This is a genomic window from Streptomyces sp. R818, from assembly GCF_056172735.1.
Map to the genome: position 1 here is coordinate 112,811 of NZ_JAOCNE010000014.1, position 56,220 is coordinate 169,030.

General features: G+C 71.0%; 52 protein-coding genes and 2 pseudogenes (2 of these 54 only partly in view). 28 read left to right on the forward strand and 26 right to left on the reverse strand.

From position 1 onward, the window contains the following. Together N5I75_RS32025 and N5I75_RS32030 are read right to left on the reverse strand one after the other, a co-directional pair. On the reverse strand, positions 1–111 hold the start of the coding sequence (locus tag N5I75_RS32025; RefSeq protein WP_476683356.1) for a hypothetical protein. 438 nt of this gene lie to the left of the window's left edge; 111 of the gene's 549 nt are visible here — the first part of the coding sequence; it begins with the start codon at positions 109–111; its stop codon lies beyond the left edge, outside the window. Between the two features lie 193 nt (positions 112–304). Then, positions 305–556, reverse strand: a complete 252-nt coding sequence (locus N5I75_RS32030) for a hypothetical protein (protein ID WP_476683358.1) — start codon at positions 554–556, stop codon at positions 305–307. 428 nt (positions 557–984) lie between these two features. Between N5I75_RS32030 and N5I75_RS32035 the strand changes: the two genes are divergently transcribed. Then, complete coding sequence (locus tag N5I75_RS32035) at positions 985–1,839, forward strand: sigma-70 family RNA polymerase sigma factor family protein (protein WP_476683360.1); 855 nt, start codon at positions 985–987, stop codon at positions 1,837–1,839. A 42-nt stretch (positions 1,840–1,881) separates the two neighbouring features. Here the strand turns inward: N5I75_RS32035 and N5I75_RS32040 are convergent, their stop codons facing one another. Further along, positions 1,882–2,787 carry an RNA polymerase sigma-70 factor gene (locus tag N5I75_RS32040; RefSeq protein ID WP_476683362.1) on the reverse strand — a complete coding sequence of 302 codons (906 nt, stop codon included), beginning with the start codon at positions 2,785–2,787 and terminating at the stop codon, positions 1,882–1,884. A 399-nt stretch (positions 2,788–3,186) separates the two neighbouring features. On the opposite strand from N5I75_RS32040, the gene N5I75_RS32045 reads away from it, so the two are divergent. Next, a complete protein-coding gene (locus tag N5I75_RS32045; RefSeq protein ID WP_476683364.1) occupies positions 3,187–3,453 on the forward strand; it encodes a WhiB family transcriptional regulator in 267 nt (88 codons plus the stop codon). Positions 3,454–3,575: 122 nt separating this feature from the next. On the opposite strand, the gene N5I75_RS32050 is transcribed toward N5I75_RS32045, so the two are convergent. The 3 genes from N5I75_RS32050 to N5I75_RS32060 form a co-directional block, all read right to left on the reverse strand. Next, a complete protein-coding gene (locus N5I75_RS32050) occupies positions 3,576–4,172 on the reverse strand; it encodes a YceI family protein (protein WP_476683366.1) in 597 nt (198 codons plus the stop codon). Between the two features lie 112 nt (positions 4,173–4,284). After that, positions 4,285–5,031, reverse strand: a complete 747-nt coding sequence (locus N5I75_RS32055; protein WP_476683368.1) for an SDR family oxidoreductase — start codon at positions 5,029–5,031, stop codon at positions 4,285–4,287. 153 nt (positions 5,032–5,184) lie between these two features. Next, positions 5,185–6,915, reverse strand: a complete 1,731-nt coding sequence (locus tag N5I75_RS32060) for an L-aspartate oxidase (RefSeq protein ID WP_476683370.1) — start codon at positions 6,913–6,915, stop codon at positions 5,185–5,187. 174 nt (positions 6,916–7,089) lie between these two features. On the opposite strand from N5I75_RS32060, the pseudogene fdxA reads away from it, so the two are divergent. Continuing rightward, positions 7,090–7,401 (forward strand): annotated as a pseudogene (fdxA, locus tag N5I75_RS32065) (ferredoxin); the annotation flags it as partial. Between the two features lie 105 nt (positions 7,402–7,506). Here the strand turns inward: fdxA and N5I75_RS32070 are convergent. Both N5I75_RS32070 and N5I75_RS32075 read right to left on the reverse strand, forming a co-directional pair. After that, positions 7,507–8,004, reverse strand: coding sequence for an Ohr family peroxiredoxin (locus N5I75_RS32070; protein ID WP_476683372.1), 498 nt, complete (start codon positions 8,002–8,004; stop codon positions 7,507–7,509). Positions 8,005–8,126: 122 nt separating this feature from the next. Beyond that, entirely contained in the window at positions 8,127–9,023 is an 897-nt protein-coding gene (locus N5I75_RS32075; RefSeq protein WP_476683374.1) for an RNA polymerase sigma-70 factor, read from the reverse strand. Between the two features lie 353 nt (positions 9,024–9,376). Between N5I75_RS32075 and N5I75_RS32080 the strand changes: the two genes are divergently transcribed. Further along, positions 9,377–9,889 carry a DUF5134 domain-containing protein gene (locus N5I75_RS32080; RefSeq protein WP_476683376.1) on the forward strand — a complete coding sequence of 171 codons (513 nt, stop codon included), beginning with the start codon at positions 9,377–9,379 and terminating at the stop codon, positions 9,887–9,889. Between the two features lie 6 nt (positions 9,890–9,895). Here N5I75_RS32080 and N5I75_RS32085 read toward each other — a convergent pair whose 3' ends face one another. The 5 genes and pseudogenes from N5I75_RS32085 to N5I75_RS32105 form a co-directional block, all read right to left on the reverse strand. After that, complete coding sequence (locus tag N5I75_RS32085; protein ID WP_476683378.1) at positions 9,896–11,287, reverse strand: aldehyde dehydrogenase family protein; 1,392 nt, start codon at positions 11,285–11,287, stop codon at positions 9,896–9,898. Beyond that, on the reverse strand, positions 11,287–12,387 hold the full coding sequence (locus N5I75_RS32090) for a phenazine antibiotic biosynthesis protein (protein ID WP_476683380.1): 1,101 nt from the start codon (positions 12,385–12,387) through the stop codon (positions 11,287–11,289). Before N5I75_RS32090 ends, N5I75_RS32085 begins: the two co-directional genes overlap by 1 nt. A 79-nt stretch (positions 12,388–12,466) precedes the next feature. Next, positions 12,467–13,211: pseudogene (locus tag N5I75_RS32095) on the reverse strand (PIG-L deacetylase family protein). Further along, a complete protein-coding gene (locus N5I75_RS32100; RefSeq protein ID WP_476683382.1) occupies positions 13,208–14,470 on the reverse strand; it encodes an NAD(P)/FAD-dependent oxidoreductase in 1,263 nt (420 codons plus the stop codon). Before N5I75_RS32100 ends, N5I75_RS32095 begins: the two are co-directional and overlap by 4 nt. Before the next feature lie 55 nt (positions 14,471–14,525). Next, entirely contained in the window at positions 14,526–15,383 is an 858-nt protein-coding gene (locus tag N5I75_RS32105) for a methyltransferase (protein WP_476683384.1), read from the reverse strand. 179 nt (positions 15,384–15,562) lie between these two features. Here N5I75_RS32105 and N5I75_RS32110 point away from each other — a divergent pair, with 179 nt between their 5' ends. The 4 genes from N5I75_RS32110 to N5I75_RS32125 all read left to right on the forward strand — a co-directional run bounded on the left by N5I75_RS32110 (position 15,563) and on the right by N5I75_RS32125 (position 20,037). After that, positions 15,563–16,501 carry a 2-hydroxyacid dehydrogenase gene (locus tag N5I75_RS32110; protein ID WP_476683386.1) on the forward strand — a complete coding sequence of 313 codons (939 nt, stop codon included), beginning with the start codon at positions 15,563–15,565 and terminating at the stop codon, positions 16,499–16,501. Between the two features lie 336 nt (positions 16,502–16,837). Further along, positions 16,838–18,457 carry a cytochrome bc1 complex cytochrome b subunit gene (gene qcrB, locus N5I75_RS32115; RefSeq protein WP_476683387.1) on the forward strand — a complete coding sequence of 540 codons (1,620 nt, stop codon included), beginning with the start codon at positions 16,838–16,840 and terminating at the stop codon, positions 18,455–18,457. Positions 18,458–18,594: 137 nt separating this feature from the next. Then, positions 18,595–19,440, forward strand: coding sequence for an alpha/beta fold hydrolase (locus N5I75_RS32120; RefSeq protein WP_476683389.1), 846 nt, complete (start codon positions 18,595–18,597; stop codon positions 19,438–19,440). 105 nt (positions 19,441–19,545) lie between these two features. Next, entirely contained in the window at positions 19,546–20,037 is a 492-nt protein-coding gene (locus N5I75_RS32125) for an N-acetyltransferase family protein (RefSeq protein WP_476683391.1), read from the forward strand. Positions 20,038–20,127: 90 nt separating this feature from the next. Here N5I75_RS32125 and N5I75_RS32130 read toward each other — a convergent pair whose 3' ends face one another. From N5I75_RS32130 to N5I75_RS32140, 3 genes are all read right to left on the reverse strand, one after another. Beyond that, complete coding sequence (locus N5I75_RS32130) at positions 20,128–21,315, reverse strand: 2-oxo acid dehydrogenase subunit E2 (protein WP_476683393.1); 1,188 nt, start codon at positions 21,313–21,315, stop codon at positions 20,128–20,130. 109 nt (positions 21,316–21,424) lie between these two features. After that, positions 21,425–24,112, reverse strand: a complete 2,688-nt coding sequence (gene aceE, locus N5I75_RS32135; protein ID WP_476683395.1) for a pyruvate dehydrogenase (acetyl-transferring), homodimeric type — start codon at positions 24,110–24,112, stop codon at positions 21,425–21,427. A gap of 116 nt (positions 24,113–24,228) precedes the next feature. After that, positions 24,229–24,969, reverse strand: a complete 741-nt coding sequence (locus tag N5I75_RS32140; protein ID WP_476683396.1) for an SDR family oxidoreductase — start codon at positions 24,967–24,969, stop codon at positions 24,229–24,231. Positions 24,970–25,272: 303 nt separating this feature from the next. Between N5I75_RS32140 and N5I75_RS32145 the strand changes: the two genes are divergently transcribed. Continuing rightward, positions 25,273–25,725, forward strand: a complete 453-nt coding sequence (locus N5I75_RS32145; RefSeq protein WP_003972017.1) for a cupin domain-containing protein — start codon at positions 25,273–25,275, stop codon at positions 25,723–25,725. 119 nt (positions 25,726–25,844) lie between these two features. On the opposite strand, the gene N5I75_RS32150 is transcribed toward N5I75_RS32145, so the two are convergent. The 3 genes from N5I75_RS32150 to N5I75_RS32160 all read right to left on the reverse strand — a co-directional run bounded on the left by N5I75_RS32150 (position 25,845) and on the right by N5I75_RS32160 (position 28,506). Next, complete coding sequence (locus N5I75_RS32150) at positions 25,845–26,339, reverse strand: cupin domain-containing protein (RefSeq protein WP_476683400.1); 495 nt, start codon at positions 26,337–26,339, stop codon at positions 25,845–25,847. Between the two features lie 45 nt (positions 26,340–26,384). Continuing rightward, positions 26,385–27,920 (reverse strand): MFS transporter, encoded by a 1,536-nt coding sequence (locus N5I75_RS32155; RefSeq protein ID WP_476683402.1) that lies wholly within the window; start codon positions 27,918–27,920, stop codon positions 26,385–26,387. A gap of 115 nt (positions 27,921–28,035) precedes the next feature. Next, positions 28,036–28,506: a carboxymuconolactone decarboxylase family protein gene (locus N5I75_RS32160; protein ID WP_003972014.1), complete on the reverse strand. Its 471-nt coding sequence runs from the start codon at positions 28,504–28,506 to the stop codon at positions 28,036–28,038. Between the two features lie 301 nt (positions 28,507–28,807). Between N5I75_RS32160 and N5I75_RS32165 the strand changes: the two genes are divergently transcribed. From N5I75_RS32165 to N5I75_RS32185, 5 genes are all read left to right on the forward strand, one after another. Then, positions 28,808–29,596 carry a DUF427 domain-containing protein gene (locus tag N5I75_RS32165; protein ID WP_476683406.1) on the forward strand — a complete coding sequence of 263 codons (789 nt, stop codon included), beginning with the start codon at positions 28,808–28,810 and terminating at the stop codon, positions 29,594–29,596. Positions 29,597–29,695: 99 nt separating this feature from the next. Then, on the forward strand, positions 29,696–30,646 hold the full coding sequence (locus N5I75_RS32170) for an alpha/beta hydrolase (protein WP_476683408.1): 951 nt from the start codon (positions 29,696–29,698) through the stop codon (positions 30,644–30,646). 18 nt (positions 30,647–30,664) lie between these two features. Next, on the forward strand, positions 30,665–31,384 hold the full coding sequence (locus N5I75_RS32175) for an alpha/beta fold hydrolase (protein WP_476683410.1): 720 nt from the start codon (positions 30,665–30,667) through the stop codon (positions 31,382–31,384). A gap of 89 nt (positions 31,385–31,473) precedes the next feature. Further along, complete coding sequence (locus N5I75_RS32180; protein WP_476683412.1) at positions 31,474–31,815, forward strand: hypothetical protein; 342 nt, start codon at positions 31,474–31,476, stop codon at positions 31,813–31,815. 233 nt (positions 31,816–32,048) lie between these two features. After that, positions 32,049–34,820, forward strand: a complete 2,772-nt coding sequence (locus N5I75_RS32185) for a helix-turn-helix transcriptional regulator (RefSeq protein WP_476683414.1) — start codon at positions 32,049–32,051, stop codon at positions 34,818–34,820. Positions 34,821–34,839: 19 nt separating this feature from the next. Here the strand turns inward: N5I75_RS32185 and N5I75_RS32190 are convergent, their stop codons facing one another. Together N5I75_RS32190 and N5I75_RS32195 are read right to left on the reverse strand one after the other, a co-directional pair. Then, entirely contained in the window at positions 34,840–35,247 is a 408-nt protein-coding gene (locus N5I75_RS32190; protein WP_476683416.1) for an OsmC family protein, read from the reverse strand. A 481-nt stretch (positions 35,248–35,728) separates the two neighbouring features. After that, positions 35,729–38,470, reverse strand: coding sequence for a helix-turn-helix transcriptional regulator (locus N5I75_RS32195; RefSeq protein WP_476684848.1), 2,742 nt, complete (start codon positions 38,468–38,470; stop codon positions 35,729–35,731). Between the two features lie 388 nt (positions 38,471–38,858). On the opposite strand from N5I75_RS32195, the gene N5I75_RS32200 reads away from it, so the two are divergent. After that, entirely contained in the window at positions 38,859–40,325 is a 1,467-nt protein-coding gene (locus N5I75_RS32200) for an aldehyde dehydrogenase family protein (RefSeq protein WP_476683418.1), read from the forward strand. A 98-nt stretch (positions 40,326–40,423) separates the two neighbouring features. After that, the gene (locus N5I75_RS32205; protein WP_476683420.1) at positions 40,424–41,254 is read left to right on the forward strand and encodes a helix-turn-helix transcriptional regulator; all 831 of its coding nucleotides are present in this window, start codon (positions 40,424–40,426) and stop codon (positions 41,252–41,254) included. Between the two features lie 27 nt (positions 41,255–41,281). On the opposite strand, the gene N5I75_RS32210 is transcribed toward N5I75_RS32205, so the two are convergent. After that, positions 41,282–41,893 (reverse strand): malonic semialdehyde reductase, encoded by a 612-nt coding sequence (locus tag N5I75_RS32210; RefSeq protein ID WP_476683422.1) that lies wholly within the window; start codon positions 41,891–41,893, stop codon positions 41,282–41,284. 21 nt (positions 41,894–41,914) lie between these two features. On the opposite strand from N5I75_RS32210, the gene N5I75_RS32215 reads away from it, so the two are divergent. From N5I75_RS32215 to N5I75_RS32245, 7 genes are all read left to right on the forward strand, one after another. After that, positions 41,915–42,268 (forward strand): winged helix-turn-helix transcriptional regulator, encoded by a 354-nt coding sequence (locus N5I75_RS32215; protein WP_476683424.1) that lies wholly within the window; start codon positions 41,915–41,917, stop codon positions 42,266–42,268. Between the two features lie 201 nt (positions 42,269–42,469). Further along, entirely contained in the window at positions 42,470–45,283 is a 2,814-nt protein-coding gene (locus N5I75_RS32220) for a helix-turn-helix transcriptional regulator (protein WP_476683426.1), read from the forward strand. Positions 45,284–45,414: 131 nt separating this feature from the next. Further along, positions 45,415–46,152, forward strand: coding sequence for a sigma factor (locus N5I75_RS32225; RefSeq protein WP_476683428.1), 738 nt, complete (start codon positions 45,415–45,417; stop codon positions 46,150–46,152). Between the two features lie 209 nt (positions 46,153–46,361). After that, positions 46,362–46,844, forward strand: a complete 483-nt coding sequence (locus tag N5I75_RS32230; protein ID WP_476683430.1) for a MarR family winged helix-turn-helix transcriptional regulator — start codon at positions 46,362–46,364, stop codon at positions 46,842–46,844. 9 nt (positions 46,845–46,853) lie between these two features. Next, positions 46,854–47,198: an ArsR/SmtB family transcription factor gene (locus tag N5I75_RS32235; protein ID WP_476683432.1), complete on the forward strand. Its 345-nt coding sequence runs from the start codon at positions 46,854–46,856 to the stop codon at positions 47,196–47,198. 233 nt (positions 47,199–47,431) lie between these two features. After that, positions 47,432–48,199, forward strand: a complete 768-nt coding sequence (locus N5I75_RS32240; RefSeq protein WP_476683434.1) for an SDR family NAD(P)-dependent oxidoreductase — start codon at positions 47,432–47,434, stop codon at positions 48,197–48,199. Between the two features lie 321 nt (positions 48,200–48,520). Next, positions 48,521–48,976 carry a VOC family protein gene (locus N5I75_RS32245; RefSeq protein WP_476683436.1) on the forward strand — a complete coding sequence of 152 codons (456 nt, stop codon included), beginning with the start codon at positions 48,521–48,523 and terminating at the stop codon, positions 48,974–48,976. 178 nt (positions 48,977–49,154) lie between these two features. Here N5I75_RS32245 and N5I75_RS32250 read toward each other — a convergent pair whose 3' ends face one another. Continuing rightward, positions 49,155–49,616, reverse strand: coding sequence for an Rrf2 family transcriptional regulator (locus N5I75_RS32250; protein ID WP_476683438.1), 462 nt, complete (start codon positions 49,614–49,616; stop codon positions 49,155–49,157). A 146-nt stretch (positions 49,617–49,762) separates the two neighbouring features. On the opposite strand from N5I75_RS32250, the gene N5I75_RS32255 reads away from it, so the two are divergent. Together N5I75_RS32255 and N5I75_RS32260 are read left to right on the forward strand one after the other, a co-directional pair. After that, on the forward strand, positions 49,763–50,995 hold the full coding sequence (locus tag N5I75_RS32255; protein WP_476683441.1) for an NAD(P)/FAD-dependent oxidoreductase: 1,233 nt from the start codon (positions 49,763–49,765) through the stop codon (positions 50,993–50,995). 123 nt (positions 50,996–51,118) lie between these two features. Beyond that, entirely contained in the window at positions 51,119–51,352 is a 234-nt protein-coding gene (locus tag N5I75_RS32260; protein WP_476683442.1) for a siderophore-interacting protein, read from the forward strand. On the opposite strand, the gene N5I75_RS32265 is transcribed toward N5I75_RS32260, so the two are convergent. The 3 genes from N5I75_RS32265 to N5I75_RS32275 form a co-directional block, all read right to left on the reverse strand. Beyond that, the gene (locus N5I75_RS32265) at positions 51,300–51,593 is read right to left on the reverse strand and encodes a transposase (RefSeq protein WP_476684850.1); all 294 of its coding nucleotides are present in this window, start codon (positions 51,591–51,593) and stop codon (positions 51,300–51,302) included. The two genes, N5I75_RS32260 and N5I75_RS32265, sit on opposite strands and share 53 nt — an antisense overlap. 489 nt (positions 51,594–52,082) lie before the next feature. Further along, positions 52,083–52,352: a transposase gene (locus tag N5I75_RS32270; RefSeq protein ID WP_476683444.1), complete on the reverse strand. Its 270-nt coding sequence runs from the start codon at positions 52,350–52,352 to the stop codon at positions 52,083–52,085. A gap of 314 nt (positions 52,353–52,666) precedes the next feature. After that, positions 52,667–53,512 (reverse strand): GNAT family N-acetyltransferase, encoded by an 846-nt coding sequence (locus N5I75_RS32275; RefSeq protein WP_476683446.1) that lies wholly within the window; start codon positions 53,510–53,512, stop codon positions 52,667–52,669. A 229-nt stretch (positions 53,513–53,741) separates the two neighbouring features. On the opposite strand from N5I75_RS32275, the gene N5I75_RS32280 reads away from it, so the two are divergent. From N5I75_RS32280 to N5I75_RS32290, 3 genes are all read left to right on the forward strand, one after another. Then, on the forward strand, positions 53,742–54,512 hold the full coding sequence (locus N5I75_RS32280) for an SDR family oxidoreductase (RefSeq protein ID WP_476683448.1): 771 nt from the start codon (positions 53,742–53,744) through the stop codon (positions 54,510–54,512). A gap of 36 nt (positions 54,513–54,548) precedes the next feature. Continuing rightward, positions 54,549–55,373 carry a hypothetical protein gene (locus tag N5I75_RS32285; protein ID WP_476683450.1) on the forward strand — a complete coding sequence of 275 codons (825 nt, stop codon included), beginning with the start codon at positions 54,549–54,551 and terminating at the stop codon, positions 55,371–55,373. A 142-nt stretch (positions 55,374–55,515) separates the two neighbouring features. Beyond that, positions 55,516–56,220: the 5' end (the start) of a sugar porter family MFS transporter gene (locus tag N5I75_RS32290; RefSeq protein ID WP_476683452.1), read on the forward strand. Its footprint extends 714 nt past the window's final position; only the first 705 of its 1,419 coding nucleotides appear in the window; its start codon is at positions 55,516–55,518; the stop codon falls past the right edge of the window.

A 56,220-nucleotide genomic window follows, 5' to 3' on the forward strand; every position in this document is an offset into this window, starting at 1 on the left:
GGCCAGTTCCCGCTCCAGTGCCTGCTTCTGGATCTCCAGCCGCGCCAGGTCCTCCTGGAGGCCCTCGGCGGTGATCTCGATGTTGCGAGCCTTGGGGGTCACGGAGACCATGCGTTCCTCTCGTTCTCACCCCTCGTTCCGGCGGGGCCGCCCGATGCGGGCTCCGTCACTCGGCCCGGCACCGGGGGCAGGATACCCGTACTGCCGGGAAACGGCCCACGTCGGGCGGCGAGCGCGGCGGACCGGAGGCGCGACGACCACGGTGTCCGTCGCGACACGCCACCGGGCCCGCTCGTCCGCTGTGTCAGGCACGGCCACGCTTCGAACGGTCGGGCCCGGTGTCGCTCACCCGGTCCGCGGCTGTCTCGCCGTCGGTGGGCCCGGTCGCCGGTCGCTGCAGCCGCCGCAGGGTCTTGGATACCGCGTCGATGCGTGCGTCGACCGAGTCGATCGCCTCTCGGAGCAGGCTCAACCGCCCTTCGAGCAGGGCGGCCTCCGCCGCCAGCGACGCGGTGGCGGCGGCCGGATCGGTCTGCCGGTCAGTGCTTCGGGACATCCCTCGTCCTTCCTCAGCTAGTGCCGTCGGCTCGTGAACCGTCGACATCGCATTGACCGGACAGTGACGAGCGCTGTGACAGCCCGGTGCGAGGCCGCGCGTCACCGCGGTGCGCGGCCGGACCCGGGGCGGACGACGGGGCCGACGCTTCCCGGAAGCGGGTGTGCGAGAGGCCGCCACGGGTAGGAGGACCGCAGGGCCCGCCCGTGCGACACGACACGCCGTACTGCCTCGAACGCAACGTCGGACAGAGTGTGACCGTGTGAAGGCGTGCGGTGTTGTGTGGGTCCGGAGATTTCCGCGCGGGCCCGAGGACATGGATGCGGCCGTTGCGGTGCCCCGGGTAACGTGGCGATGCGCGCGATGCGGGAACCGCATGCGGGAGGCGAGTCGTCACGAGGACGGGTCGTTCAGGAGGAGGAGACGGTATGGAGCCAGTGGTTGACACCATGCCGATCGGGGAGCTGCTCGACGAGCGGCGGCACCTGCTGGACGTCGCACACTGGATGCTGGGCAGTGACAGCGTCGCCGAGCACGTCATCGACGAGGCCTACCGGGAGTGGTACGCGCTCTCCGAGCACCAACGGGACCGCATAGGCGCCCCGCGGGCCTGGCTGACCCGTGTCGTGGGCAGCATCTCCCTGACATGGTTGGCCCCGCCCGCTCGGGACCGGGACCCCCAGGGTCCCGAGGGAAACCGCGGAGCGTCCGGTCCGGCTCTGGAGGGCGATCTCGACACGCTGTGGGCCGAGGCGTTGGACGCGCTCACACCCGCGGAGCGAGCGGCCCTAGTACTCAACGAGGCCCTCAGCGGCGCGGCCGGAGAACCCGTGGGCACCGCGGGACCGGTGGACACCGAACCGTTGGACAGAGCCCGGCACAGCCTCCGGGCCAGGGCCGCACGCCCCACGCCACCGTGCGTCGAGGACACACTGGTCGACGCCGTACGCCAGGCGTGCGCCGACGAGGACGCGCACCGTCTGGCCACGCTCCTGGACCCCGACGCCGTCGCGTTCTACGACGGCGGAGGCAAGGTCCGTACATTGACACGGCCCGTCGTCGGCGGCCCACGGGTCGCCCGGAGTCTCCTGACCCTGCTGGCCCGGCACCCGCGCACCACTGTGCACACCCGTCCCGTCAACGGGCGCACGGGTCTCGTCGCATGCTACGACGGCCAGGTCGCCGCGGTGATCTGCCTCGACCTGGCCGGCTCGCGCGTCATGCAGGTGTGGGCCGTCCTCAATCCCGACAAGTTGCGCTCCTGGAACCGCCCTCGCGCCTGACCTGTGCCGTCCCGCGCCCGACACGACGCGTCAGCGGCCCGCTCAGACGCAGAGGGCCGACACGGACCGGTGACGGGTGCGGGACTGCAGGAAAGCGGCGATCTTGGCCGGGTTGAAGACCCACATCACCTGGTGAATGCCGCGGGACGTGGCCGCGACCGTCATGAAGGTGGCGGGCCGGCCGTCCCGGTGGATCAGGATGCCGCCTCGTCCGTTGGCCTCGACCGGTTCCGTCTCGACCGTGGGCCAGAACCGCGGGTGCGCGGTGGACAGGTTCGCGACGCGGGCACGGCCCAGGACGGGCACCCGAGCCGCTCCCCTGATGCCGTTGCCGTCGGAGAGACTGACCGCGTCCGGGGTGAGCAGCGCCTCCAGTCCGGCGACGTCGCCCTGCCGGGCGGCGGCGACGAACGTCTGGAGCAGCGTCCGGTGCTCGGCCGCGTCGACGCTGTCCCGCTGGTCCTCGGTGAGGTGTTTGCGGGCCCGGCTCACGATCTTGCGGACGTTGACGGGGCTGAGGCCCAGAATGCGCGCGATGTCGGGGTAGGCGTAGTCGAAGGCTTCCCTCAGGACGTAGGCGGCGCGCTCTGTCGGGGGGAGCCTCTGCAGCACCAGGAGCAGGGCGAGTTCCAGTGCCTCAGCCCGCTCGGCACCGACCTCCGGGTCGTTGCTGGTGTCGACGGGCTCCGGCAGCCACGGACCGATGTAGGTCTCGCGGCGGACGCGGGCGGACTGGGCCACGTTGATGGCCAGCCGGGTGGTGGTGCTCGACAGGAACGCCACGGGGCTGATCACGACGGTGCGGTCGGTGCGCTGCCAGCGCAGCCACACTTCCTGGACGACGTCCTCGGCCTCCACCGCACTGCCCAGCACGCGGTAGGCGATGCCGAAGAGGCGGGGCCGGAGTTCGACGAAGACGGAAATGGCCTCGCTCAGGTCGCCTGCCACGGGGGTCGCCTCTGGATGCATGTCCCGGGTCTCCGTTTCTCTGTTGCCGGTGTGTGCGGAGACGGTCGGACGACTCTTCGTCGTGACCGCCGGAGCGCTGGCCCGGCGTACTGAGGAATCGGCAGGGCGCGGTGCTCTCCTTCGCTCCGGACGACCGGCGGCACCGACGTTTCGTTACACCTTCGCGCGGACTTCTTTTACGGATCTTGCAACCGGCGCACGGCCCTGCCCGGAGGCGGTCTCACCGCGTCGGCACACGGCAAGCGGGATGTCACATTCGCACCGACCGTCCGGTCTTCCAGTGAAAGCGACGCTGCGCAGCCCGAATTATTCCCGCATTACCTTGTTCGACGAGCCACCCCCCGAGCCGGTATTCCTTTCATATACAGGAGACAATTCATGGACTGGCGTGTAAGGGGCCTCTGCCTGACCGAGGACCCGGATCTCTTCTTCCCGGTCGGCGGTCTCAACAGTGGGCCGGCGGCGATACAGACGGACGAGGCGAAGGCGGTCTGCCGTCATTGCCCCGTCACCCGGCGGTGCCTGGCCTGGGCCGTGGATGTCGGGCCGGTCGAGGGGATCTGGGGAGGCACCACGGAAGGGGAGCGCCGCGCCCTGCGACGGCGCGCGGTGCGCGGGTCGTACGCGACGGAGAGCGCCGCCTGAGCGGCCGGAGGACACGCATACGCCGGCCGGACACCGATGCGGTGCGTCGGCCGGACACCGATGCGGGTGGGCGGGGATGCTCCACAGCCGGAGCCACCACCGCCCGCCCGCATCGGTGTCCGTCAGGCCGCCGCCTCCTGCTCCGTCTGTATGGCCGAGATGTCCAGGGTCAGCGTCACCTTGTCGCTGATGAGCACACCTCCCGTGTCGAGCGGTGTGTTCCAGGTCAGCCCCCAGTCCGAACGCCGCAGGGTGGCGGAGCCCGCGAAGCCGACTCGGTGGTTGCCGAAGGCGTCGTCACCGGCCCCGCCGAAGACGACGTCGATGTCCAGGGGCAGTTCGATGTCCTTGATACGCAGGCTGCCCGTGAGGCGGAACTCGTCGTCGCCGAGCGGGATGATGCCTGTGGAGTGAAAGGTCATGAGGGGAAACGTCGCGGAGTCGAAGAAGTCGGGCCCCGCGAGGTGGGCGTCGCGGTCCGTCGAGCCCGTGTCCATGCTGTCGGTCTGGACACTCACGTACGCCTTGGAACGGGACGGGTCGGAGCCGTCCAGTACGAGCAGGCCTTCGAACCGGTCGAACCGGCCGCGCACATTGGTGATCATGGCGTGCCGGACGGAGAAGCCGATTGTGCTGTGGACCGGGTCGATGGTGTAGGCACCGGTCACGGCCGGGTGTGCACCGAGGACCGGGGAAGTGGCGTTGTCACGTCGAATCATGATGGTGCGTCGGCTTTCTGTGACGAGAGGGGCCTGCCGCGCCGCGGTGCGGACGACGACAGGCCCCCTGTGGTGGATGCGGACCCCGCTCAGGGACCCCGCCCCCGACGACTCAGCTCTGCTGCGCGAGCCAGTCGGCGAATCGGGTCTCGGCGATGTGCGCGTTCGGACCAGGGAGCAGCGTGGTCTCCTGCAGCTCCGCGCCGAAGTACGGGGCGTGCACATCGGTCACGACCTGGCGCGGGTCCTTCTTGGCGGCCAGTCCCTTGCGGATCAGCTCGTCGAGCTGGAACTCCTCGGGACCGGCGACCTCCACCACCCCGCCCACAGGGGTGCCGACCGCGGTACGGCCGACGGTGGCGGCCACGTCGTCCGAGAAGACGGGCCGGATCTTGACCGGGGCCAGCCGGACGGTGTCACCGTCGGTCGCCGCCTCGGCGATGCCCTTCATGAACTCGAAGAACTGGGTGGCGTGCACAATCGAGTACGGGATGCCCGAGTCCTTGATCAGACCCTCCTGCGCCTGCTTGGCGCGGAAGTAGCCGCTGTCCTGGAGCCGCTCCGTGCCGACCACGGAGAGCGCCACGTGGTGGGTCACACCGGCGTTCGCCTCCGCCTTGAGGAGGTTGGTGGTGGCGGTGCGGAAGAACTTCATGACGGCGTCGTCCTCGAAGGAGGGCGAATTGGAGACGTCGATCACGACGGAGGCGCCGGTCAGGACCTCGGCCAAACCCTCACCCGTGAGCGTGTTGACACCGGTGTTGGGAGCCGCCGGCACCGCCTCGTGACCGTGCTCGTTGAGCTTGGCGACCAGCTTGGAACCGATCAGTCCGGTACCGCCGATGACTACGATCTTCATGTCAATATCCTTTCGGGATGTGCGTTTTCGCCTGCACCAGACAAGACCGAATGCTCACCCGCTCTGTGACAAGGCGGACCGATTCATCGGTGTTCTGGCGTCTCTGACGCTGCTGGAGTTCAGGTGTTCCGGCTTTCCGGTATCGGGAGCCTGTTACTCGACGAGCTTTCCGTCGGTGGACACGTCCGCCATGAGGGAAGCGATCTCGTCCGGGACATCGGGAATGCGCTCGTGGGTGATTCCGGTCGTCGGCGACCAGACCAGGTTGACGCGGAAGGCGGGGTCCATGTCGGGGAAGTCGCTGCGGTTGTGGCAACCACGGGTCTCCCGGCGTTCCAGTGCCGCTTCAAGGGTGGCGCGGGCCGCCAGGGCGGCCGACTTGAGGTCGAAGGCGTGGGCGAGGTCCTGGAAACCGGCGATGTCGGGATGGACGCCGACGTTCTGCATGCGCTTCTCGACGGCATCCAGCTCCGCCAGGCCGGCGCGCAGGCCCTCTTCGTCCCGGACGACGCCGGCGTGCTCGGTCATGGTGTTGCGGATCGCGCGCTGGAGCGCCCGGACGTTCTCGGGGCCGTCCGCGGCCAGCAGCTCGTCGACCTCGGCGCGTGCCTCGGCCACGGCGGTCGCGGACCGGGGCTGCGCGGTGAGGGACTCCGAGTAGGCTGCCGCGGCCTGGCCGGTGATACGGCCGTAGACGAGGAGTTCGATCAGGCTGTTGCCGCCGAGGCGGTTGGCGCCGTGCAGACCGCTGGCGGCCTCGCCGATGGCGTACAGACCGCGGACGTCGGTGCTGTGGTCCTCGGGACGGACCCAGACGCCGCCCATCGAGTAGTGGGCCGTTGGGGCCACCTCGATGGGTTCACGGGTGATGTCGAGCATCTGCAGGTCGAGGAGCGTCTGGTACACCCGGGGCAGCCGGTTCATGATCGTCTGGCGGGGCAGGTGGGAGACGTCGAGCCACACCCCGCCGTTCGCGGTGCCCCGGCCCTCCTTGATCTCGGTGTACGAGGCGAGGGCCACCCGGTCGCGCGTGGACAGTTCCATGCGCTCGGGGTCGTAGCGGCTCATGTACCGCTCGCCGAGGGCGTTGCGCAGGATGCCGCCCTCACCGCGGGCGGCCTCGCTGACCAGGGTGCCCGCGGCGTTCTCCGGTTCGATGATGCCGGACGGGTGGAACTGCACCAGCTCGGGGTCGCGCAGGCGGGCCCCGGCTTCGACGGCCAGGCGGAAGGAGTCGCCGGTGTTCTCGTCCCGGCGTGACGAGGTGCGCCGCCAGATGCGCGTGTGCCCGCCGGCCGCGAGGATCACGGCGTCCGCGTGGACGAGGTGGCGGGTGCCGTTGGTCAGGTCGAAGCCGTAGGCCCCGAAGACGGCACCGTCATGGACCAGCAGACGCGTGATGTAGACGCTGTCGAGTACCGGGATGTCCAACTGGACCGCGCGCCGGATCAGCGTGCGCTGGATCTCCAGGCCGGTGTAGTCGCCGGCGAAGGCGGTACGGCGGAACTTGTGGGCGCCGAAGAAGCGCTGCGAGATCCGGCCGTCCCCTTCACGGGCGAAGGCCATGCCGTACCGCTCCAGGTCGTCGATGCCCAGGGCCGCGCCCTGGGTGACGATCTCCGCCGTACGGGGGTCGCCGAGCAGATAGCTCTCCTTGAGGGTGTCCGCGGCGTGCTGCTGCCAGGAGTCCTCGGGGTCCATCGTGGCCAGGGCCGCGTTGATGCCGCCGGCCGCCAGGGACGTGTGGGTGTCCTCCTTGGGACGCTTGCCGACGGCGATGACGTCGACGCCGGCCTCGGCCAGCTCGATCGCCGCCCGCAGGCCGGAACCGCCGGTACCGATCACCAGCACAGTGGTGGAAAGACGTTGTTCGGTGAGTGGCACGCTTGCTCCCGTCGCTCTGGGTGGTCACTGACTAGGACCACGTCGGGCGGCGGTTTGTGACATCGGTGGCGGGCGCGTGTCACACCGTGCCGGGGTCCCCGGTCATCTGGACGAACCTGACGACCTTGCGACAAGGCGCCGGGGGATGTCCGACGGCCGAAGAGGAGAAGACGGATGACGTACGTCATCGCACAGCCCTGCGTCGACATCAAGGACCGGGCGTGTGTCACCGAGTGCCCCGTGGACTGCATCTACGAGGGCGCGCGCACGCTCTACATCAACCCGGCGGAGTGCGTCGACTGCCATGCGTGCGAGCCCGTCTGCCCCGTGGAGGCGATTTTCCACGAGGACGATCTGCCGCGGACTTGGGCGCACTACCTCGCCGTCAACGCGGAGTACTTCGACGAGGCGGCTTCCCCGTCGCGCGCACGGCGTGACGCGGTCGGCGACCACCCGGCGGTCGAGGCACTGCCCCCGCAGAGCGGGCCGCACAAGAAGGAGATCTCCCTCTTCACCGTCCGCAAGGAGGAAGCGGCCGACGCGGATCTGTGGTTCCCCTCCTGACCGGCCGCCGCCTCCGAGCGTGCCCGGTCAGGAGGCGAGTGTGATGGTCGTGGGCGTCCCTCTCCACGCCATGCGCGCGTAGGGGCACAACTCGTCGGCCTTCCCGATCAGCTCGTCGGCCGTCGCGGGATCGACACCGGGCCACCGCACCACCAGATCGACGCGCAGCAGATAGCCGCCGTCCTCCGAGTCGCGGCCGAAGGCGACGGTCGCCACGACGGAGATCGCCGCGGGGTCCAGCACCTCCTGGCGGGCCAGCAGGCTGAGCGCGCCGTGGAAGCAGGCGGCGAAACCGGCCGCGAAGAGCTGCTCGGGGTTGGTTCCCCGACCGTCACCGCCCAGCTCGGCCGGCATGCGCAGATCAAGGTCCAAGGCCCCGTCGGCCGAGCGTGCGTGGCCGGAGGCCCGCCCGTGCGAGGCCGCACCACCGTGGACGGTCACCGTGGTGGTGTAGATGGGCGAGAACTCCTCCCCGTCGAAATCCTTCTCGGTCGACAGGGTGGGCAACTTGATCCGCTCGGTCACGGCATGGCTCCGGTGTCGTCGTGGTACGCGGTCCCGGCAGACGTCCGGGACGACTGGATGACCGGCGAGCGACCGTTGTTGTGACGCCTGCCCGTGGGCGGCCGAGGGCCCCCGACCGCAGGTCAGTCCCGCAGGGAAGCCACGTAGGGCGCCAGTTTGGCCGGGTTCATCACCCACATGAGCCGGTCGATGCCGTCCGCCGAGATGTCGGCGGTCAGCAGGGCGACGGCCTTCTCGCCGGAGAGGACCAGGACGGCCGGCCGTCCGTTCGCCTCGACCCACCGGACCTGCGACTGCGGCCAGAAGCGCGGAGCGAAGGCCACGAGGTAGTGCGAGACGTGCGGCAGCCCGATGACCGGGATCCTGGACGCGCCGCGGATCCCGTTGCCGTCCGTGTAGCTGACGACGTCGGCGGTGAGCACGTCCTCCAGGCCCGACAGGTCGCCCGTCCGCGCCGCGGAGAGGAAGACCTCCAGCAGCCGCCGATGGGCCGTCGGGGTGACGGCCTCCTTGCGTTCGGCGGCCAGGTGCTTGCGGCCCCGGCTCACCAGTTGGCGGGTGTTGGCCTCACTGGTCTCCAGGATTTCGGCGATCCGTCCGTAGGGGTAGTCGAACGCCTCCCGGAGCACGTAGGCGGTGCGCTCCACGGGGTTCAGCTTCTCCAGGAGCAGCAGGACTGCCATCTCCAGGGCCTCGGCCCGCTCGGCGCCCAGGTGCGGATCCTGCGTGGTGTCGACGGGCTCGGGAAGCCACGGTCCGACGTAGGACTCCCGGCGCACCCGCGCGGACTGGGCCACGTTGATCGCCAGCCTCGTGGCGACGGTGGTCAGGAAGGCAGTCGGTTCGTGCACCTTCGCACGGTCGGTGCTCTGCCACCGCAGCCAGGTCTCCTGCACGACGTCCTCGGCCTCCGCCGCACTGCCCAGGACCCGGTACGCGATACCGAAGAGCTGCGGGCGCGCCGAGAGGAAGTCCTTCGTCGCCTGGTCAAGGGTGCCGGGTGGGGCGCCAGCGTGCATGGAACATCCCTTCTGGCTCAGTGCACCCCATGCTACAAGCGGGCGTGGGGCGGCATGTCGGCGGAGGGGCACACGCCTGCGCATGGATTCCACAGGTGGCACACGGTGGCAACGGGTCACCGTGTGCCACGCACGGTCGTCCCCGACCAGCTCCGCTGACGTGCCCTGTCACGGATCGATCGCGCACCCGGTCAGGACAGCGAACCGTCAGGAACCGGAAGGGGTACACCGTGTCGGACAGGACGTCGGCTCTCGATGCCGTGCACGCCATGCTGACGTTGTTGTTCGTCGCAGTGGCCCTGCATATGGTGTGGCACGCTGTTCGGTCGCCGGGTGCGGGTCGCCGTGACCGCGTGGACCTTGTCCTGCACTGCGCCATGGCGGCGGCCATGGCGGCGATGCCCTGGAGTCTCGGCCCGCCCCTGTCCGGCCGGGCCGCCACGGTGTTCTTCACCGTCGCCGCGCTGTGGTTCCTGCTGACCGCCCGTACCGCGAGGGCGTTCACCGACCGGCTGACGCCCGCCGTCGGCATGGCGGCGATGGCCTGGATGTCGCGGCCCCCGTCCGGCGCCGTCCCGGTCTCCGCCGCCGCCCGGGAGACCGTGGCCGCCGCGGGCGTCCCGGCCGCGCACCACACCGCGGCCCACGGTCATGCCGCCGACGCCTCGACGACGGCGACCCTGGTCACCGCCGTGCTCACGGTGTATCTCCTCGGCTGCGCCCTGCGGTCGTTGACGCGCCCCATGCCCGCCCTGCGGACCGCCGCGGACCGCGCACACCGCGCCGCCGCCACGAACCCGTACGGGTACGTGCGCGACGGCGCGATGGCGTTGGGGACGGCCGTGATGCTGCTGCTGCCCCACTGACCGCCTTCACTCGATTCCGACCACGGCCTTGCCACGCATCAGGAAGTCCGACAGGTAGCCGTCGTGGGGCACTCCCGGAGCCATCCAGTACGTCGGGTGGTCACCGGCGTACACGTTGGCGATGGAGGGTTCCGCCACCAGCGCGTCGAGCAGCGCGCGGTCGCGGGAGAGGACGGAGAGCACGAGTGTCCCGCGCAGCGGGGCGATGCCGTCCGAGCGGCTCCAGGGCGCCACCCACACACAGGGGAAGGGCAGTTCGGTCCCCAGCTGTGGGGCACCGGCGTCGGCGACCTGATGGACGGCGGGCCGCAGGACGGCACTTCCGTCCCCGAGGTCGTCGACGACGCCGTCACCGCCGAGCCAGGCGCGGGTCCCCGCCGCCACCGACCTCAGGTAGGAGTCGAGGGCCAGGGCCCGGTCCAGCGAATACACCGGGAGAACCGCCCGGGTGTCCTGTGGCGGCAGACCGGGCAGTTGGGACAGGCGCGCCGCGAGGGCCTCCGCGAGCGGTGCGGGGTCGCCCTCGACGAGGACGGCGGTGGCGTTGACGCACGCGGTGCCGGCCTCGTCGGCGACGGAAGCGACGATCGTGTCCAGGTGCTCCCTCCAGTCCGTGTCCGCCGTGACGAGGATCTTCGACCGGCCGGGCCCCTGGGGCAGCACGCGGGCGTCGTGGGCGTAGCGGGCGACGACCTCGTCACCGCCGTACACCACCGCACGGTCGGCGCCGCGGATCAGCGTCTGCACGGTCCGGTGGTCCGTGGGCAGCAGCGCCAGCCGGTCCTGGCCGATGCCCACCCGGTGCAGCGCGCCGACCAGGCGGTGCGGGGTGAACGGCTCGCGCCGCGACGGCCGTACGGCCACGCGGTAGCCGAGGGCCAGCGCCTCCAGCCACAGCCGGTGGACCCCCGGATGATTGCCGGAGGCGTTGACGGCGAACAGCTCGCCCCGGCGGGCCCACACGGCGTGCCCGGCCCCGAGGGAGGGATCCAGGCGCTCCCGGACCGTTCCGCGTGGCCTGCCCTGCTCGGCGGAGGCACGGGCGCGGGCGACGAATCTCGCCGTGCCGCGGGTCGCGTCGCGCACCACGCTCAGCGGGGTACCGGCGGTCCGGCTGACCAAGTACTCGTACTCGCGCACGCCCAGCCCGGCGACGGTGCCGGTGGCGAACTCCCCGGCGGCCGCTTCCAGCAGCGCGTCCAGGCCGTCCGCCGGAACCGGCCCGGCCTTGCGCAATGCGGCGAGTGCCCGGTCGACGTACACGGGTGGCACCAGGCTCAGCCGCGCCACCTCGGCACCGGACACATCCGTCACGGTGTCCGGGACGCGGGTGCGGTAGGGACCGCGAGGGCCGAGGGCGTCCAGGTACACCGGCTCGGCGGCATCGACGGGGGCCATCAGTACACGCCCTCGATCACGGTCTCGCCCTTCACCGTGGGCACCGGCGCCACGTCCGCCACGGCGTCGCCCGCGTGACCGCCGGCGGGCCGGACGCGCACGGCCGTGTCGCGCTCGGCGTTGTGCGGGATGAGCATCGACTTGCTGACGTGGCTGACGATCACCTGGCCGCGCTCGCCGACCGCGACGGGTTCCCCGGTGGCGGGGTCGACCACCGACAGGAACACGTACGGGGACACCGGGTCGAAGACGCAGGGCTGCGAGGCGTCGAGACCGGCGCGTTCGAGCAGCGCGGTGAGCATCATGGTGTTGCCGTACATACCGACCAGCGGCACCTCGGGGAAGACCTCCGTGGCCAGCAGGTGACGGGTGTCGGGGTCCATGTGGGTGCCGCCCCAGACGATGGCCCGGACCGAACCGTTGATCCGTTCCAGGAGGTCCTCCTCGCGGGCGAAGCGCTCCAACAGGGGTGTGGTGGCGGCCAGGACACCGATGTCCTGGGTCAGCAGGATCCGCCGGCACTGTTCGACGAGGTGGTCGGTGTAGGACTCGACCTCGTCGCCGCGGCCCGTGGCGATCAGCTTCCGCACCCACCGGGGGTCCATGTCGATGCTCAGTCCCGGGCCGCCGAGCGAGGCCGCCGCCCGTTGCAGCACGTCCCCCACCAGATGCGGGCCGGTCGGCGCCACGGTCAGCCACTGGGCGCCGACGGGCAGCCCGTGCTCCCGCAGCCGCCTGTCGACCTGTGTCGTGCTGTGCCGCATCCAGTCGTCGAGCTGGACGACCCGCTTGGGCGCCCCGGTCGTCCCGCCGCTGTCGAAGACGTTGAGCAGCCGGGCGCCGCCGCCGTACCCCCGAGGGATCAGGTCCGTCACCGGGACCTGCCGCAGTTCGTCGCTCAGGTCGGGGAAGAGCGCCAGGTCGTCCACGCCCTTGACGTCCCGCCGCGGATCGAAGGCGAGCCGTTCGGCCCGGTCCAGCCAGTAGCGGGAGCCGGTCTCCGGGTCGAAGTGCCAGCGCACGGCGGCGCGCACGAACTCGTCCGGATCGACGCCGTCGGACGGTCCGGCGTCCAGGACGGCGGGGGAGTCGTACGTCATGATCGGTCCTTCCTCGGCACGGGCTCGTGCGGCGCGTGCGGCTGGTGGGAATGGCGACGAGGGGCGCGCGGACGCCCGGTCATCGGCTGAACAGTTCGAAGGCGACGGCGGGAGTGCCGTCGAACCGTGCGCGGTGGACGCCGGTGCTCTCGCCCAGGAAGCGGCGCGCGTACGCCTCGGGGTCCTCCGCGGTCAGGGCTTCGAGATAGGTCCGGTGCCGCAGCAGGGACTGGACGCCCTGTTCGAAGCCAGGCTCGGCCGACACGGCGTGGGACGGTGCCGGTGAGTTGGCGACGGCCACCCAGCGGACACCGTTCCAGGGCGGTAGCCCCTGTTCGGCCAGTTCCGGGAAGATCCAGGGGTTGCCCGCGTCCGCCGCCGCGTCCAGCACGGCGCGCCCCACCGCCACGTGGTCCGGGGTGTTCCAGGCCCCGGCGGCCCAGGTGTCCCGGTGGTTCAGTGTGATCACCAGCTCGGGCCGGTGACGCCGTACGGCGGCGACGATGTCGCGGCGCAGGGAGGCGCCGTACTCGATCCACTCCGTCCCGGTGGTCCAGGAACTCCACCGCGCGGACACCGACCGCCGCGGCGGCGGCCCGCTGCTCCGCCTCCCGCAGGGGGCCGGCCCGTCCGGGATCCAGGCTGCCGATGCCGGCCTCACCGCGGGTGGCGAGCAGGTACGTGACCTCCCTGCCGTCGGCCACCCAGGAGGCCACGGCCGCCGAGCACCCGTACTCGAGGTCGTCGGGGTGGGCCACCACGGCCAGGGCCCGCCGCCAGTCCTCCGGCATCGGGCGCAGCGGCGCGGGAGCGCTGTCCGTCATGCCTGGTCTCCCGTCGGCTGCGCGTGCGGGGGAAGCAGGCTCTCCAGCGGGACCGAGGGGTCGGCGAGGGCGGCGTCGTCCGTCTCCGCGCCCGACGCGATCAGGGCGCGGATCGACCCGATCACGTCCCACAGGTTGACGCTCATCCCCGCCAGCACCCGGTTGCCGGACATCCAGAACGCCAGGAACCGCCGCTCCTCGCGCGACCCGCGGAAGACGACACGGTCGTAGCCGCCCGGTTCGACGTACCCGGTGTACTCCATGCCGAGGTCGTATTGATCGGTGTAGAAGTACGGCAGCCGGTCGTACACCGAGTCCTGGCCGAGCATGCTCAGCGCGGCGGTACGGGGCTGATGCAGCGCGTTGGCCCAGTGCTCCACACGCAGGTGCCGGCCGAGCCGGGGGTGGTAGGCGTTGGCGACGTCACCGGCGGCGTGGACACCTTCGGCGGAGGTCCGCAGACGTGCGTCCGTAACGATGCCGTTGCGCACGTCGAGGCCCGCCTCCTCGGCCAGGCGGACGTTGGGTGTGATGCCCACCCCCACGACCACGGCGTCCGCGGGCAAGTAGGTTCCGTCGGCGAGCCGGACCGCATCGACGCGGCCCCCGGCGCCGGTGACGGCCTCGATCTGGGCATGGGGACGCAAGCCCACACCGTTGTCCTGGTGCAAGCCGGCGAAGACCTCGGCCGCCTCCCGGCCCAGCACTTTCAGCAGGGGCAGCTCACCGCGCTCCAGCACGGTCACCTCCGCGCCGGCCGCCCTGGCCGCAGCCGCGGTCTCCAGCCCGATCCAGCCGCCACCGACCACCACGATCCGGGCGCCTTCGGTGAACGCCTCCTTGAGGCGCTCGCTGTCGCCCACGCGCCGCAGGTACAGCACGCCCTCGAGGTCCGCGCCCGGCACCGACAGGCGGCGCGGCGAGGAACCGGTGGCCAGCAGCAGACCAGCGTAGGGCACGCGACGGCCGTTGTCCAGTGTCACCGCCCGGCCACGCGCGTCGACGGAGGTCACGCTCGTGCCCAGGAGCAGATCGACGTCGTGCTCCCGGTACCAGCTCTCGGGGTGCACGTGGATGGACTCGCGGTCCTCCTTGCCCAGCAGGTACCCCTTGGACAGCGGCGGCCGGATGTACGGTCGTTCCCGCTCGTCCCCGATCACGAGAAGCGGCCCGTCGTGGCCGTGCTCGCGCAGTTCCTCCGCGGCCTTGCCGGCGGCCAGGCCGCCCCCGACGATCACGAACGTCTTCGCACGCGGCATGAGATTCCCGTTCCAGTCTGTGAGGCGCACACGGACCGAGTGGTCCGGTCATCCTTCAGACCGGGACACGACACGCGTTGTGACACCGTGGCACGGGCCTACCCGGCTCCCACATGCCGGGAGTTCGCCGCCCGCCCGCCTGCCGGTTCACCGGGCGGGCCGGCCGCGTCACGGCCAGAACACGCGGATCGTCGTGCCCCGGCGTCGGGACGAAGCCGTGCCGTGCCAGGTCGTCAATGAGCCGCGCGCGCGAGGCGGGCCACATCCAGAAGGACTCCGTGTGCTCCCGCAGCACATGTCGTCCGCTGCGCACCCAGTAGTCGACACGGGTGCGGATGCGGTATCCCGCCGCGGACATCGTCATGCGTCCGCCGTACACGTGCGCGCCCACCCGCTGTTCCGGCAGGCGGCGCACGACGTCGCGAGGGGGCAGCAGTGCGGGCGGCGGTTCCATGAGGAGCGTGCCCCCGGGGGCCAGGGCCGTGTGGATCGCGGGCCACAGCGTGTTCCGCGCGGCCGGGGGGAGACAGGCGACCGTGTTGTGGCACACGGCCACGTCCGCGGCCGCGCACAGCGCCGCCTCGTCCAGGGCGTACGGGTGCACGGTCACCCGTTCGCGCTGACGCGCGGGCAGGGTGGCGAGGCGGGTGAGCAAAGACGTGCGCATGGCACGGGCCGGCTCCACCGCGTGCACGTCGGCCGTGGACTCGGCGAGACTCATCAGCGTGACCCGGCCGGTCCCGGCCCCGATGTCCAGCACACCGAGACGGGCCCGCGCGACATGCCGGCCGTAGAGGTCGTGGACGCGTGCCGCGTCCCGGTCGGCCTGAAGGATGTCGTAGAACTCGGCGGTCACGGCGTAGGGGTCCGGGTCCGGCCGGGACACCGGTGCTCTGGTGATGACGGGGTGCATGTCCAGCTAGACAACGTGTGAGCCGGGCCTGTGACAGACGCTTCCCCGGGAGGGGCCCGTCCCGAGCGGGTCCGAGGTGAGGCCCGTCACGGGGGTGGGCTGTCACAAGTGCGTGGCACACGTAGTCAGTTCTCTGGTTCCGACTCGCGGAACCCGGAGGGAAAGCAGAACACGTCGTCATGACCGTGAGAATCCCGCAGGTATGGCTGCCCGCCCAGTTCGCCGACCTCACCGACCTGCCACCGGGACTGGAGTACGTCCGCTGGGACGGCCGTTCGGCCTTCCCGGCGGACCCGGCGGAGGTGGAGTTCTACGCCCCGCCGCTGACCAAGGACATCGGTGTCATCGGCAGGCCCCTGCCCCGCATGACACGTCTGCGTGCGGTGCAGGCCCTCAGTTCCGGCACGGACGAACTGCGCGCGGAGCTGGACCGGCTCCCTCGCCCCGTGACCCTGTGCAACGCGGGCAGGGCCCCCGCTCCGAGCACGGCCGAACTGGCCCTGACCCTGATCCTCGCCTCGCTGCGGGGCATACCGGAGTCGGTCCGCGCCCAGGACGGCGGGGCCTGGAGACCGCGGGTCTTCCCGTCCCTGTACGGGCGGTCCGTGCTCGTCGTCGGCTACGGCGCCGTCGGCTCCGCGCTGGAGGAGCTCCTGGTGCCCTTCGGGTGCGCGGTGACCCGTGTCGCCGGTGCGGACCGGGAAGCGCCCCGGGGCCCCGTCCGGTCCGCCGCACACCTGCCCCGGCTCGTGAGCGACGCCGATGTCGTCGTGCTCTCCACCCCGCTGACCCCGCAGACCCGTCAGCTCTTCGACGCGGGCATGCTGGCCCGCATGAAGGACGGCGCCCTGCTCGTCAACGTGGCACGCGGGGCCGTCGTCGACACCGACGCGCTGCTCAAGGAGGTCCACGAGGGCCGGCTGCGGGCCGCGCTCGACGTGACCGACCCCGAGCCGCTCCCGCCGGGGCATCCGCTGCGCGAGACACCCGGCGTGCTGATCACGCCGCACGTCGGCGCGTTCACGTCGTCCCTCTGGCCCCGGCTCGAACAGCTCATCCGGCACCAGTTGAGCCGTTTCGCCGCGGGTGAGGAGCTGGAGAACGTCGTGTCCCGCTGACGCCCGGGTCCGGTCGGAGGCCACGCCGGGGCCGTCCACCGCTGGCCTGCCCGGGACGCCGCGCATGTCACACCCGCACCGGCTCGCCGGTCATGGTGACGACAGCAGTACACGAATCATGCCGAACAGCACAGCGTCGGATGAGTCGGATTCGTCGCGCCATACGGGTGCCGACGGTCCTCCCGGCGAGCGATCCGCGGGGGCGTCCCCCCACCCCCACCACGGCCGCGCGGCGGTCGGAAGCCCTCGCGCCGCGCCAGTGCCGCGGATCCACGGCGGAGCCCGCCACCGCGGCGCCGGTGAGCCGCGAGTGACGCAGAAACGAAGGGTGAAGAGATGGGCCACGACAGCCGGCCGGTGGAGCCGGAGCAGAAGCGCACGGGGGAGAGGCTCGCCCGATGGGCGGACAGCCGGCTGGGCCGCCGCCCTGTCGCGCGCTCCGTCCGGCGGCTCGTCTTCCCCGACCACTGGTCGTTCATGCTCGGCGAGATCGCGCTCTACAGTTTCGTGATCCTGCTGATCACCGGTGTCTATCTGAGCTTCTACTTCCACCCCTCCTCCGACCTCGTGGTCTACCAGGGCGACTACGCTCCCTTGCGCGGGCAGTTGGTGTCCGAGGCCTTCGACTCGACCCTGCACATCTCCTTCGACGTACGCGGCGGCCTGCTCATCCGCCAGGCCCACCACTGGGCGGCCCTGGTCTTCGTCGCCGCCGTCCTCGTCCACCTGCTGCGGGTCTTCTTCACCGGCGCGTTCCGCAAGCCGCGCGAACTGAACTGGGTGCTGGGGTTCGGACTGCTCGTCCTGGCGATGTTCGGGGGTCTGACCGGCTACGACCTGCCGGGCGACCTGCTGTCCGGCACCGGCCTCCAGGTCGTGAACGGCACGATCCTGTCGATCCCCGTCGTCGGGACCTACCTGTCGTTCTTCCTCTTCGGCGGTGAGTTCCCCGGTGACGACCTGATCGCCCGCTTCAACACCCTGCACGTCCTGGTCATCCCCGCACTCATGGTCGTCCTCATCGTCGGCTACGCGGTCCTGGCCCTGCGCCACCGCCCCGCGCAGTACCCCGGACCCGGCCGCACCCGCGACAACGTCGTCGGTCTGCCGGCCAAGGTGTACGCCGTGAAGGCCGCGGGCTACTTCTTCTTCGTGGCCGGCGTGATCTTCTTCATGGCCGCCGTCGCCGAGATCAACCCTGTCTGGGACTACGGCCCCTTCCGTCCCGACCAGGTCTCCGCCGGGTCCCAGCCCGACTGGTACATGGGCGTCGCCGACGGACTGCTGCGCGTCATGCCCGGCTGGGAGATCGACTTCTGGGGCCACACCCTGGCGCTGGACAACTTGCTGCCGCTGCTGGCCGGGACGCTGATCTTCCTGGCCATGGGGGCCTATCCGTTCCTGGAAGCCTGGGTGACGGACGACGACAGCGAGCACCACCTCCTGGACCGGCCCCGCAACCGCCCGGTACGCACCGCCCTCGGCGTGGCCTGGCTCAGTGTCTACACGGTGGCCCTGATCGGTGCCGCAAACGACATCATCGCCATCCGCCTGCACGTGTCCGTCAACGATGTGACCTGGGCCGTTCGTGTCGGCCTCTTCGTCGTCCCGGTCCTGGCCTTCGTCGTCACCAAGCGCGTGGCGCTGGCACTGCAGCGCAGCGACCGCGACTTGGTACTGCACGGTCGCGAGACCGGCGTCATCAAGCGCCTGCCGCACGGCGAGTACGTCGAGGTCCACGAGCCCCTCGACCCGGCCCGGCTGCACACGCTGACCTCGCACGAGCAGCACCGCCCCCTGGACGCCGTACCCCCGCGCGACGGGGACGGTGCAGTGGCCCGCAGCACACAGCGCCTGCGCACCGGGCTCAGCGGCTTCCTCTACGGCCCCGGCACGCAGATTCACAAGCCCACCGCGACCGAGCACGAAGAGATCACCGGTCGGCACGGGTCCTGAACCGCGAGACGACGCCCACGGGCGGAGACCCTTTTCATACCATGTCACGCATGTGGTGGGTCTCCGGTCTCGAAGGTGAAAACGCGACACAACGTGCCGCACACACCGATCACGATCCCGCCCGAAAGGCATGCGACATGAACCGCACCGCCCGCACAAGCCGGACCCACACGACGATGACCGTCCTGGCCGCCGCAGCCGTCGCCGCCGGCCTGCTCGCCACCACGATCGCCCCGGCCTCCGCCGGCAAGGGCGGCCCCGCCGACCGCGGCGACAAGCCCACCGTCGTCCTGGTCCACGGTGCGTTCGCCGACTCCACGAGCTGGAACGGCGTCATCGACAAGCTGCGGCACGACGGCTACCCGGTCGTCGCCGTCGCCAACCCGCTGCGCTCCCTGAGCGGCGACTCCGCCTACCTCAAGGACGTCCTGGCCGGGATCGACGGCCCCGTGGTGCTCGCCGGTCACTCCTACGGCGGTTCGGTCATCAGCAACGCCGCCACCGGCAACAAGAACGTCAAGGCGCTGGTGTACCTCGCCGCATTCCTCCCCGCGAAGGGCGAGAGCGCGGTCGACCTGTCCGGGCGGTTCCCCGGCAGCACCCTCGGTGAGGCGCTGCGTCCCGTGCCGGTGACGAACTCCGACGGTTCCCCCGGCACCGATCTCTACATCCAGAACGACAAGTTCCGCCATCAGTTCGCGGCCGATGTGCCGCGCAACAAGACCGACCTCATGACCGTCACCCAACGACCGGTCACCGAGGCGGCCCTGGGCGAGGGAGCGGCCGAACCGGCCTGGAAGACCATTCCCTCGTGGGTCCTGGTCGCCACCCAGGACCGCAACATCCCGGCTGCGGCTCAGGACTTCATGGCCCGGCGGGCCGGTGCCCGCACCACGCAGGTGCGATCGTCCCACGCGGTCAGCGTCTCGCAGCCGGGAAAGGTCACCGGCGTCATCGAGGACGCCGCCCGCTCGGTGCGCTGAGAGCGCACCGGTGATCGAAGGGCCGGTGGTTCGCCACCGGCCCTTTCCCGACCCCGCGCCGTGTGCGTGCCGCGCACCGGTTCCCGGCCGCCCAAGGACGGACTCATGCGCCGCGAACCGCGGATCATCCCGATCGGCCCCGGTCAACTCGCCCGCACCGTGGCGATGCACCGCCGCTGCTCGCCGCAGACCCTGTGGAGCCGCTACCACCGGGCCATGGCCGATCCCCGCACGTATGTGCCCACTCTGCTGTCCCGCCCCGGATCGGTACACCTGGCGGCCCTGGGCGCCACCGGCCGCATCGTCGCTGTCGGCCACCTGATGCCGGATCACACGGCCGCCGAGGCGGCGCTGCTGGTCGAGGACTCCTGGCAGAGCCGCGGACTCGGGACCCGCCTGCTCCAGCGCCTGGGCGAGCACGCGCGGGCCGGCGGCTGGACGACGCTCTATGGCCTCTTCCTGGCCGGCGACGAGCGGATCGACGCCATGCTGCGCCAGGCGTCCGTTCCGGTGCAGCGCACGGAGGAGGGCGGCGCCGTCACCGCATGGGTTCAGGTCCACGACTTGACGGCCCACACGTCCGTTTCCCGTCAGTGACGCGTGCGGGCACTCTCACACACCGCGTCCGCGGCCTCCGCCGCCCATGGGAAAGCCGGTGCGGGCATCGCCCGCACCGGCTTTCGTCGTTCACGCAACGGCGTCGGGGTACAGGTCGTCCTCGAACGCCGCCGACTCCAGGAGCGCCTTGACCGCCGTCAGGTAGCGGGCCGCGTCCGCCCCGTCCACCAGCCGGTGGTCGTACGACAGCGACAGATGCACCAGGTTCCGGACGCCGATGACCTCCTCGTCACCGACGCGCACGACCCCCACTCTCCTGACCGTGGCGCCCACTCCGAGGATCGCGGCCTGGTTCGGCGGCACGATGACGGTGTCGAACAGCGCACCGCGCGAACCGGTGTTGGAGATCGTGAAGGTCGCGCCCGACACGTCGTCCGGGGTCAGGTGACCACCGCGGGCCCGGTCGGCGAGGTCGTGGACGGCCCGGGCGAGCCCGGCGACGGTGAGGTCACCGGCCGCCTTGACGACCGGGGTCATCAAACCGGCCTCCGTGTCGACCGCGATCCCGATGTTCTCGGTGTCGAAGTAGGTGATGGTCCCCTCGTCTTCGTCGATCCGGGCGTTGACCACCGGATGCGCCTTGAGCGCCTGGGCGGCGGCCTTGACGAAGAAGGGCATGGGGGAGAGCTTGAGGCCCTCCCGCGCCAGGAACCCGTCCTTCGCCCGGTTCCGCAGGCGCATCAGCCGGGTGACGTCGGCCTCGACCGTGGAGGTGAGCTGCGCCTGCTCCAGCAGCGCCTTTTTGAGGTTGTTGCCGATGGCCCGGCGGATACGGGTCATCGCGACCGTGCGGCCGCGGAGCGAGGACGAGTCCTCCGCCGGGGCGGCGCGCACCGGCGCGGGCGCGGGTGCCGGCGCCTGCGGAGTCGCGGGCGCCGTCGCCGGCGCCGGAACCGCGGACGCGGCAGGCGGGACGAAAGACTCGGCCGGAGCCGGAGCCGGAGCCGGAGCCGGAGCCGGAGCCGGAGCCGGAGCCGGAGTGGGAGCCGGTGCCGGTGCCGGTGCGGCCGGGGCCGTGTCCGGCGCGCCGATGATGCCGAGGCCGGCACCGACCTCGACGGTCTCGTCCTCGGCGGCGAGGATCTCCAGCAGGACGCCCGCAGCAGGGGAGGGGATCTCGGTGTCCACCTTGTCGGTCGACACCTCCAGCAAGGGCTCGTCGGCCTCGATACGGTCACCGACCTGCTTCAGCCAGCGGGTCACGGTGCCCTCGGTGACGGACTCGCCGAGAGCCGGCAGGGTCACGGAAACGGTCATGATGACGTTCAACTCCTCACGGAACGACGGGGCGCCCGGCCCTGCCGGACCTGTCGTGCACGGCCCACGTCGGACGACGCGGGCGGTAGGGGTCGCCCCCTACGGCGGTTCAGCGGCCGAGGCCGTACTGCGCGCGGGCCCGCGCGACGGTCTCCGGCGGGACCTGGCCCGCACGGGCCAGACGGTCCAGCGCGGTCACCACGATCGACTCGGCGTCCACCCGGAAGTAGCGGCGCACGTCCTCACGGGTGTCGGACAGCCCGAAACCGTCGGTTCCCAGGGAGTAGTAGTCCTGCTCGACCCACTGGCTGATCTGGTCGGGCACCTGCCGCATCCAGTCACTGACGGCCAGCACCGGCCCCGGCGCCCCGGACAGGGCCCGAGTGACGAAGGGGGTGCGTTCCTCGCCCCGCGTCCGGGCGTCGTCGGCACGCATCGCGTCCCGGCGCAGCTCCGTCCAGGACGTCACCGACCACACGTCGGCGTGCACGCCCCAGTCGGAGGCGAGCAGTTCCTGTGCGCTCAGGCCCCAGTGGATCGCCGTACCGGAGGCGAGCAGCTGGAGCCGGGGCCCGGCCGTGGGCGCCTCGGCGGGCCGGAACCGGTAGATGCCCCGGACGATGCCCTCCTCGATGCCGGGAACCATCGGCATGGCGGGCTGGTGCTTGGGCTCGTTGTACACGGTCAGGTAGTAGAAGACGTTCTCGGGCCGCTCGCCGTACATGCGGCGCAGACCGTCCCGGACGATGACCGCGATCTCGTAGGCGAACGCCGGGTCGTAGCTGACGGCCGCCGGATTGGTGGCGGCGAGCAGGTGCGAGTGGCCGTCCCCGTGCTGGAGGCCCTCGCCGGTCATCGTCGTGCGCCCGGCGGTGCCGCCGACCACGAAGCCGCGGCCCATCTGGTCGCCGAGCGCCCAGAACTGGTCGCCGGTCCGTTGGAAACCGAACATCGCGTAGAAGATGTAGAAGGGGATCATGGGTTCGCCGTGTGTGGCGTACGACGTCGCGGCGGCGGCGAACTCGGCGACCGAACCGGCCTCGGTGATGCCCTCGATGAGCAGTTGCCCGGTCGTGCTCTCCAGGTAGTGGAGCAGTTGGTCCGCGTCGACCGGGTCGTAGGTCTGGCCCTGCGGCGAGTAGATGCCGGCGGTGGGGAACATCGACTCCATGCCGAAGGTGCGGGCCTCGTCGGGGACGATCGGCACCCAGCGGGCCCCACTGCGTGGGTCGCGCATCAGGTCCTTGACCAGCCGGACGAGTGCCATCGTGGTGGCCATCTCCTGGTGGCCGGACCCCTTCTCCAGGTCCTCGAAGGGCTTGGCGGGCGGTTCCGGCAGCGGCTTGGCGACCACCCGACGCACGGGCGCGGGCCCGCCCAGCGCGGCCCGGCGTCCGCGCAGGTAACGCACCTCGGGCGAATCCTCCCCGGGGTGCCAGAACGGCACCTGGTCGCCGGCGAGCGCGCTGTCGGGGATGGGTAGCTCCAACAGGTCGCGCATGGCGCGGAACTGTTCCATCGTGAGCTTTTTCATCTGGTGGTTGGCGTTGCGCGACTCGAACGCCGGGCCCAGCGTGTGGCCCTTCACCGTCTGAGCGAGGACCACCGTCGGGGCACCCCGGTGCTCCACGGCGGCCCGGTAGGCGGCGTACACCTTCAACGGCTCGTGCCCGCCCCGCGAGTTCTCGAACAGCTCCACCACCCGTGCGTCGCTCAGGGAGGCGGAGAGCGCCGACAGGGCGTCACCCGTGAAGAAGTGCTTGCGTATGTAGGCCGCGTCCCGCGCGGCGAGCGTCTGCATCTGGGCATCGGGCACTTCGCCCAGGCGCCGTACCAGGTCGCCAGTGGTGTCCTGCGCCAGCAGCGGGTCCCAGGCCTCGCCCCAGAGCGTCTTGACCACATTCCAGCCCGCGCCCCGGAACCGTGCCTCCAGTTCCTGGACGATCTTCGAGTTGGACCGTACCGGGCCGTCCAGGCGCTGGAGGTTGCAGTTGATGACGAAGGTGAGGTTGTCCAGGTTCTCGCGCGAGGCCAGGGTCAGGGCGGCCGTCGACTCCGGCTCGTCCATCTCGCCGTCGCCCAGGAACGCCCACACCCGTGAGGCGGAGGTGTCCTTGATGCCGCGGGCGTGCAGATAGCGGTTGAAGCGGGCCTGGTAGACGGCGCTGAGGGGGCCCAGCCCCATGGAGACCGTCGGGAACTCCCACAGCCACGGCAGCCGCCGGGGGTGCGGATAGGACGGCAGTCCATGACCGCCGGCCTCCCGGCGGAAGGAGTCCAGCTGGCTCTCGCTCAGCCTCCCCTCCAGGAAGACCCGGGCGTAGATGCCGGGGGAAGCGTGTCCCTGGACGAAGAGCTGGTCGCCCGAGCCGTCGGCGTCCTTGCCCCGGAAGAAGTGGTGGAAGCCGATCTCGTAGAGCCAGGCCGCCGACGCGTAGGTGGAGATGTGACCGCCCAGTCCGAGGCGCGCGCCGCGGGTGACCATCGCCGCCGCGTTCCACCGGTTGAGCGCGGTGATCCTGGACTCCATCTCCAGGTCACCGTCGAACTCCGGCTGCGCGGCGGCGGGAACGGTGTTGATGTAGTCGGAGTGCAGCAGCCCCGGCAGGGACATGCCCGTACTCGCGGCGAACTCGTGCACCCGCCGCATCAGGTACACCGCCCGTTCCGGCCCCGCGTTGCGCACGACGGCGTCGAGGGAGGCCCGCCACTCGGCGGTCTCCTCGCGGTCGCGGTCGGGCAGTTGGTCCAGCTCACTGAACACAGGGTTCTCGGTCGGCCGGGAGGGATCACTCATGGCAGCCTTCTTTTCGCGGCGTGGTGTCGGCGACACCGGCCGCGGACACGGTGGGTGTCGCGGAGCGACAGGTCTGAGGGGGAGAGCCGGGCGACGGGCAGCGCCGCCCGGCGGGGTCAGCGGCTCTTGAGCCACTGGGTGAACGTGTGATGGCCCAGCCGGGCGTCCGGCCCGGGAAGCAGATCCCGCTCCTCGAGAACCGCGCCGAAGAACGGGGCCAGCGCGTCGGCGACCACCGGGCCGGGCCGGCCGAGGAGACCGAGCATCTCGGCCGTGATGTCCTCCAGCCGGAGCTCCTCGGGTCCGGCTGTCTCGACCACACCGAACTGCGGCAGCCCGACCGCGACGTGGGCGAGGAGCGCGGCGACGTCGTCCGCAGAGACGGGCCGCAGCAGCAGCGGCGGCACGTGCACACCGTCGGGCCGGGAGCCGGCCGCGGCGGCGGCCTCCACGGACTCGTGGAACGGTGTGGCGCGCACCACGGAGTACGGCACGGTGGTGTGCCGGGCCAGGTCCTCCTGCGCCGCCTTGGCCTTGAAGTAGCCCGAACCGATCCGGTCGGCGCCCACCACCGACAGCGCCACGTAGTGTTCGACGTTCGCCGCGGCGGCCGCCTGGAGGAGGTTGCCCGTCGCGGTGGCGAAGAACGCCGTGCTGGCCTGCTGCCGCCGGGAGGGCGCGTCGGTGACGTCCACGATCACATCGGCGCCGCGCAGTGCCCGGTCCAGGCCCTGGCCGGTGCTGACGTCGACTCCTTCCCCGCGCGAGACGGGCACGACCTCCACCCCGTGGTCCCGGAGCCGCGCGACGGTCCGGGAACCGATCAGTCCGGTGGCGCCTGCAACGACGACTCTCATCTGCGTCTCCTCCGTCGGGGGCGATGACCCCGCTGGGTGTCCTGGGTGTCTTGGGTGTCTTGGGTGTCCTGGGCGCACGGCGGCGGATGCCGGAGTGCCACTGGTCCCGTCTCTCCTAGACAGTTCGCGTCCTCGTCGTGTGACACCGTGGGGCGGCCACCGCTCCCGGCCAGCGTGGCGCGGTGTCACAGACCCGCCCGGTATCCGGTCAGGAGGGCGAGCGGTCATCACGACCGGAGACGAACCCGTGACGGCGGACGACATGCCGCCCGGTCACAACGGAACCACGGAAGGTGCGACTCGATGTCGGAGAATGCACAGCACGCCCACCACGGACACGGAACCGGCGACGCGGACGGCCCCAGCTGGACGCGCGCGGCGAAGATGATCCAGGACGCCTCGCCGGTCGTCGTCCCCGAGGGCGCCTCGGCGATGACCATCCACGTCGAGTGGGAGCCGGGTGACCCCGGGACCCCGCCGCACCGCCACTCCGGCCCGGCGTTCGGTTACGTCATCAAGGGCGCCGTCCGCTTCGAACTGGAGGGTGAGCCCGAGCGTGTGGTCGAGGCCGGCGGTACCTTCTGGGAGCCGGGCGGAGACGCCATCCACTACCAGGACGGCAATGCGCTCAGCGACGAGAAGACGGAGTTCGTCGTCACGATGATGTGCGCGCCCGGCAAGCCCATGCTCGAACTGGTCGACGAGGCGGAGCTGAAGGAGCGCGCCCACCTGCGCGCACCCCGGCCCACCGCCTGACCCTCGGTCGGGCACTCACGACGGGGCCCCGCATCCGTGACACCGGCCAGGCCGAGAGGTCACGTATGCGGGGCCCCGTCGTTGTGCGGTTTGCATGGCTCCCGCTCTTGCCCCTGCTCCTACTCCACGAAGTACGAGTCGTGCCGGTCGAAGAACGCGGCGCGCTCCTCCTCGGATGCGTGCCCCAACTGGGAAACCTGCTCGAAGTACTCCTCGCGCGGGGCGCCCGGGGTGAACAGCAGCAGCATGTCTGCCGGTGCGTCGGAGTCATTGCGGAAAGCGTGCAGCCCGCCCTGGGGGACATGCAGGAAGTCACCCTTGCGGGCGTCGACCCACTGCACACCGTCGAAGACGCGCACGGTCCCCTCCAGAATGAAGAATGACTCCGAGATCCGCTTGTGGAAATGGGTCCTGGGACCGCCCGCCCGGGGCCGCATCTCGACCCGGTACAGCCCGAACTCGCCTCGTGTGGTGGCCGTGGTGGCCAGATAGTGGGTGGCGTCCTTTCCGGTACCGCTCTCACCGAGGTTCGGTGGTGTGGTGGCCGGCCGGAAGACGGCGCTGACCTCGCCGTCCTTACCCCAGTACTTCTGCTCCGGGTACGGGTACGACATGTTTGGTTCCTTTCGAACGGCCGACGCGGTGCGGGGCACCGGTTGTCATTTGACGGCTTGACGATGGAAGAAGCGGGACGCCAGCGGCGGTTCGGTCAGCCAGCCGTGGGTGTGTCCGTGCGCCGGGCGAGGGCCGGTGGCGGACCGCCGCAGCGTGCCGAAAGCAACCGACGCGCCGACGGCGAGCAGGACCGCGCACAGCGGCATGGCCCGGCCGAACGAGGCGTCGAAGGCCGCGTCCGACCGGTAGGCTTGCGGGCCCATCCCGACAAGAAGCGGGAGCGCCGCGACGGACACCAGCCCCGCCGCCCGGGCCGCGGCGTTGTTGATGCCGCTGGCCAGCCCGGCGTTCGAGGCGTCCACCGAGGCGAGCAGGGTCACGGTCAGGGGGGCGACCATGACGACCATGCCGGCGCCCATCACCAGGAGGGCCGGGAGGGTGTCATAGACGTAGGACGCGCCCGGACCGACCCGCAGCATCAGCAGCATCCCCGCTCCGCACACCAGCGGGCCGGCGGTGAGCGGGGCCCGTGGCCCCAGGCGCTGGGCGAGCGTCCCGGCGTGGGACGAGAACAGCAGCATCAGCACGGTGTTCGGCAGCATTGCCGCCCCGGCGGCCAGCGCCGAGTACCCGACGACGATCTGCAGTTGCAGCGCGGTCAGGAAGAAGAACCCGCCCGTCCCCGCGTAGACGCACAGGGTGATCACGTTGACAGCGGTGAACTGCCGGGAGGAGAAGATCGCCGGCGGCATCATGGGATCGCCGCTGCGCCGTTCGATGCGGACGAACACAGCCCCCGCGACGACGCCGCCGAAGGCCGCGGCGACGGCCAGGACCCCGCCGTCGCGCGCCTCCGTCAACGCGTAGGTGACCAGCGCCAGGGCCAGAGCTCCGAGCACGGCGCCCGGAACGTCGAAGCCGACCCCGCGCCGGGCGGTCGCGCCCGCCGTGACGCCCGTTTCCTTGCGTGGTGCGCCTACGGACTCCGGAACATGGCGCAGGGCAACGGGGACGCACAGCAGCGCCGGGACGGCGCTCAGCACGAAGGTCCAGCGCCAGCCGGGCCCGTCCACCAGCCACCCACCCACAAAGGGCCCCAGGGCGGCGCCGATGCCGCCGAATCCGGACCACAAACCGATCGCGCGCGGCCGGTCGTCCGAATGGAAGGATGCCTCGATGATCGCCAGTGAACCGGGCGTGAGCAGCGCACCTCCGACACCCTCCAGGGCCCGGGCGGCGATGAGTGTGGTGGTGTCCGGAGCCAGAGCGCACAGCAGCGAGGCGACCGCGAACCACACGAGGCCCAGGACGAAGATGCGACGCCGCCCGAACCGGTCGCCCAGGGAACCGCCCAGCAGGATGAGTCCCGCCAGGGTCAGCATGTAGGCGTTCGCCGTCCACTGGAGGACGCCGAGATCTGCGTCGAAGTCGTGTCCGATGCGCGGGAGCGCGATGTTGGTGACGGTCGAGCCGAGCAGTACGACGCCCGAACCCAGGACGGTGGCCAGCAGGGTCCACCGCCCACGGGCGCCGGCGATGCGGAGGGGAGCGGTGCTCTCGGGAGCGGGGGAGTGGTCCATGTCGAGTCCTGGGGTCGCGTTGCCCGAGCGGTGCGTCGCCTGCTCGGGGGTCGGGTTCAGCAGGCGACGGACGGTATGCGTCCGGCCGAGCTGCTGCCCGGCCGGAGCGGCTGCGTCAGCCGAACATGCCGGGCTTGTAGCCGCCCGCGGGCTGCTGGTTGATGACGTTGATCCGGTTGTAGGCGTTGATGACGGCGATCAGCGAGATCAGCGCGGCGAGCTGGTCCTCGTCGTAGTGCTTCGCGGCTTCGGCCCACACCTCGTCCGAGACACCGCCGGAGGCGTCCGCGATGCGGGTCCCTTCCTCGGTCACCGCCAGGGCCGCGCGCTCGGCGTCGGAGAAGACCGTGGCCTCGCGCCACACGGCGACCAGGTTCAGGCGCTGCTGGTCCTCGCCCGCGGCGGCGGCGTCCTTGGTGTGCATGTCCGTGCAGAAGCCGCAGCCGTTGATCTGACTGGCCCGGATCTTCACCAGTTCCTGAGTGGCGACCGGCAGAGCAGCCTGGACCGCCGCTCCGGCAGAGTTCAGGTGCTTCATGACCTTGCCTGCGAGGGCGTTGCCGAAGTAGTTGATGCGCGCGTCCATGACGTATCTCCTCCAAGGGGAAATGGTTACGGACCAATGACCGGATGCCCGCGCGTTCTGTGACAACCGATTCCGCCCGCGCGCACGGCACCTTCCGTGCCCCGGCCTCGGAGTCCGCAGGCATGACACATCCCTGAGCACACCGTGTGGAGAAAGGCGCATCGCGGCCCGCATTCGGTGTGGTCGCCGGGTGCGGGCGATAGCATCGAACAAGTGGACCGGGCCGTCGGCCCGAGTCGGCGCTGCCCCCCGGGCCCCGGGCATGGCGAGCGCACCATCAGCGAACCCCAAGGTGATCATTGTGGCTACCGAGAGCGTCCTGCACCCGAGTCTCATCGTTCCGATCGGACACGTCGAGCCCGTTCCCCGCCGTATCCGGGGGCTGGTCGGAGGTCGTGTCGTCTTCGACACCCGCCGAGCGCTGTACGTGTGGGAGTGGCAGGCGTACCCGCAGTTCAGCATCCCGGTCGAGGACCTGGTGGAGGGTGTGCTCGACGACGACAAGCACACCGAACAGCTCGGTGCCGGGCCCGCTCACCGCCATACGCTGAGGGTCGGCTCGGAGGTCCGTGCGGGGGCGGCCTGGGTTTGGGGGGAGGGCTCCCCCGAAGCCCTGCGTGACACGGTGCGTTTCGAATGGGAGGCGCTGGACGCGTGGTTCGAGGAGGACGAGCCGGTCTTCGTCCATCCGCGGAGCCCGTACTCGCGCGTGGACGCGCTGCGTTCGCGCAGCACCGTCCGAGTAGAGGTGGACGGCGTCGTGCTGGCTGAGGCATCCGGATGCGTGAAGCTGTTCGAGACCGGTCTGCCGACCCGCTACTACCTCGACCCCATGAACATCGACTGGACCCGGCTGCGGCACTCCGGCACGGTGACTCGGTGCCCCTACAAGGGAACGACGAGCGACTACTGGTCGTTCGACGGCGAAACCGGCGCCCACGAGGACATCGCCTGGACGTACGACTTCCCGACCATCCACGCCAACCGCATCGCCGGACTGACCGCGTTCTACAACGAACACGTCGATCTGTACGTCGACGGCTTCCTGCTGCCGAAGCCGTTGGACCCCACCCAGGTGGCCGCCGACTAGCGAAACCGTTGTGCGGGCCTGGCACGTCACACATCAACTCCTCACGCGGTCTCATGAGGTGGAAGCCATCCAAAAGCCTCATCACCGCAAGGAGTGACCATGAGCGACATCGTTCTCGAGCCCGCCGCGCAGGACTTCGCCGACGCCACCGCCAAGCCGCCGTTGCTGTACGAACTCGGTGTCGAGGGAGCCCGCAAGCTGCTCGACGACGTCCAGTCCGCTCGGGTGGAGAAGCCGGACGTGGACGAGAAGTGGATCACCGTGCCCGCCGAGGTCGGCGACGTGCGGGTGCGTATCGTCAAGCCCGCCGCCACCACCGGCGTTCTGCCCGTCGTCCTCTACGTGCACGGCGGCGGCTGGATCCTCGGGAACGCCGGCACCCACGACCGTCTGGTGCGGGAGCTGGCCGTGGGCGCGGAGGCGGCCGTGGTTTTCGTCGAGTACGACCGCTCCCCGGAGGCGAAGTACCCCGTCGCGATCGAGCAGGCCTACGCCACCGCGCGGTGGGTCACCACCAAGGGCGCAGAAGAAGGCCTGGACGGCTCCCGCATGGTCGTCGCCGGTGACTCCGTCGGCGGCAACATGAGCGCCGCCCTCACCCACATGGCCAAGCGGCGCGGTGACGTGACCTTCCTGCACCAGTCGCTGTACTACCCGGTCACCGACGCGGGCCAGGACACCGAGAGCTACCGGATCTTCGCGAACGGACCGCACCTGACCGCCAAGGCCATGGAGTGGTTCTGGGACGCCTACACCCCCGATCCGGCGGAGCGGGACCAGATCACGGCCTCGCCGCTGCGCGCCACCCTGGAGGATCTCCAGGGGCTGCCGCCGGCGTTCGTCGTGGTCGACGAGAACGACGTGCTGCGCGACGAGGGCGAGGCGTACGCCCGCAAGCTGATCCAGGCCGGGGTGCCGACCACGAGCGTCCGCTTCAACGCCAGCCTGCACGACTTCATGATGCTGAACCCGGTCCGCGGAACGCAGGCCTCCACCGCGGCGATCGAGCAGGCGATCCACGTTCTGCGCAAGGTCCTCCACACCGACTGATCCGGAAGGGCCACTCTCATGAGCGCACAGAAACCGACCATCGTCCTCGTGCACGGCGCGTTCGCGGACTCGTCCAGCTGGAACGGCGTCGTTCAGGAACTCCGGTCGCACGACCACCCGGTGGTGGCCGCGAGCAATCCGCTGCGCGGGCTGGCTGAGGACAGCGCGTACGTCAGACAGCTCCTGGAGTCCATCGACGGGCCCGTGGTCCTCGTCGGGCACTCCTACGGCGGCTCGGTCATCAGCAACGCGGCGACGGGACTCGACCACGTCAAGGCTCTCGTGTTCGTCGCGGCGTTCCTGCCGGACGAGGGCGAGAGCGCGGTCGACCTGTCCGGCAAGTTCCCGGGCAGCACCCTCGGGGAGACGCTCCGCCCAGTGCCGGTCACCCTCCCCGACGGCAGCCGGGCCGCGGACCTCTACATCGAGCAGAGCAGGTTCCACCAGCAGTTCGCCGCCGACGTCCCGGAGGAGACCACGGCCGTCATGGCGGCCACCCAGCGGCCCGTGGCCGACGCCGCGTTGGCGGAGGGCGCCTCGGCCCCGGCCTGGAAGAACATCCCGTCCTGGGTCCTCGTGGCCGCCGAGGACCGCAACATCCCGGCGCAGGTGCAGACGTACATGGCCGAGCGCGCGAAGGCCACGGTGGTGCACGTCACCGCTTCCCACGCGGTCAGCGTGTCGCGTCCGGGCGACGTCGCCCGGCTGATCAACGAGGCGGCGCAGGCGGCCGGCTGAGCGGCGGGTGGGCCGCCACCGCCCCCGGGAGAACCGGCGGCCCACTGGCGCCGCGTCACAACCCGACCGGAGTGACACAGGAGTACCTCATGAACACGAGCAAACAGGCCGCTCGCGGGCTGGCCGATATACAGGCGTTTCTGTACCGCGAGGCGCACCTCAGTGCCGCTCGTCGGCGGGTGTCCGCCTTCGCGGCGAGGGCCGACGGGCTGACCCACGGGCAGCGGATGGAACTGGAGCGGTGGTATCTGGAGGAACAGAAGTACGTCGCCCGCATGGTGACCGGACACATGGCGGAGCGCATCGGCGCGGCCGAGGCGGCACACCGACTCCGGTTCGGCCGCTGGCTGCGAGGCACGATGATCGGCATGACCGCGATCGGTCTGACGATTTTCGTGTGCACGGCGGTCGTCGTGGGATCGATGACCTGATGGACCGATGCCGCACCGGGTCACCGCAGGATCCGTAGCGGCGGATTCCGGCCAGTGCGTCCCGGCCGGGACGCGATGCCGGGGAGACGGGCACGCGGCAGAAGGCAGAGGGGCGCAGGCGGGGGCATCAGGACCCCGGTTCCCGAGCACCTGCGCGCGAGCCTCGGCAATCAGTTTGAGACAGGTCTACGGAAAGTGAAACGCCGGGGTATCGTGACAGCCGGGAGGCTGCCATGTTGAGGGACGGCGCGCGGACCGAGCTCATCGGGCGGCAGGACGAGTGCAAGGTCCTCGACGACCTCCTCGCGCAGGCCAGAGCAGGCCGCAGCGGAGTACTGGTGGTGCGCGGTGAGGCGGGCATCGGCAAGACCGAGCTGCTGAACCATCTGCTCGACCGGGCCACCGGGTGCCGCGTGGTCAGAGCGGTCGGCGTGCAGTCCGAGATGGAGCTCTCCTACGCCGGGCTGCACCAGCTCTGCGCACCTCTGCTCTCCCACTTGGAGAGTCTCCCCGAACCGCAGCGCAACGCCTTGCGCACGGCTTTCGGAATGCAGGTCGGTGACGCTCCCGACCGATTCCTGGTCGGCCTGGCCACCTTGAGCCTCCTCGCCGCCGCCGTCGGTGACGAGCCGTTGCTGTGCATGGTCGACGACGCGCAGTGGCTGGACCGCGTCTCGGCCCAGACACTGGAGTTCGTCGCCCGACGGCTGCTCGCAGAACCTGTCCTGCTGGTCCTGGCCGTCCGCGAATCCGGCTCGCGCGAGGTGCTCGCAGACCTTCCGGAGCTGGTCGTGCGGGGACTCGGCGAGCGCGAGTCCCGAGAGCTCCTCGACTCGGTCGTCACCGGCCCGCTCGACCAGCGGGTACGGGACCGCATCGTCGCCGAGACGCGAGGTAACCCGCTGGCCCTGGTGGAGCTGCCGCGCGGCCTGACCCTCCTCGAGATGGCCGGGGGATTCGGCGCACCGGAGAGCCGTCCCCTGTCCAGCCAGATCGAGGTGGGTTTCCTCCGCCGCATCCGGTCCCTTTCCGCGCAGACGCAGCAGTTGCTCCTCATCGCCGCCACCGAACCGGTCGGTGATGTGTCCCTGCTGCGGAGCGCCGCCGAACGCCTCGGCATCGACGTGGACCACGCCGCGACCGAAGCCGAGGCGTCAGGTCTGATGACCCTCGGAACCTGGGTCCGCTTCCGTCACCCACTGGTGCGCTCCGCGGCGTACCGCGCCGTTGGGCTCGAAGAACGCCGGCGCGTGCACGCGGCCCTGGCCGAGTCGATCGACGCCACGCTCTATCCCGAACGCCGTGTCTGGCACCTCGCCAGTGCCGCGACGGGCCCGGACGAGAACGTCGCCGCCGAACTGGAGGGCTCCGCCGGGCGAGCGCACGCGCGCGGTGGTGTCGCCGCGGCGGCTGCCTTCCTGGACCGAGCCACCGCGTTGACGCCCGATCCGGTGCGGCGCGGCGCCAGGGCACTGGCCGCAGCGCGAGCGAAGTACCAGGCGGGCGCCTTCGACACCGCGAGGGAACTGGTCGACGCGGCGGAGCTGAGTCACCTCGACGAAGTCGGAGCCGGACGCGCGACCTTGCTGCGCGGGCAGATCATGTCGGCGGCCAAGAGCGCCAGCGCCGGACTGCCGATGCTGCTCGAAGCGGCGAAGCGGCTCCAGCCGTTCGACTCCGCACTCGCCGACCAGACGTACCGGGACGCGATCTACGCGGCCCTGACCGCGGGCCGACTGGCCACGGGCGGGGTCCGTGACGTCGCCGACGCGGTGCTCAGCACGCCGGGCCACACCGGCACCGAGAACCGGAAGACCCAACTGTTGACCGGTCTTGCCCGGGTGGTGACCGAAGGCTACGCGGCGGGCGCGCCGGTCCTCCTGGACGCCGTGGCGGCGTTCCGGGAAGAGGAACTCTCTGCGGAGGACAGCCTGGGTTGGCTGCCCTTCGCGTGCCGCATGGCGCACAGCACCTGGGACTTCGCCGCCTGGTCCGAGCTGTCGGCGCGGCTGGTCGACCTCGCCCGCGAAAACGGAGCGCTCGCCATCCTGCCCTCGGCCCTGCTACTGCGCCTGTCGAACCGGGTGTTCGCCGGCGACCTGCGCGGGGCGGCCTCCCTGACCGTGGAGGCGAGCGCGATCGGCGAAGCCACGGGCAGCAGCTTCTTCGCCCACTACGGCGCACTCGTCCTGGAGCCCTTCCGAGGGCGGGAGCCGGCCACCCGGCAAGCGATCGAGACCCTTACCCAGGACCGCCTCCTGCGCGGGGAGGGCAAGGTGACGACGGCCACCCAATGGGCCGCCGCCGTCCTCTACAACGGCCTCGGCAGGTATGAGGAGGCCTACGCCGCGGCCGAGCGGGGCTGTGAGAACCCGCAGGAGATGGGTCTGTCCCTCCAGTCCCGGGTCGAACTCGTCGAAGCGGCCGTGCGCCTCGGGCGTACCGAGAGGGCCACCGAGGCCGTACGCATGATTGAGGAGATGGCCCAAGTCAGCGCCACCCCCTGGGCGCTCGGCACCTCCGCCGCCGCGCGCGCCCTGGTGAGCGAGGGAGAGACGGCCGACGCCCTGCACCAGGAAGCGATCGAGCGGCTCGACACGGCCGGGGTCCGAATGGACAGCGCCCGCGCACGGCTTCGGCACGGTGAGTGGCTGCGCCAGGAACGGCGCCGGACGCAGGCTCGTACCCGCCTGATCGAGGCGCACGACATGCTCGACGCCGCCGGGGCCGAGGCGTTCGCGGAACGCGCCCGACGTGAGTTGAAGGCCGTAGGCGTCAGGGTGCGCGGCCGCGCCACGGCGGAGACCGCGGTGCTCACCGCGAAGGAGGTGGAGATCGCCCGGCTCGTGCAGGGAGGCTTCACCAACCCGGAGATCGGCGCGCGGCTCTTCCTCAGCCCGCACACGGTCGAATGGCATCTGCGCAAGGTCTTCGTGAAACTCGGCGTCTCTTCCCGTAAGGAGATCGACTCGGTGCGGTTGGAGGCGATGGCGACCGCGCCCTGACCGCCGGGCGAAGGACGGCTCAGACCTGCGACGTCTCCGGTTCCGCCAGCAGCGCGGGCACCGTGACGATCTTCGCCTCCCTGGCCAGTAGGCGGTGGACCGGACAGCGCCCGGCCGCCGCCAGCAACTGCTCTCGCTGAGCAGGCTCCAGGTCGCCGGTCAGCCCGACGTTCTTGACGATCTCACCCTGCTTGCCGAACCGCACGGCCACGTCGATCCGCTCCAGCGGCCAGTCGTGCCGGTCCGCCAGAGCCCGCACGGCCATGGAGGTACAGGACCCCAGCGCGGCCAGCAGCAGCTCGCCCGGGGTGGGGCCCTCATCGGCGCCGATGGGCTCGGGCTCGTCGGCAGTCAGGTGGTGCGTGCCGATCGAGACGGAACGGGTGAGCCGGACGCCTTCGGCGACGGTCACGATGCGCGTGGTCATGAGTCTTCCTCTCGCCCTGGGTACGGGGACCGGGCGGAGCCCGACAGGTCCCTCTTCCGCAAAGACCGAGCGGGGCGGGCGCCTGTGACAGTTCGGGGTGTAGCGCCGCGCCACCCAGTTCTTCGAGTTCCCGGAACCGCTGCTGAACAGCGTGTCACCGGTGGTCATGGTGCCGAGAATGCTGACCCGGCCCGTCGCCGCCCAGACGCTCGTCGAGCACGCCGTCGAGGGCCCGGCGGGCATGGCACCCGAGATCGCGGGACCCGACCGGCTGGACATGGTGGCCATGGCGCGCCGCATCGCGCGTGCGCGGGGCCGCCGCCGCATCGTCGTGCCGGTGACGCTCCCGGGCAGAGTCGGCAAGGCCATGACCACGGGCGGCCTGCTGCCACGCGGGGAGTACCTGCGCGGCCGCCGGACGTTCGACGCACACCTCGCGTCCCTCCGGGCGGCCGGACCGCCTCCGGTCAGGCGGTGCCGCTCACAGGACCGTGCTCAGGAGGCGCCGGGAGGTGATGCCCAACTTGGTGTACACCTTCCGCAGATGCCATTCCACGGTGTGCGGGCTCAGGAACAACTGTGCGCCGATCTCGGAGTTGGTGAACCCGTCCCGGGCCAGCCGCGCGATTTGGCTCTCCTGAGGTGTGAGCGCCGCCACGGCGGCAGCGTCGCGGCGGGCCACCGTCTCACCGGTGGCCCGCAGCTCGCGGACGGCGCGTTCGGCGAACGCCTGCGCGCCGAACCGGGTGAACAGGGTGTGGGCCATCCGCAGTTGCGTTCGGGCGTTGGCGCGGCGGCCCTCCCGCCGGAGCCACTCCCCGTACAGCAGACGCGCCCGGGCCGTCTCCATGGCGGCCTGGGTGCGGCCGAGTCGCTCGATCGCCTCCCGGTACAACTCGTCGGCCGCCGTTCCGTCACTGAGCAGGGCGCGGCAGCGCAGTTGGACGCCCAGTGCCCAGTCCGTGGCAGTGGCGTCCGTGTCCCGGGTCAGCCGGACCAGTGCCGCCCCGGCCACGTCGAGGTGGCCGCTGCGTGCCCCGGCCTCCACCACCTCCACCAGTCCCCAGCCGGCCGCGACCAGGTCCTGCGGGTGTGCGCTCGCCCGACGGGCGGCTTCGAGCGCCTCCTCGTACCGGCCCAGGCCGTTGAGGAGCAGGGCCTGCGCCCGGCTCGCGACGGCCACCCCGATGCCCTCGCCGCGGCCGAGTGCCTCTTCCATGCCGGCCTTGATCAAGGGTGCGGCCTCGCTCGCGTGGCCTTGCCAGGCGGCGAGCGTCATCGTGCCGTACGGCGAGAAGCCGCCGCCGGCCGCCTCCTGGACCCGGCCGGTCTCCGCGATGAGCAGCGCCGCCGCGTCCAGTTCACCGGCGGTCGTGTGGACGACCACCCGTGAATTGAGCGCCAGCGGCAACTCGGTCAGCGCGCCGACCGCACGGGCGGTGCGCACATGGCGGGTGACCAGTTCCGTCCACGCCTCGTGGTCCCACAGGTCGGCCGCCAGTGCCGAAGCCACCCACGACCAGCGCAGTATCTCGTCGGGCTCGGTCTCCCGGCGGAACATGCGTACCGCCTCGCGCGAGACGGTGACCGCGTCGCGATACCCGTCGAGGAAACGGGTGGTGAGGGCGTCCAGCAGCAGATCGGCGTTGCGCGGCGGTCCTGTGCGGGGCGGGGCCGTCGCGCGCGCGGCCGCCGCCACCTCGCGTACGAGCGCCTCCGACGTGAGGCGTCCGGCGAACATGGCGGCCGACAGGGCGTCCAGGAACGTCTCGCGGGCCAGACCCACTTCGAGCGGGACCAGGCGTCGCGCGGTGGCCAACAGCCTGGGGAGCACTTCGTCCACGCGGCTGGAGGCGAAGGAGATCCGGGCCTCGACCAGATCCGCACGGGCCCGGCCGAGTTCGTCGAGCGGGCCGGCCCGTGCCAGCTCCAGCAGGTCGCGCGCCGCGGCGGGCGCACCTGCACGCAGCTTCGCCTGGGCCGCGGCGAGGGCGCGCGTCGCCTTGTGCCGCGGGTGCGGCGTCAGCACGGCCGCGTGGGCGAGGAACGCGGCTGCCGCGGCGGTGCCGCCCCGCGCCCGCGCCCGTCCGGCCGACGACTCCAGCTCCGTGGCGATGACCTCGTCCGGCCGGACCGTGGCCCGCGCGAGGTGCCAGGCACGGCGGTCGGGGTCGACGCTGGGGTCCGTCGCTTCGGCCAGGACGCGGTGCACCTCCCGCAACTCCGCGAGCCCGGCCGACCGGTAGATCGCGGAGCGCAGCAGCGGATGCCGGAAACGTACCAGCGTGCCGACGTCGAGCAGCCCCGCCGTCACCGCCGGCTCCACCGCGTCCGCGGCGACGCCCAGTCGCTCGACGGCGCTCCGGAGCAGCGACACGTCACCGACCGGCTCGGCGGCGGCCGTCAGCAGCAGACGCTGCGTCGGCTCCGGGAGCGAGCGGACCCGCGCGAGGTAGCTCCGCTCGATACGACTGGTCACCCTTCCGGGACCGTGCGGAGCGGGCCCCCCGGCCGCTTCCGCGTCGACGCGGCCGTGGGGGAGCTCCAGCAGTGCCAGGGGGTTGCCGCGGGCCTCGGCGAGGACGCGGTCGCGGACCCGCTCGTCCATCGGGCCTTCGGCGCTCGCGTCCAGCAGCGCACGGGCGTCGGTGTCGTCCAGCCCGTGCAGCGTCAGCTCGGGCAGGCCGGCCAGGTCGTCACGTCCCCGCTGCTCACGGGTGGCGAAGATCAGGGCCAGCGGTTCGGCGAGCATTCTTCGCGCCACGAAGGCCAGCGTCTGCGCGGAGACCCGGTCGAGCCACTGGGCGTCATCCACGAGGCAGAAGAGCGGTCGCCGGGCGGCCACGTCGGTGAGCAGCCCGAGCACGGCCAGACCGACCAGGAACCTGTCCGGTGGCGGCCCCGTGCTCACCCCGAACGCCGTGGCCAGCGCTTCCGCCTGCGGCGGCGGGAGGGAGCCGGTGTGCCCGAGGAAGGGAGCGCACAATTGGTGGAGTCCCGCGAACGGAAGCTCCATCTCCGACTCGGCACCGGCTGCCCGGGCGACCCGGTGCGCGGTGACGCGTGCCGCCAGGTGGTTCAGGAGGGTGGACTTCCCGATGCCGGCGTCGCCGCGCAGGACCAGTACCGCGCTGCGACCTGCCTCCACCTCCGAGACCAGCCCGTCCAGCACGTCGTGTTCACGGCGCCGGCCACGCAGCCGCTCTGGACCGTCCCCGCTCACGCTGCCCCCCACACGCGGCGAGCATAACAACACGGCGTGCGGCCGGGGCAGGGGCCGCTGCCGTCATCGCGGCGGCGTCACAGGACGGAGAGCCAGCTTTTCGGGCACCACTGAGGCAGGGGCGTCGCCCTGGCGCGCGCCAACAGTGCCCGGTAGAGCCAGGCGTGTGGCGGCGGGGCCGTCACGGGGGAGGACCTGGAGGTCCGCGGGATCACGCTGGACGCACTCGGGCGCACGGGTCCGGACGGCCCCGGCGACCGGTCGGCGGCGCCCTCGTGGTGTGGGCCGGGAACGGCGGGCGGCGCCTCGCGCCGCGGACGCGACGTCCCACAGCAGTGCAACGCGCGCGCAGTTGTGTGACCCGGATCATGGGCACGGGAGGGCATGGATGTCCCGCGCCGCGCGGTGTTCGCTGGGCGACATGAACGAAAGCCCCAGGACTCCTTTCCCGACTCCTTCCCACTGGATCGACGGCCGTGCCGTCACCGGCTCCGGACCACTGATCGACGTGGTGAACCCCGCCGACGAATCGGTCATCGCCCACCTGCACGAGGCCACCGCCGACGAAGTGGACATGGCAGTCGACGCCGCGGTCGCCGCCATCCCCGGATGGGCCGCGACGTCCCCGCGGCACCGGGCGGACGTCATGCGACGCCTGGCCGAGGGCCTGCAGAAGCGGAGTGAGGATCTGGCGGTCACCATCACCCTGGAGATGGGCGCCCCCATCGCCTTCTCCCGGCAGGCGCAGGTCGGATTCCCGGTCGCGTCCACCCTGGCCGCGATCGCCGCGGCCGAGCGGTTCGAGTGGAGCGAGACGGTCGAGAACTCGCTCGTCGTCCGCGAGCCCGTCGGCGTGGTGGGCGCCATCACCCCGTGGAACTTCCCGCTCCAGCAGATGGTGACGAAGGTGGTCCCGGCGATGCTGGCGGGCAACACTGTCGTCCTCAAGCCCTCGGAGTTGTCTCCCCTCAGCGCCCGGATGTTCGCGGAGATCGCCACGGAGGCCGGGCTGCCGAGCGGCGTGTTCAACGTGGTGCAGGGAACCGGCCCGGTCGTCGGTGAGGCATTGTCCCGCCACCCGAAGATCGACATGATCTCCTTCACCGGATCCACCCGCGCCGGCAAGAGCGTCTCCAGTGCCGCCTCCGTCACGGTGAAGCGGGTCGCACTCGAACTGGGCGGCAAGGCAGCCCACATCATCCTCCCGGAGGCCGAACTCGACTCAGCCGTCGCCCGCGGACTCGCCTTCGCCTGGGCCAACGCCGGCCAGGCCTGCGGTGCCTACGTGCGCATGCTCGTGCCCGCGGACCTTCAGGCGACCGTGGTCGACAAGCTCCGGACCGCCGCCCAGGAGTACGTGGTCGGTGACCCGACCGCCGAGGCCACGCGGATCGGACCACTCGCCTCGGAGACCCAGCGCCGACGCGTCGACGACTACATCCGGCGCGGCATCGCCGACGGCGCCACCCTCGTGACGGGCGGCCCCGGCCGACCCGAGGGGTTCGAGACCGGCGCCTACGTCAGGCCCACGGTCTTCTCCGACGTCGCACCGGAGTCGGTCATCGCCCAGGAGGAGATCTTCGGCCCCGTCCTCGTCGTCATCCCCTATACCGACGACGAACACGCCGTCGAGATCGCCAACGGCACGGTCTACGGCCTCAACGCCGCAGTGACCGGGGACGAGGACCATGCCATGGCGATCGCCATGCGCCTGCGTGTCGGCCAGGTCGACGTCAACGGTGGCCAGCACAACTTCCAGGCACCGTTCGGCGGATACAAGCAGTCCGGCAACGGCCGGGAGATGGGCCGTGCGGGCCTTGAGGAGTTCCTGGAGACCAAGGCGATCACAGGCTGAGCTGCCGCGCCACCGTGTCCGCGCACAACACACTGTTCGCCGGGAATGCCGCACCCCGGACTCTACGTTCACGTCGTTGATCCACCGAAGGGACGACCATGGCAGACCGCGCGGCGCTGGCCGCTTTCCTGCGGGCACGCCGCGAGGCTCTGCAACCCGAGGACGTCGGGCTGCCCCGCGGCCGCCGCAGGCGCACCGGAGGACTGCGCCGGGAGGAGGTCGCGGCCCTCTGCGACATGTCGGTGGACTACTACAGCCGGCTGGAGCAGCCGCGGGGCCCGCACCCCTCGGAGCAGATGCTCATCGCGATGGCCCGCGGCCTGCGCCTGTCACTGGAGGAACGCGACCTCCTCTTCCAGCTCGCCGGTCACGCCCTGCCGCGCCGTGCGCGACGCGGCGACCACGTCGCCCCCGGGACGATGCGCATCCTGGACCGCCTGGAGGACACTCCCGCCCAGGTGATGAACCACCTGGGCGAGACGTTGAGCCAGACACGTCCCGCGATGGCCCTGCTGGGCGACCAGACGGCCTACACGGGGCTGGCCCGCAGTTCCCACTACCGCTGGTTCACGGACCCCGCCGCCCGTCTGGTCCACCCCGCGAGCGATCACGCCGAGCAGAGCCGTCTCATGGTGGCCGACCTCCACAGCGCCTACTCCCGCGACGGGGGCGACTCCGGTGCCGCCGCGCTCGTGGACGCGCTGAACCGGGAGAGTCCGGAGTTCGCCGGTCTGTGGCGGCAACGCCCCGTGCTGGGACCGTACTGCGCCTCCAAGCGCTTCGTGCACCCACAGTTCGGGACACTCGAACTGCACTGCCAGACACTGATCGATCCCGACCACGGCCAGCGGCTCGTCGTCTACACCGCGACACCGGGGACGGAAAGCCACACCAACCTCCGACTGCTGTCCTTGCTGCCGGTCCCGTGACGGTGCGGCTCCCACGCCTGCCCGGGGTCAGGCCCAGTCGAGGGCGTGCTCGTGGGCCGGGCGCGGCATGCGGTCGAACGCCGGGGGGCCGGCCGGGTGCCCGATGTTGACCACGAGGATGGAGTGCCAGTCGCTGTCGGCGAAGAACTCCTTGTCGATCCCGGCCGGGTCGAAGCCGGCCATCGGCCCCGCGGCCAGGCCGAGGGCGCGGACGGCGAGGATGAAGTATCCGGCCTGAAGCGGTCCGTTGAACGAGGTGATGGCCTCGCGCTGGGCGGGCTCGCCCTCGAAGTACTCCTTCATCTCCGGGCCGACGGGCAGGACGTGCGGGAGGTGCTCGTGGAAGCGGTGGCCCACGGCGAGGACCGCGACGACGGGCGCCGAGGCCGACTTCGGCCGGTTTCCCTCGTCGAGGTGCGGCAGCAGGCGCTCCTTGCCCTCGGCCGTACGGAGCACGTACAGGACGCGCATCGGCTGGGTGTTCGCGGCGGTCGGTGCCCAGCGGGCGAGCTCCCAGATGCCAGTGAGCGTCGCGTCATCGACCGGAGTGCCGGCGAAGGAGTACGCGGTACGGGCGTCCGTGAAGAGCGCGGCGCCGGCCTCGGCGGGGATGCGGGGGAAAGGCCCGGAAACGGACATGGGAATGCTCCTGGCTCAGAGATGGAGCAACACCATCCGGCGGCTTGTGACGGTGCGCTGAGCAAGGCGTTCAGCTTCCTCGGCAAGCGGTGGAGCGGCGTCATCCTGGCCACTCTCCAGCACGGACCCCTGGGCTTCGCCGAGTTGCGGCGCGCGGTAGAGGGCATCAGTGACTCGGTCCTCTCGGAACGGCTTTCCGAGCTGTCCGCCGCCGGTCTCACGTACCGCGATGCGGAGCCCGGCCCGCCCGTCACGGTGCGCTACCGCCTCACTCCGGACGGGACGGTCCTGATGCCCATCCTGAGCGAGCTGGCCGGATGGGCGTCCCGGCACCTTTCGGACACGGCGACCGCCCGGCGCGGCGGCCGTGGCTAGACGTCGCCGACTCGGTCGTACGAGAGGACCGACCGGCTTGCAGGGGCCCGTGTGACAACCTTTGCGCCATTTCTCATGTGGAGTCTGTCACAAGGTGTGGACACAAGGTGTGCTCTGTGCTCCGGGTAAGGTGAAAGGGATTCCTCCCGGCATTCGATGCGGGGAGTTCGCTGTCCCCGGAGCACCTGAGGAGCCACGCGCATGATCGCCAGCCCGCTTCCGGACCTGGTCGGCCGGAACCGCGAGTGCGAGGCACTCGACGATCTACTGGCAGACCTGCGTGAAGGCGGGTCCCGTGTGCTGGTGATCCGTGGCGAAGCGGGCATCGGGAAGACGGTGCTTCTGGAGTACCTGGCCGCGCAGGCGTCAGGGACGAAGGTGACCCGGGCGCAGGGCATCGAGGCGGACATGGAGCTGCCCTACGCGAGCCTGCACCAACTGTGCGCGCCGTTCCTCGGCCAGCTGGACGGCCTGCCGGCACCCCAACGGGAAGCCCTGCGCGTGGCGTTCGGCATGGCGGCCGGTGATCCGCCCGACCGCTTCCTGGTCGGCCTCGCCGTGCTCACGCTGCTCACCCGCGCCTCGGAGGCGCGCCCGGTGCTCGTCCTGATCGACGACGCGCAGTGGCTGGACCAGGTCTCCCTGCAGACGCTGGAGTTCGTCGCGAGGAGACTGCTCGCCGAGGCGGTCGCGATGGTGTTCGCGGTACGCGACCCCGAAGGGCAGCAGGCGCTAACGGGTCTGCCGGCCATGCGCATCGGCGGCCTCGACGCCACGGCCGCGGGGGAACTCCTGGAGACCGCCGTAGGCGGGCGGCTGGAGAAGCGGATCCGGGACCGGTTCGTGGCCGAGATGCACGGCAACCCGCTCGCTCTGCTGGAGTTCTCCCGAGGCCGCAGCGCCGCCGAACTGGCCTACGGCCTGGACTCATCCGGTCACCCGATCGTCCAGGGCCCGGTCGCGAGCCGGATCGAGCGGGACTTCGCCCAGCGGCTCGGGTCGCTGCCGGAGTCGACGCGGACACTGCTGCTGATCGCCGCGGCCGAACCGGTCGGTGACGCGAGGCTGTTGGCCCGCGCGGCCGCCACGCTCAAGATCACCCCCTTCGCCGCCCCGGCCAAGGTCGCCGGCCTGATCGAGCTGGGCGAGTCCGTCCGGTTCCGGCATCCGCTGGTCCGTTCGGCGGTCTACCACCAAGCCGCCCCCGAAGCACGCCGGTCGGTGCACCGGGCCCTGGCCGCCGCCACGGACCCGGTCCTGGACCCCGACCGGCGCGCCTGGCACGCCGCCGAGGCCGCGGACGGACCGGACGAGGAGGCCGCCGCGGGACTGGAGCGCGCGGCCGGCCGCGCCCGGCAACGCGGCGGCATCGCGGCCGAGGCGGTCCTGCTGGAACGCGCCGCCGAGGTGACACCGGACCGCCGGCCGCGAGGGCGCCGCGCCCTGGCGGCAGCGGAGGCGCACTTCTCGGCCGCTGCGCCCGACCGGGCCACGGAGCTGGCCACAGTGGCCGAACTGTGCCCCCTGAGCCCGCTGGACCGCGCCCGCCTGGCACGGCTGCGGGCCAGGATCCTCTTCGCCCGCAGCCGCAGCGACGAGGCGGCGCCCCTGCTCCTCGACGCGGCCGCGCAGTTCACCGCCGCCGGTTCGCCGCTGGCGCGGGAGACGTACCTGGAGGCGATCAGCGCCACGATCTTCGCGGGCCGCGTACACGGCCCCGCCGGGGCCCGCGCCGCCGCGATCGCCGCCCGCGCGTCCGGCGCACCGCCTTCCGGCTCCGAGGCCGCCGACCTGCTCCTGGACGGTGTGGCCGCGCTCCTCACGGACGGTTACGAGGCCGGTGTGCCAGCGCTGCGCGGCGCGCTGGAAGTGCTGGCCACCGAAGAACTGCCCACCCGGGAGGCCACCGTGCGGTGGCTCCTGCTCGTACCGGTGGCGCTGGAGGCGTTCATCCACTACGCCTGGGACCTGCACGCCTGGGACACCTTGTCCGATCGCGCGGTGCGCCTGGCCCGTGACATCGGCGCGCTCGGCGCACTGCCGCCGGCCCTCGTCTACGCCGGTGGAGTGCACATCCACTACGGTGACTTCGCCGAGGCGGACCGGATGATCGACGAGGCCGATGCCCTGGCCGCCGCGACCGGTCACGCGCCGCACAAATACGCCACGCTGGTCCTGGCCGCCTGGCGGGGCGAGGCGGACGTAGCCTCCGGGATCATCGAGGAGGCCAGGCAGCGGGCCGACCGGCGGGGCGAGGTGTCCCTGCTGGGTGCCATGGGCTACATCCAGGGAGTGCTGTACAACGGCCTGGCACGGTACGAGGAGGCCCTGGAGGCCGCGCGTACCGGCATCGAGCACGACGGGTTCAACTTCGCAGGCCTGTCACTGATCGAGCACATCGAGGCCGCCACCCGGTGCGGTGAGCTGGACCAGGCCAGGGCCTCGCTGGCCCGGCTGGTCGATCTCACCCGCGCGGCCGACTCCGGCTGGGCCGGCGGCGCCACAGCCCGTAGTCGGGCCCTCCTCGCCGACGGCGAGGAGGCCGACCGTCTCTACCGCGCGGCGATCGTGGAGTTCGAGCGCGGCGGCGTCACCGTGGAGGTGGCCCGCAGTCACCTGCTGTACGGCGAGTGGCTGCGCCGCACCCACCAGCGATCGCTGGCCCGCGAGCACCTGCGTACGGCTCACGAGATGTTCGACGGCATGCGGGCGCACGCCTTCGCCGAACGGGCCCGCCGTGAGCTGCTCGCCACCGGGGAGCACGTCCGGGTGCGGGAGGCCGCGATGACCAGCGCGCTTACCCCTCAGGAGTCACAGGTGGCCACGCTCGCCGCCGGCGGCATGACGAACGCGAAGATCGGCGCGGAGCTGTTCATCAGCCCGCACACCGTGGAGTGGCACCTGCGCAAGGTGTACACGAAGCTCGGGATCAATTCCCGTCGCGCGCTGCCCGGTGCCCTGGCGAGCACCCCGCCCCCGGACCGGGACGACGAGGGCTTGGTGCGTGCGGGCTGAGTCCGTAGGCCCCGGGGCCCCGGGGCCCCACGGACTCGACCACGGACACCAAGGGCGCGATGAGGGGTGCCGCGGACGGAGGGTGGACCCATCGCCCCTGAAGGGGCGCCCGTTCACCCGAAGGAGTCCCGATGTCCGCGCCCAGTCCGGAGACCACCACGCCGGCCGGCACCCCGGCCGCCCGGCCTGCCGAGGGGGACCTGGACACCGCCCTCCACGTCTTCCTGGCCCAACGGAACCGACTGTTCCGGATCGCCTACCGGATCGTCGGGGACGCCGCGGGAGCCGAGGACGTGGTCCAGGAGGCGTGGCTGCGCTGGCAGCTCACCGACCGCGCGGTGGTCACGAACCCGGTCGCCTTCCTGACCACGACCACGACCCGCCTGGCCATCAACGTCATCCAGTCCGGGCGGCGCCGGCACGAGATGCCGTCCGAACCGCGTTTCGCCGACTTCGGGGACCTGGCCTCGTCCGACGACCCGATGCTCTGCGCCGAGCGGACCGTGGCGATCGAGTCGGCCCTGGCCCTCCTCATGGCCAGGCTGACGCCGGACCGGCTGGCCGCCTACGTGCTGCGCAAGGGCTTCGACTACACCTATACGGAGCTCGCGAAGCTGCTGCGGATCAGCGCCCCGAACGCACGCGTGGTGGTCCACCGCGCCCAGACCCGACTCGACAGCGAGCGCGAGCGGCCGATCCCCATCGAGTCGCACCGTCGTCTCGTCACCGCGTTCCGGACCGCCGCCGACACCGGCGACCTCGACGCTCTCGTACGGCTGCTCGTCCCCGAGGAGCGGGTACGCCGCTTGGCGCAGCCGTCCCGCAGACCGGTCGGCCCGGCGCACGTCCCGGCCCGTCAGGCCGCGTGACGGCGAGCGGCGCAGCGGGCTCGCTCCGGCCGTGGAGGGGGAGTGTGCGCCGCCGGACCTCGCCCGCCCCCTGTTGTCACATTCGAGGCATCCGTCTTGTCTTTCTTGTGCGGGCAAGCGGGCGCGGCTCACCTGCCGCGCCCTCGCGCCGGGAGACCGCCCCGGCACCGAGCAGTAGGACGCCGGGGACAGCAGGGAGGTCACCATCCATGAGCGACGACGCCAGGTTGATCACGCAGTGGAACAGGCTGACCCGGGTCCACCGTCGGATCGAAGCCCGTATGGAACAACATCTGCACCGGCAACTGGGCCTGGGCGTGAGCGAGTTCTACGCCCTCCGCACGTTGAACGAGGGGGTGGCAGCCGGTACGGGACTGCTCTATCTGAGCGACCTGGCCAATGGGACGGGGCTGAGCCAGTCCGCCACCAGCCGCCTGGTCACGCGCCTGCAGGAACGCGGCCTGATCACCACGCACACCGCGTCCGACGACCGCCGGAGCATCGAGATCGAACTCACCGCCGTCGCGCACGATGTGTTGCGGCTGGGATCTCCCCTGCTGAGCCAGGCGGTCGAGGAGGTCGTGCGCCGGCTCCACGTCGAGGAGACGGACAAGGACCTGCTCCGCTACTTACGTGGAGGAGGGAGCGGCGGTGCGGAAACCCATGTTCGACAGGCGCCGAACGCTCGGTAACATGGCCGTATGCCGGACCACCACGCGTCACCCGCGGACAGCGAGATCTCCCTGCCTCGCCTTCTCGGGGTGCTCAGCGATCCGACGCGGTTGGGCATCGTCCGGATCCTGTCCGACGGCGCCGAGAGAGGGTGGGGGCAGTTCAGGGCTCCCGTCGCCAAGTCCACGCTCAGCCATCACCTCAAGATGCTGCGTGAGGCGGGCGTGACCCAGACCCGAGAGGAGGGCACGCGCTGCTTCGTGAAGCTGCGAGGTGACGCCCTGGAGACCCGCTTCCCCGGCCTGCTGCCGGCACTGCTCTCCGCCGCGGGCACCGACCATGTCGGCGAGCACGTCACCGAGCGGGACGAGTAGGCGTGACCGCGTAAAGCACTCCGTGCCGCACGGAAAGCGGTCGAATCTCCGCCCGTTTTGTCATGTGCATGATTCTCGATCGTAGCGCGGGTCGTGTCGCGGGCGGCTTTTGGGCGTCCGGTCGCCGTCGACGCCTGCCTTGCGCAATCACCCCCGTCGCCGCCCCATTTGACGACCTCGTCGACGGTGCCCATATTGTTCTATGTACATCGAACATCGAACAAGGAGCCTTGATGTCCCCGAATCAGTCCCATGAGACGTTCGCCGGTCACGTTGTGATCGTCACCGGCGCGGGAACCGGCATCGGCCGAGCCACCGCCGTGGCCTTCGCAGAGTCGGGTGCGCACGTCCTCGCCGTGGGCCGCCGCGAGGCGCCCCTGAAGGAGACCGCCGCGGCCCACTCCAACATCGACGTCCTGGCCATCGACATCTGCGGTGACGAGGCGCCCGGCAAGGTGGTGAACGCCGCCGTGGAGCGGTGGGGACGCCTCGACCACCTGATCAACAACGCCGGTGCGACAGCGGTGATGCCGCTGGCGGAGGCCGAAAAGCAGACGATCGTCGATCTGCTGGCGCTCAACGTCGTCGCGCCCAGTCTTCTGGCTCGCGAAGCCCTGCCGCACCTGCGGCGGACCTCGGGGTCGATCATCAACCTCTCCAGCACCTATGGGCACCGCCCGATGGCGGGGGGTGCGCACTACTCGGCCACCAAGGCCGCCATCGAGCAGATGACCCGGAGCTGGGCACTGGAGCTGGCCGACGAGGGTGTTCGTGTCAACTCGGTCGCTCCCGGCCCCACCCGCACCGACGTCATGCTGCACGCCGGTCTGACGCCGGAGGCGGCCGACGACATGTACGCCTATGAGCGCGACCGCATCCCGACCCACCACATCGCACACGCGGACGAGGTGGCTCACTGGATCCTCCGCATGGCGGACCCGGCCGGACGCCATGCGACCGGTCAGGTGATCACCGTCGACGGCGGCCTGGAACTCATCTGACGAATGGCGTGTTCGGTCGTCTCCGGACACGAGGCGGTACCGCGTATCTCGAACCCGGCGGACCTGAACCGCTTCTGCGCCGCGGTCGTCTCCGGCGAGCTCGTTTCACCATGCTCATCATCTCCCGCAACTGCGGCAGGGCGCGCAGGACCGGTTCCTCCCTCCGGCGAGGGCGATCACCGGTGTCACGAACCGCTCCCCGGTCCGGTCACATGTCGCAGGCGCGTGCGGGTGCGACAACGGCACCCGCGTGGACGCCGACGGGCCGGACGTCCGGAGCCGGCCCGTGACAGCTCGGGCTCATGAAGGGACGACGGGTCGATGACACCACCAGGGAAGCTGCCCGCACCGCAACACGGCCTCCTGCTCACGCACTTCCTCACGGTGCGGGACGTCGCCGTCTCCCGGCGCTTCTACGCCGATGTCTTCGGCGGAGAGGTGGTGATGGCGGAGAACCCGGCGATGGTGAAGGTCGCCAATAGCTGGATCATCATGAATCCTGGTGGCGGCCCCACCCCTGACAAGCCGGGGGTCACGCTGGAGCCGCCCCGAAGCGGTGAGTGCGTGTCCAGCTTCCTCAACGTGCGTGTGGCTGACCTGCCCGCCTTCTACGCGCACGCGGTCGCCCAAGGCGCGGACTTCCTCACCGAACCCGTCGATCGCGGTGCAGAGTTGCGCTGCTACCTGCGCGACCCCGACGGCTACCTCATCGAGGTGGGCCAGTCCACCGGTCTGCTACGGGGCATCCAGGCGGAAGCTCCCGCCGAGTCCGGTTGAGGCGCGCGGGCCGGCAAAGTCCGCGGGTGCAGGCCGTTCACGGCCACTCACGGTGGCGCCGGGCCGCGCCGAGTCGGTGATCGGCTGGGCGCGAGGTCCGAACCGGTCAGCTCCGTGCCGTGGACAGGGGAGAGGCGGCCCCCGAGGCGGCGATACGCCGCGGTGGTCCCGGTGCCGGTCAGCTCAGCGCCGTGCGAACCGCCCCGGTCACCTCGGGCCGCCGCTCCAACTCGGCATGCACCTCGGCCAGTGTCTGGCCGACCAGCGCCTGACGCCAGGCGTCCTCGGCGCGCACCATGGCCACCTTGACCGGGCAGGGCTCGGTGGGCGCCGGAGCAATCTCTCCCACGCGGCCGCAGCAACGGATCTCGGCGCAGTGGAAGATGCGGGCGTCACCCTCGATCGCCTCGACCACGTCCAGCAGCGTGATCCGGTCCAGCGGCTTGGCGAGTTGGAACCCACCGCGCGCACCGGGAACGGAGGTCAGCAGTCCGGCCTTGACCAGAGACTGCAACTGCTTGTTGAGGTATGTGGGCGACAGGCCGTGCACGGCGGCCAACTGCGCATTCCCGACGGGACCGCCGCCGGTCACGTGGAGGTTCAGCAGTGTGTGGAGGGCCCACTCGACGCCCTTGCTCATACGCATGATGTGGACAGTTTAAGTCCTGGCCGGCCGGTCGAGGGCGACGAAGAGCCAACCTTGACAACTTATATCCAGGATATTTATTGTCCAGGTATCGGGTTTCGACGAAGCCCTCGTGACACGCCTGAGAGGACATGCACGACATGACACACGTCTTGGTGATCGGTGGCGGATTCGCCGGCGTCTGGAGCGCCGCTGGAGCGGTCAGGGCCGCGCGCGCGGCGGGCCGGGCGGGTGACGACATCCGCGTGACGCTCATCAGCGCAGGTGACGACCTGGTGATGCGGCCGCGGCTGTACGAGGAGGATCCGGGCTCGATGCGCGTCCCGCTGGACCGGGTCCTCGGCCCCATCGGGGTGCGCCGGCTCGCCGCGACGGTCACAGCCGTCGACACCGACGCCCGTACCGTCCGCGCCGTCACCCGGTTCGGCGAGGAAATGGAGCTGGACTACGACAAGCTGGTCCTGGCCACGGGGAGCCGGCTCGTGCGAGCGCCCTTCCCGGGCGCGGAACACCTCTTCGACGTCGACACGCTGCCCGCGGCGACCGTACTCGACCACCACCTGCGGCGGCTGCCGGAGCGGGCGCCGTCCGCCGGCCGTCACACCGTTGTAGTGGTCGGCGCCGGGTTCACCGGGCTGGAGGTCGCCACGGCCATGGGCGAGCGACTGCGCGCCATCGCGGGACCGCACGACGCGCACGACGAGATCCGCGTCGTCCTCATCGACCGGGCCGACGTTCTCGGCCCCGAGTTGGGAGCGGGACCCCGCCCCTACATCGAGTCGGCCGTCGAGGCCCGGGGTGTCGAGCTGCGGCTGGGCCGCACCGTGGAGTCCGTCACCGCCGACCAGGTCGTACTCTCCGACGGCGAGGTCATCCCCACGTCCACCGTCGTGTGGACCGGCGGTACCGTCGCCAGCCCGCTGACGGCCCAGATCCCGGGCGAACACGACCGTCTGGGCCGCCTCGCCGTCGACGAACATCTCCGGGTCAAGAACGTTGCGCACGTCTACGCGGCCGGCGACACGGCCGCCGCACAGGTCGAGGACGAGCACTTCGCGATGCAGAGCTGCCAGCACGCGCAACCCATGGGCAAGTTCGCCGGGCACAACGTTGTGGCGGACCTCCTGGGCAGCGATGCCCGCCCGTTCGAGCCCGACCCGTACACCACGTGCCTGGACCTGGGCCCCGACCACGCTGTCGAGACCATCGGATGGGACCGGACCATCGATCTGACCGGGGAGGAGGCCAAGACGCGCAAGAGGAACATCAACGCCCGCTGGATCTACCCCTCCGTCGACGACGCGGAGGCCATCCTTGCCCACGCCGGACGCTTCGCCAACGGTGCCAACAAGCAGACCGCCGAGGTCCGCTAGTCCGTTCGGCAGGAACCGACGACACACCCTCGCACGGCGGGGCGGCTCGCAGATGCCGTCCGCCCCGTCGGGAACCCGCACCAATCACCGCCTCTCAGAACCGGCGAAAGGAGACGGGGAGACATGGCGGTCCCGTCGACACCGACGCGTGGCCCCGTCGGTCTGACCAGCCGCTCCGGCCGACTCGTCCCGTTCCGCGTCGCGCGCAACACGAAACTCACCCCGCACATGATCAGGGTGACTCTGAGGGGCGAGTTCCTCGTCGAATTCGTGGGGGACGACCCGGACGAGCGCACCAAGCTCCTCATGCCCTGCGCAGGCCGTGTGCTCGGACGTTACGCAGGAGGGTGGCTTTGATGCCGGCGCGGATCGAGTGCCGGCATTGCCACTGTTCGGTCTGCTGGTCGAGCCGGTTGCGCGTCTGGATTCCGTGCAGCGGCCCTAGCAGCACCGCCATGGAGCGGGAGTGGGTGGCCGAGGAGGTGCACTGTGCGCGATCGGGGCAGGGTCGGCAGTCTCTCGGCGAAGCGGGCCTGAAGATATGTGGCCAAAGATGTTCAGCTTGGTTCAGGACGTACTCGTCGCACCGCGCGGACAGATGGCCTGATCGTTGGCCCCGTCGATGGTGAAGGCCGTCCTGTCAATGCTGGAAGCCGGCTTGGCCTGGCGGCTGTTGTCCGCGACAACTGGTCCGAGCAACGTGATGCCGTGCACGCGCTGAGCCCCCTCGATGTGGGCGGGTGAGAGGTAGGCGGTGTCCACAATGTGCTCGGCCGGAGCCAGGCAGCGGGTGGCGAGGTCGTCGAAGATCCTGTCGTCAGCTGCCCGTACTCGGGATCCCAGTGGTACTGATGGATCCAGATCTGCTGAAGGATCTCCACCTGCCGCAACGTCCGCAAACAGGCTGGGGCGCCGGGTGCCCAGACCGAAGCGGACGCCTCCGGCCGTCCCGGCCGAACTCCTCGGCGGGTTCGCACACTGCCGCCTTGCCACCCGGGACCTTCCCGATCTCGACTTTCCGGCCGTATCGTTTCGCCCACCCCGGTTCAGTCAGCGACGACAGCCAGTCCGGATCAGCCCCGGCGATCTACTCCAAGGCGGCTCGCACGCTCTCGCCTGCCAGCTCCAGTCGGCTCAACCCCCGCACCGCCGCCAGGACATCGGTGGCATCGGTACGCTGCCGACCCCGCCCCTTGAGCAGCCCCGCCGCCATGCGGTCCAGCATCAACTGCGGTAGCCGATCCGCCCGGTCGCCCTTGGCCGGCCTGACCCGGAACTCGCTGAGTACCGAGTAGTCGAACCCCGGATGGTCCAGTTCAAGGCCGAGTCCGTACTTCCAGCCGATCCTCGTGCGCACTGCGTCCGCTGCCGGTCCGAGAGGTTCTCCGCAAACTGCAGCACCGGCACCAGCGCCAATTGACCCGGCGAGAGAGCCGGTCAGCCATCAGCTGGATACAGGTCAGCGAAGTCCTCGTCAGCGAACACCACATCCAGCCGGTCCCGCATCAGCATCACCGGCGTCCCCCGCGGACCCGCCGCCCACGCCGTCCGGACTGTTATCGGGGGAATCCACTGCACAAACCGGCCAACCATCATCGGCGACCGCCATCACCACCCGGTCAAGATCACCAACAGAGTCAGGGCATTGGGCCTAGAGGTCCTCGTCCTGGTTCAGTTCGGTTCGGTTGGGAAGTGAAAAAGACGGTACTGGTACGCCGCTGTGAAGCCGAACCGTCGGTACAGCGGCTCCCCGGCGGGGCTGGCCACGAGCGCGGCGAAGTGCATCCCGCGCTCTCGCCCCACGCGGAGCGCTGCGGACGTCAACGCCGTCGCGACCCCCTGTCGGCGCAGTTCCGCGGCCACGTGCACGAGGAAGATCCCGGCCACGGAATGCGCGGTGATCAGCACGGTCGTCCCGACCACTCGGCCGTCCAGCACCGCGGCCAGCCGGACTATGTCCGCGTTGTCCCCACGCTGCGACTCGGCGTGTACCATTCCGGCCTCGGGCGCCGGGCCGATACCCATGGACGTCCGGTAGGTCCGTACGAGCTCCCGCAGGCGCCCGCCGTCCCGCACCGGCTCCACACGCAGGCCGGACCGGGTACGTGCGTCGTCGTCCGGCCGGTCGTGCCCGGCGACCGGGGCGCCGAGCGGCCGCACCATCACCGGCATCGCTGTGAGCTGTCGTCCACCGTGGTGCCTCAGGACATCCGTGGTCTCCTCAGGGCTGTCCGGCCCCACCCACCACCACCACGGGACCCCCGCCAGCTCCCGGCGGACGGCCGCCACGTCCGTCCCGGCCGCCGACCGTACGCGCACCACGCCGTTGAACTGCGGGGCTGCCAGACCGCTGCGGAAGAGGTCGACACCGAGGTCCGGGCGGTCCGCGGCGCCCCATCCCATGAGGTACTGGCGGAAGTTGGCAAACACGGACTCCATGTCCGGGGAGGCCGCCACGCCGTCCTGGATACGCGCTGTGTCATGCGACGTACCGGCCGTGTCGGTCGAATCCACCATTGACACTGTTCCCTTCACTTCACATCGATGTCGTCCGGCTCAGTGTGAGCCATCGTCGGCCCGGAGCGTTCTCCGTGTCACACATCGGCCGCCCGTCCGGTCAAACGCTCAGCCGATCGCCGGTGGACGCACCGATACCGTCCCGTGGCTGCTCGCACGATCCGGTCGGTGACACAAGGCCAGGAGGGTTGGTTGTATGAAGGTCGTGGTGGTTGACGGTGGAGGCCTCATGGGCGTCGAGACCGCGCTCTGCGTCAGGGACCACGGACATGAGGTCGCCCTCGTTCGGGCCCCCGGCGACCCGCACGCGCCCCTCTCCGACGAGGTCGCCGAGGCGCTGCAGGGCTGCTCCGTGCTCGTCGACCTCGCCCATCAGCCGTCCGCCGACATCGGCACCCTCTCGGAGGACGACGGTCTGGTCGTGGACGAGGAGGCCCTCGTGAAATCCTGGGCGGGATCCACTGGCGCGCTCCTCAGAGCCGGGGCCGCCGCCGGCGTCCGTCACCATGTGTGCCTCTCCGTCGTCGGCGTGGACCGTATCGGCTGTGCGGGGGTGTTCCGGGCGCTCCGGAACCGAGAGGTCATGGTCCGACGGGCCGGGATCCCGTACTCCATCCTCCGCGCCACACAGACCTTCGACGCGGCGGAGGACATCGCGACAGCGGCCACCGAGGACTGGATCGTGTGGGTTCCGCCCGCCGAGGTGCGCCCGGTCTCCCTCACCGACGTGGCGACGCTGCTCGCGCACACCGCAGTGACGCGGCCTGTGAACGGAGTCCGTGAGATCGCGGGTCCCGAGCAGTTCCGGCTGGAGGCGTTCGTGCGCACGGCCCTGCTGACGGAGGCGGAGCACCGGCAGGTCCGTACTGACGCCCTCAGCCCCTTCTACGGCGCGCGGCTCAGGCCCCAGGACCTGCTGCCGGGCCCTGACGCCTTCATCGCGCGAACCACCTACCGGGAATGGTTCGGCGGCCGGCCCGCGCCGGACACCACCTCCTGACCCCGACGACACGAACGGCACGAGAGAGAACCGCTGATGACGACCCTCAACCTCACGCTGCTCGGCGCGCTCCGCGAGATCACGGCCGCCGAACTGCCTCCCGTCACCTCCGTGCACAGCGGCCGGCCCCTGCGCCGGTACGCCCTGCAACTGCACGTACCCGACGAGCGGCACCAGGAATTGGACGCCGAACTCAAGGCGGCCGTCACGCCGGACGGAGACCACCTGCAAGGGAGCGACGCGGCGTGGCGCGTCTCGGAGGGCTGGACCGCATCCTCCCAGGGCCGCCGGCCCGAGATCTACGTCTACCGGATCGAGATCCAGGAGGTCGAGATCCTGTACGCCGAAGCTCTCGAGGTCGAGGGAGTGCGCATCGTCCCGGGCATGTACAGGGAACGGGCCGACGAGGACACCCTCACGGTGACGGTCGTCGCGGAGCTGAGCGGTGAGGACGACGAGCACCTGGAGGAACTCCTCAGCGAGCCCGGTGCCTGGTACGACGTCACGCGCCGGGGCATCAGCGACACGCCGGTGCGCATGCGCTTCGGACGTTGTGTGTGGCAGCGGACCGAGGAAGGGGGCCGGCGTCATCACCTGGAACTCGTCGGCGACGAGGGCAGCCCCGAAACGGCACCCTCTGCACTGGACCTCGCAGCCCGGCCGCGGCTGGACCGGGCCCTGGAACAGGTCGCGGCGCACACCGACGCCCTGACCCGGCTCCTTGAGGAACTGCGCGCCGGGGGAGTACTGAGCGAGGGCGCGGTCATGGCCGTCGAAGCGGCCGCCGCCCCGCGCCCGTTGACCCCGAGGGAGCAGCGCGAGCTGTCCCGTACCGATCGACTGAGCGACTACTGGAGCTGAGTCCGTCCTTCGGAGACTGGCGTCAATACACTTCGCGCAAAGCGGAGCATATGTGTCACATCGGTCGGTCGAAGACGGTCTTAAGGGACGAGAGTTCGCCTATACCGTCCCGGCAGCGTTGCCGGTAGCCCGAGGAGTACACGTGGCCAGCACATCGCAGGCACCCAGTCCAGGAGCCGGGACGGCTCATCCCGATCATCTCGGGCACGTCATCTTCATCGCGGCGGCGGCCGCGATGGGCGGTTTCCTGTTCGGCTACGACAGTTCCGTGATCAACGGTGCCGTCGAGGCGATCCGGGACCGCTACGACGTCGGCTCCGCGGTGCTGGCCCAGGTCATCGCCGTGGCTCTGATCGGCTGCGCCATCGGTGCCGCGACCGCGGGCCGTATCGCGGACCGCATCGGCCGTATCCGCTGCATGCAGATCGCCGCGGTCCTGTTCACCGTGAGCGCTGTCGGCTCCGCGCTGCCCTTCGCGCTGTGGGATCTGGCCATGTGGCGGATCATCGGCGGCTTCGCCGTCGGCATGGCCTCGGTGATCGGCCCCGCCTACATCGCCGAGGTGTCCCCGCCCGCCTACCGCGGCCGGCTCGGTTCCTTCCAGCAGGCCGCTATCGTCATCGGCATCGCCGTCTCCCAACTGGTCAACTGGGGTCTGCTGAACGCCGCCGGCGGTGACCAGCGCGGCGAGCTGATGGGTCTGGAGGCCTGGCAGGTCATGCTCGGCGTCATGGTGATCCCTGCCGTCCTGTACGGCCTGCTGTCCTTCGCCATCCCCGAGTCCCCCCGCTTCCTGATCTCGGTGGGCAAGCGCGAGCGCGCCAAGAAGATCCTCGAAGAGGTCGAG

What these genes read in the sequence shown, in the direction of transcription:
- N5I75_RS32030 (WP_476683358.1), bottom strand. Translation starts at nt 556, where the DNA reads ATGTCCCGAAGCACTGACCGGCAGACCGATCCGGCCGCCGCCACCGCG.
- N5I75_RS32035 (WP_476683360.1), top strand. Translation starts at nt 985, where the DNA reads ATGGAGCCAGTGGTTGACACCATGCCGATCGGGGAGCTGCTCGACGAG.
- N5I75_RS32045 (WP_476683364.1), top strand. Translation starts at nt 3,187, where the DNA reads ATGGACTGGCGTGTAAGGGGCCTCTGCCTGACCGAGGACCCGGATCTC.
- N5I75_RS32050 (WP_476683366.1), bottom strand. Translation starts at nt 4,172, where the DNA reads ATGATTCGACGTGACAACGCCACTTCCCCGGTCCTCGGTGCACACCCG.
- N5I75_RS32055 (WP_476683368.1), bottom strand. Translation starts at nt 5,031, where the DNA reads ATGAAGATCGTAGTCATCGGCGGTACCGGACTGATCGGTTCCAAGCTG.
- N5I75_RS32075 (WP_476683374.1), bottom strand. Translation starts at nt 9,023, where the DNA reads ATGCACGCTGGCGCCCCACCCGGCACCCTTGACCAGGCGACGAAGGAC.
- N5I75_RS32085 (WP_476683378.1), bottom strand. Translation starts at nt 11,287, where the DNA reads ATGGCCCCCGTCGATGCCGCCGAGCCGGTGTACCTGGACGCCCTCGGC.
- N5I75_RS32090 (WP_476683380.1), bottom strand. Translation starts at nt 12,387, where the DNA reads ATGACGTACGACTCCCCCGCCGTCCTGGACGCCGGACCGTCCGACGGC.
- N5I75_RS32100 (WP_476683382.1), bottom strand. Translation starts at nt 14,470, where the DNA reads ATGCCGCGTGCGAAGACGTTCGTGATCGTCGGGGGCGGCCTGGCCGCC.
- N5I75_RS32105 (WP_476683384.1), bottom strand. Translation starts at nt 15,383, where the DNA reads ATGCACCCCGTCATCACCAGAGCACCGGTGTCCCGGCCGGACCCGGAC.
- N5I75_RS32110 (WP_476683386.1), top strand. Translation starts at nt 15,563, where the DNA reads ATGACCGTGAGAATCCCGCAGGTATGGCTGCCCGCCCAGTTCGCCGAC.
- qcrB (WP_476683387.1), top strand. Translation starts at nt 16,838, where the DNA reads ATGGGCCACGACAGCCGGCCGGTGGAGCCGGAGCAGAAGCGCACGGGG.
- N5I75_RS32120 (WP_476683389.1), top strand. Translation starts at nt 18,595, where the DNA reads ATGAACCGCACCGCCCGCACAAGCCGGACCCACACGACGATGACCGTC.
- N5I75_RS32125 (WP_476683391.1), top strand. Translation starts at nt 19,546, where the DNA reads ATGCGCCGCGAACCGCGGATCATCCCGATCGGCCCCGGTCAACTCGCC.
- N5I75_RS32130 (WP_476683393.1), bottom strand. Translation starts at nt 21,315, where the DNA reads ATGACCGTTTCCGTGACCCTGCCGGCTCTCGGCGAGTCCGTCACCGAG.
- aceE (WP_476683395.1), bottom strand. Translation starts at nt 24,112, where the DNA reads ATGAGTGATCCCTCCCGGCCGACCGAGAACCCTGTGTTCAGTGAGCTG.
- N5I75_RS32140 (WP_476683396.1), bottom strand. Translation starts at nt 24,969, where the DNA reads ATGAGAGTCGTCGTTGCAGGCGCCACCGGACTGATCGGTTCCCGGACC.
- N5I75_RS32145 (WP_003972017.1), top strand. Translation starts at nt 25,273, where the DNA reads ATGTCGGAGAATGCACAGCACGCCCACCACGGACACGGAACCGGCGAC.
- N5I75_RS32150 (WP_476683400.1), bottom strand. Translation starts at nt 26,339, where the DNA reads ATGTCGTACCCGTACCCGGAGCAGAAGTACTGGGGTAAGGACGGCGAG.
- N5I75_RS32155 (WP_476683402.1), bottom strand. Translation starts at nt 27,920, where the DNA reads ATGGACCACTCCCCCGCTCCCGAGAGCACCGCTCCCCTCCGCATCGCC.
- N5I75_RS32160 (WP_003972014.1), bottom strand. Translation starts at nt 28,506, where the DNA reads ATGGACGCGCGCATCAACTACTTCGGCAACGCCCTCGCAGGCAAGGTC.
- N5I75_RS32170 (WP_476683408.1), top strand. Translation starts at nt 29,696, where the DNA reads ATGAGCGACATCGTTCTCGAGCCCGCCGCGCAGGACTTCGCCGACGCC.
- N5I75_RS32175 (WP_476683410.1), top strand. Translation starts at nt 30,665, where the DNA reads ATGAGCGCACAGAAACCGACCATCGTCCTCGTGCACGGCGCGTTCGCG.
- N5I75_RS32180 (WP_476683412.1), top strand. Translation starts at nt 31,474, where the DNA reads ATGAACACGAGCAAACAGGCCGCTCGCGGGCTGGCCGATATACAGGCG.
- N5I75_RS32185 (WP_476683414.1), top strand. Translation starts at nt 32,049, where the DNA reads ATGTTGAGGGACGGCGCGCGGACCGAGCTCATCGGGCGGCAGGACGAG.
- N5I75_RS32190 (WP_476683416.1), bottom strand. Translation starts at nt 35,247, where the DNA reads ATGACCACGCGCATCGTGACCGTCGCCGAAGGCGTCCGGCTCACCCGT.
- N5I75_RS32200 (WP_476683418.1), top strand. Translation starts at nt 38,859, where the DNA reads ATGTCCCGCGCCGCGCGGTGTTCGCTGGGCGACATGAACGAAAGCCCC.
- N5I75_RS32205 (WP_476683420.1), top strand. Translation starts at nt 40,424, where the DNA reads ATGGCAGACCGCGCGGCGCTGGCCGCTTTCCTGCGGGCACGCCGCGAG.
- N5I75_RS32210 (WP_476683422.1), bottom strand. Translation starts at nt 41,893, where the DNA reads ATGTCCGTTTCCGGGCCTTTCCCCCGCATCCCCGCCGAGGCCGGCGCC.
- N5I75_RS32215 (WP_476683424.1), top strand. Translation starts at nt 41,915, where the DNA reads ATGGAGCAACACCATCCGGCGGCTTGTGACGGTGCGCTGAGCAAGGCG.
- N5I75_RS32220 (WP_476683426.1), top strand. Translation starts at nt 42,470, where the DNA reads ATGATCGCCAGCCCGCTTCCGGACCTGGTCGGCCGGAACCGCGAGTGC.
- N5I75_RS32225 (WP_476683428.1), top strand. Translation starts at nt 45,415, where the DNA reads ATGTCCGCGCCCAGTCCGGAGACCACCACGCCGGCCGGCACCCCGGCC.
- N5I75_RS32230 (WP_476683430.1), top strand. Translation starts at nt 46,362, where the DNA reads ATGAGCGACGACGCCAGGTTGATCACGCAGTGGAACAGGCTGACCCGG.
- N5I75_RS32235 (WP_476683432.1), top strand. Translation starts at nt 46,854, where the DNA reads ATGCCGGACCACCACGCGTCACCCGCGGACAGCGAGATCTCCCTGCCT.
- N5I75_RS32240 (WP_476683434.1), top strand. Translation starts at nt 47,432, where the DNA reads ATGTCCCCGAATCAGTCCCATGAGACGTTCGCCGGTCACGTTGTGATC.
- N5I75_RS32245 (WP_476683436.1), top strand. Translation starts at nt 48,521, where the DNA reads ATGACACCACCAGGGAAGCTGCCCGCACCGCAACACGGCCTCCTGCTC.
- N5I75_RS32250 (WP_476683438.1), bottom strand. Translation starts at nt 49,616, where the DNA reads ATGAGCAAGGGCGTCGAGTGGGCCCTCCACACACTGCTGAACCTCCAC.
- N5I75_RS32255 (WP_476683441.1), top strand. Translation starts at nt 49,763, where the DNA reads ATGACACACGTCTTGGTGATCGGTGGCGGATTCGCCGGCGTCTGGAGC.
- N5I75_RS32260 (WP_476683442.1), top strand. Translation starts at nt 51,119, where the DNA reads ATGGCGGTCCCGTCGACACCGACGCGTGGCCCCGTCGGTCTGACCAGC.
- N5I75_RS32275 (WP_476683446.1), bottom strand. Translation starts at nt 53,512, where the DNA reads ATGGTGGATTCGACCGACACGGCCGGTACGTCGCATGACACAGCGCGT.
- N5I75_RS32280 (WP_476683448.1), top strand. Translation starts at nt 53,742, where the DNA reads ATGGGCGTCGAGACCGCGCTCTGCGTCAGGGACCACGGACATGAGGTC.
- N5I75_RS32285 (WP_476683450.1), top strand. Translation starts at nt 54,549, where the DNA reads ATGACGACCCTCAACCTCACGCTGCTCGGCGCGCTCCGCGAGATCACG.